Source organism: Niastella vici (assembly GCF_002077945.1).
Taxonomy (GTDB): domain Bacteria; phylum Bacteroidota; class Bacteroidia; order Chitinophagales; family Chitinophagaceae; genus Niastella; species Niastella vici.
The window spans coordinates 57,672-115,342 of record NZ_LVYD01000055.1; the positions used below are offsets into that span (position 1 = coordinate 57,672).

Below are 57,671 nucleotides of genomic sequence, written 5' to 3' on the forward strand. Positions count from 1 at the left end.
CTGCCGGGGTTTCCGTTCAAAACGTGTCGGGCACATTTGGAACCGCGCCAAAGATCAGGGTACGCGGCGCTACTTCTATTAATGGCGATAACAAACCATTATGGGTAGTGGATGGCGTGGTGCTCGAAGACATCGTAAATATTTCGAATGATCAGTTATCGAGCGGCGACCCAACCACCCTGTTGGGATCGGCCGTGGCTGGTTTAAATTCGAATGATATTGAAAGCTTCGATATTTTAAAAGATGCATCGGCCACTGCGCTGTATGGCGCGCGTGCGATGAACGGGGTAGTGGTCATCACTACCAAAAGAGGAAAGGCCGGCCGCTTCTCAGTGAATTATACGGGTAACTTCACCACCCAGCTTAAACCGGTTTATAATGACTTCAACATTATGAACTCTGCCGAACAAATGTCGGTGCTGGCCGAGCTGGAACGCAAAGGCATCTTAAGTCCGAATGTGCTCGACAAAGCCGACAATGGGGTGTATGGAAAAATGTACGACCTCATGAATGGCACCAACGGCAATTTTACATTGGAAAATACCACCGAAGCGCGCAAGGCATTTTTAACCCGCTATGCCATGGCCAACACCGATTGGTTCGATGTATTGTTCCGGAATAATTTTGTACAGGAACATTCGCTGAGTGTTTCATCGGGTACCGAAAAATCGCAATCTTATTTTTCGACCAGTTATTTAGGTGATAATGGCTGGACGATCGCCGACCGCGTTAATCGCTATACACTTAATTATCGCAATAATTATAAGTTCAATGAACGCCTCTCGGGCGGGTTTGCTACGGTGGGTTCTGTTCGTCAGCAACGGGCGCCCGGCGCCCTGGCCCGCAACAGCAACCCCGTGGAAGGAAAGTTTGACCGCGACTTTGATATCAACCCCTTCAGCTATGCGTTGAATACCAGCCGCACCATTACGCCGTATGATGATCATGGCAACCTCGAGTACTTCAGAAGGAATTTTGCCGGTTTTAATATCATCAACGAACTCAAAAATAATTACCTCGATCTGAACCTGATCGATCTGCGTTTGCAGGGCGATATCTCTTATAAGATCTTTAAAGACCTGAAGTATGAATTTGTAGGCGCTTTTCGTTATGTGAAATCTTCGCGCGAGCACATGATCACCGAGCATGCGAATATGGCGGAAGCTTATCGCGCGGCAGGCAACTCAACCATCAGGCGCAATAATAAATTCCTGTACCGCGATCCCGATGATCCCGAAGCGCAACCCGTTGTGGTGTTGCCTTATGGTGGTTTTTATAACCGTACCGAAGATATGTTGCAGAACTATGATTTCCGCAACAGCCTTAACTATTCAAAGGTTTTAAAAGAAAAACATACTATTAATATCCTGGCCGGGCAACAGGTTAAATATGCCGACCGCCAGCATTTTACCAATACCGGTTATGGCTATCAATACGACAATGGCGGCACTCCCTTTGTTGATTACCGCATTTTAAAACAAACCATTGAAAATAATTTTCCCTACTATGGCATGAGCAGGGATTACGACCGCTTTGTTGCCCTGTATGCATCGGCCAACTACTCCTATAACCTGAAATACAATTTTACCAGTACCATCCGCTACGATGGGTCAAACCGGCTGGGGCAATCGAAAAAGGCGCGCTGGCTGCCTACCTGGAGCGTGGCGGGGTCGTGGAATGTAGAACAGGAAGCCTTTATGCAGCATGCACTCTGGGCCGATTACCTCACCCTGCGCGCCAGTTATGGGTTAACGGCCAGTATGGGGCCCGCTACCAATTCGAGCATCGTACTGAAAAACATAAATACGCGGCGGCCCTATTTGTCGGAAGTGGAGTCGGTGATCAACCTCGCCAACCTCGAGAACGCCGACCTTACCTGGGAGAAATTGTACACTACCAACCTGGGGCTTGATGCCGGTTTCTTTAAACGCCGGCTCACCATGAGCCTGGATGTATACCAGCGCCGGAGCTTTGATTTGATCAGTTTGATAAAAACATCCGGTATTGGCGGCGAAACGCCAAAAGCGGCCAACTACGCTGATATGGAATCAAAGGGGTTGGAACTGTTAATAGGCGGCGAGATCATAAAACAAAGAGACTGGGGCTGGCGGGCGAATGCCACCTTTGGGTATAATACCACAAAGATCACCAATGCGCGAAACAGGCCGCTCATCTTTGATATGGTGATCGCAGAAGGCGGCAACCGGCAGGGTTATCCCGTGAGAAGTTTATTCTCGCTGGAATATAGAGGACTTGACCATAAAACCGGTAAACCTACGTTCACCGATCAAAGCGGTAAGATCAGCAGTGATGTTTATTTGCAGGATGACGATATCAGCCATCTCGTTTACGAAGGACCGGTAGATCCTACCATTACCGGTGGCTTTTCAAACACCTTTCATTACAAGGCTTTTTCCCTGAATATCTTTTTAACCTATCAGGCTGGTAACCACATCAGGCTGTACCCGGCTTTCCAGGCCAGCTATTCAGATATGAATGCCATGCCACGGGAGTTCACTGATCGCTGGATCATGCCGGGCGATGAAAAATATACCAATGTGCCCTCCATCCTCGATGCCTATACCCTGGCGCAAAATGGCGGGGCATATCCATACAACGATTATAACTATTCAACACAACGGGTGGCCAAAGGCGATTTTGTACGCCTGAAGACCGTGTCGCTCACCTGGCAGGTACAGTCGAACTGGATCAAAAAAGCAGGGGTAAGCAACCTGGTACTTTCAGCCGCTGCTACCAATCCCTGGTTGATCTATTCAGATGAAAAGCTGAAAGGGCAGGATCCTGAGTTCTTTAATTCAGGAGGAGTTGCACAACCTATACAGAAGCAAATGACGCTGTCAGTTAGAGTAGGAATATAGTTATTGAGCTTACAAATTAATTAGTGACCATGAAAAAGTTTTTATTATACACCTCATTAATACTGCTACTGGGAACCAGTTGTAAGAAGTTCCTGGAACAGTCACCCGATAACCGGGCCGTGTTGAACTCGCCCGAAAAAGTATCGCAGTTATTGGGCACGGCCTATCCGCAGGCCAATTACATGGCCTTTGCTGAATCTATTTCAGATAATGTGGCCGATAAAGGCATTGGCCAGTTAGACCGCACCAATATTGATCCCTTCTTTTTTCACGATGTGGCCAATACCGAGGAAGACTCGCCTGAGTTTTACTGGAACGCCTGTTACAAAGCGATCGCTGCCGCCAACCAGGCGCTGGAGGTTTGTGAAAAAGAGCCTGCGAAGTATGCAGCGCAAAAAGGCGAAGCGCTGGTATGCCGGGCCTATGCGCATTTTATGCTGGTAACTTTTTTCTCAAAAGTATATGACCCCTCAACTGCCGGCACCGACCCCGGTATTCCCTATGTGCTTAAACCCGAGAAAGTGGTGTTTGAGCAGTATGAAAGAAAAACGGTGCAGTACGTGTACGACATGATCGAGAAAGATCTTACAGAAGGATTACCGCTTATAGACGATAAATTATACACGGTGCCCCGCTATCATTTTACCAAAGCGGCGGCACATGCTTTTGCTTCCCGCTTTTATTTATTCAAACGGCAATACAGCAAAGTGGTGGAGCATGCCTCAAAAGTATTCCCCAACAACAACATAGTGGCCATGCTGCGTCCCTGGAATACCGAATACCGCGTGCTTACTTATAATGAACTGTGGGCCCGCTATGCCAAAGCCACCGAAGCGGCCAACCTTTTATTGGTTGAAACCAGGTCGTTATGGGCGAGGAATTATGTGGGCGTACGCTATGGGCTCGATGCCGTAAAATCGAACGAAATATTGCTGGCGCCCAATGTCACCGGCGGCACCCGCATCTTCCGGTACCAGTTGTATACGGGTGGTACCAATAATTATTTTATACCCAAGGTCAATGAATATTTTGTTCGGGAGTCGGTGAACGCCGAGATCGGGTATCCCTACGTGATGGTGCCCCTGTTCACTGCCGAGGAAGTGTTGTTCAACCGCGCCGAGGCCAATATTTTTCTGAACAATATCAACGATGTGCTGAGCGACCTCAATGCCTATGCCAGCACCCGCATTTATAACTACAATGCGGCTACGCACGATGTGTCGGCCAGTAAGATCAGATCGTTTTACCGCACCAGCGATCTACAACAGGGCGCGCTGTCGGCCCTTATGGATTTTAAACGGGCCGAGTTTGTACAGGAGGGCATGCGCTGGTTCGATCTGTTGCGGTACAAAATACCAGTAACGCATCCCACTGCAGAAGGCCCCATACGTACGCTTAAGGCCGATGATCCCATGCGGGTATTTCAGATCCCCGATGTGGCCAAGCAATCGGGCATTGCGCAAAACCCCAGGTAAGGACCATTTAAACTTTGAACTGTGAACTTTAAACTGATTCCTATAATGAAAAAAGTTACAATAATTATCTGTGTTGTTTTATTGGCGGTAGCCTGTAAAAAGAGTGAGCATTTGGGGAGTGTAGACAATATACCTGGTTTAGGTGGCGATACCTGGGTAAAAGGCTCCATCGATAACTGGATCTACGACAATTTAACCAAACCCTTTAACATCTCAGTCAAATATAAGTGGGACCAGTTTGAGCTGGAGTTGAACAAGGACCTGGTGCCGCCGATGGAAGAAAAGATCGTTCCGGTAATGGAAGCGGTGAAAAAAGTTTGGATCGATACCTATATCGCCGAAGCCGGCGACGTATTCATGCGCACCTATTGCCCTAAGTTCTTTGTACTATGCGGCAGCGCCAGCTGGAATACCGATGGCACCATTACGTTGGGTACTGCCGAAGGCGGACGTAAGATCGTGCTGTACGTGCTGAATGATTTCAGAACAAAAGCAATGGCCGGTTATACGCCATCCGATTCAGCCACCATAAAACAAATGTTCCACACCATTGAACATGAGTTTGGTCATATCCTTCATCAGAATGTTTTGTATCCCGAAGATTTCAAACGCATCACACCTGGGTTCTACACCGCCAACTGGAACAATGTAAGTGACAACGCTGCCCGGCGGGATGGTTTTGTTACCGCTTATGCCATGAGTGCGCCCGATGAAGATTTTGTGGAAATGATCGCGATGATGTTGATAGAAGGGAAAGCGGGTTTCGACAAGATCGTAAACTCCATCCCGGCCGGTGCCAGCCAAAATGGTATCAGCCAGGCAGATGCGATGGCCAAATTGCGCAAAAAAGAATCGATGGTAGTGGCCTATTATAAAGATGTGTGGGGAATTGATTTCTACCGGTTGCAAACAAGAGTAAGAGGTGCGGTTGATGCACTGATAAAATAAGGAATCAATTGCTGATTTCGCGATTTCGGGATTTTGAGATTTGAGGATTCGCTAAACAGAATGAAATCCAGAAATCTCAAAATCTAAAAATCAAAAATTAGAAGAAACATGATTATGAAAAAGTATTTAATATATCTATTGATTGTAACAACAGTCGTTGCCTGTAAAAAAGATAAGTCGGCCTTCGACAAAGGCGCCGATGACCGTATCAACGAGCAGTTGAAAAGCTATCAATCTACGATCACCGGTTCTACCAATGGCTGGACGGCCACACTGGTAACCAGGCTGGGCAATACCTATAGTTTTTATTTCCGGTTTAACGAAAGTAACCGGGTATTTATGTATTGCGATCTTGATTCAACTACCGCAGGCGTGCAAAAAGAAAGCAGTTACCGGTTGAAATCATTGCAACAACCCTGTTTGCTTTTTGATACCTATTCCTATATCCATTTGATTGCCGATCCTGATCCGCGGGTGAACGGTGGTTACCCCGGCGCCGGCATGTTATCCGATTTTGAATTTATGATCGATACGGTCACTACCGACAGTATCAAACTCACCGGCCGCTTTAACGGCAGCAGCGCCGTTTTGCGAAAGGCTTCTGCGCAGGACAGGGCCGCCTGGGAAAACAAACAGGTACGCAATAACCTGGTTGGCTTGTCAAATCTTGGAAAGATCCTGAACTATTTTAAACGCCTTACTTATAACGGTACCGAATATGAGATCCAGATCAATACCATACTTAAAACAGCTATCATTACCTGGAAGGATGCTTCCGGAACAACGCATACGATTACCACACCTTATTATATTTCCGCTACGGGTATTCAGTTCACGATCCCCGTGGTCAATGGAAGTACAACCATTACCGGTTTTACTATCACCGGTTTCAATGCAACGACGAACACTATACAGGTAAAAGTGAATAATACGGATGCTACTATCGCCGGCGCCATCAGGCCTGTAAATCCCGATGTGCAGGCCGGCCGGCGCTGGTGGCAGTGGGGCGCTACCGCACAGAGTTACTGGTTTTCGCCAAATGGCTTTCATGTAGATGGGGTTGATGATGCATTCAATGTGAAGAGCCTGAAAACCGACTCTGCTACCTATTATTACTTTACTTACTGGCCGGGTATTCAATCTTCCTCCGGATCTTTTGATGCCCTGGTGCCGTTCTATTTTTTCCCCACGCAAAATGCGCTGGATTGGTTGTATGGTACGGCGCCAAAAGCGTCATTTCAATCAGATGGCCGGGTAATATTTACGTTGCTGGGCGATCTCAATGCAGATCCATATCCCACAACAGGGCCCGCTTTTAAAACAAAAGATCAGTTATTTATCACCAATGGCTATTGGTTTGTACAAACCAGCGAGACCACATTTGATATGGTGAGCGCCAAAGATGCAAAGACCTGGATCAGTTGGCGAAACCAATAGGTTGGAAAACGGTTGCCAGTTACCAGTTCCCTGGTACCGGGACCTTAAATTAAGGAACGGCTGTGCATTGGCGGGCATTCTGATAGTAAGGGCCTGGCAACCGGTAACCTGTAACAGGAACACCAACATTCCAAAAGAAAGAATACAAACTAAGTATTCATAAACGAATTGTATGTCCTATTTAAAACCTACGGGTGATTCGGCCCTGTGAAAACCTGGTGAACACCCATAACTACGAATTCCTAAATTGAAAATACTGCTCCATGAGAAACGGCTACCCATTCAGGTTTATTAAACACATAGGCTGTTTGTTGTTGATGCTATTTACAATGGCACAACTAAAAGCCCAAACCGATATTATTATTGGAACCGGTACAACCGGGAATGCCTCCAGCTCTTATCCTTGTCCCATCCAGGACTATTGGGAAGGAGACCGCGCGCAATACCTTTACCTGGCGTCTGAGCTACAGGCTGCAGGTATGGCGCCCGGTACCATATCTTCCATCAAGTTTAATGTGCTCAGCCTGAATGGGGCGGGCTTAACAGAAAAACTCGTGTTCAAAATTGGCGGTACAACGGTGGCAACTTTGTCAACCAATTCCTGGGACGATTTCACCAGCACGCCCGTTGAGACATCGCCGGTAGATTACCAGGCTGTAACAGGTTCCAATGAATTTACATTTCCAACGCCGTTTTTCTGGAATGGCACCGATAATATCCTCATCGAAGTATGTAATGGTGATCCAGCAAGTTCCACGGGTACCTTTTGGACGGCAAATCCTACCATCTCGTGGACAACAGGTTTGTCGTTTAATGGGTCGCATACTTTTGTAAACGATGACCTGGGAAATGTATGCGGTATAACTACTACTACCAATACCGGTTCACAGACTACCCGGCCCGATATTATTTTCTCCTGGACGCCGGCCAATGCCTGTACCGGTAAACCAAAAGCAGGCACTGCCGCCACCACATTAACCAATGTGTGCCTGGGGCAGAATTTTACATTAAGCCTGAGCGGCCAAACCATCGCTTCGGGCATCAATTATAAATGGCAATCCTCAACCAATAATACAACGTGGACCGATATTACCGGCGCCACGACTTCCAATTATACAACCGGTCAAAACATAACCACCTGGTACCGGGCCATTGTAACCTGTACCAACGGTGGTTTAAAGGACACCTCTACTTCGGTGCAGGTGATCTCGCCGCCATTGGTGGCAGGCACCTATACCATCAACAGCGCCCAGCCAACAGGTGGCACCAATTTTCAATCGTTCAACGATGCTATCAATTATATCAAGTGCGGTATCAGCGGCCCGGTCATCTTTAATGTAGTGGCCAATAGTGGGCCTTATTCCGAACAGGTGACCATTCCTTTTGTGGGCGGCTCTTCGGCCATAAATACCATCACCTTTAACGGCAATGGAACAACCCTGGCCTATAATACCTCCGACGCCAACAACCGCACGGCCATTATTCTCAATGGGGCCAAACACCTTATTTTCGATAGTTTGAATGTAGATGTATCGGCCGGCAGTTATGGCTGGGGAATTGTGCTGATGAACAGGGCCGACAGTAATATCATTAGAAGATGTACAATCACCACCAATACATCTTCTACTTCCGGCAACTATGCCGGCATCCTGATAAACGGATCGGCTAATGGGTTTACTACAGGCAATAACGGTAATGGCAACCTCATCAGTGGTAATACCATCAATGGCGGTTATTACGGTATTTACCTGTATGGAAGTACTGCGCCCTATAATACGGGAAATGTTATTGAGAAGAACAATATCCGCGATGTGTACTCGTATTTTATTTACGCGTACGGCAATACCAGTTTTATTGTAAGGGGAAATGACCTTTCGCGGCCATCGCGGTCAACGGTGACAACCACCTATGGTATTTTTGTCACTACCACTACCGGTACGCTGATAGAAAAGAACCGCATCCATAACCTGTTTGATGGCGCCACAGGCAACAGTTCGAGCGCCTATTGTATCTATTTGACCGCTTCCGGCAATTCAGCGGCAGACCCCAACCGGGTCGAGAATAACCTGATCTATAATATCAATAATGGCGCAGGATACATCTATGGCATTTATTCACCCGGCTACAGTAACTGGAACATTTATCATAATAGCATTGTGCTCGATGATGCAGCTGCCACAGCAGGCGCTACCTATGGCTGTTATGTATTCGGTTCCAACATATACCTGAAAAATAACCTTATTTATATAACCCGGAATGGTACGGATGCAAAATATTGCCTTTATTATTCTACCACCGGTGTTACGGCTTCGGCCAACAACGATCTGTACATGAATGCGCCGGCTGGTACCAATAATATTGGTTATTACAATGTGGCCTGGTCAACCATGGCAGGCTGGCAGGGAACGGGTTTTGATGTGAGCAGTGTATCGGTCGATCCGCAATTCGTGAACGCCGGCGCCGGCAATTACCGGCCCACCAATGTGTTTATGGATAATATGGGCGCAGCGTTGGGGGTTACCAGTGATATCCTCGGCGCGGCACGCAGCTCTTCAACCCCCGATATTGGCGCCATTGAATTTACCTCAGCCGCGTGTACAACACCGCCTGTACCTGGTACAGTCACCAGCACGTCCAACCCGGTGTGTGCGGGCATCACCTTTTCGTTAAGCCTTAGTGGCGGAACGGCCGGTTCGGGACAAACCTACCAATGGCAAAGCTCGCCCGACAATGTAACTTATACAAACATAACCGGCGCAGTGAGCGCCGTGTATGCCACTTCGCAAACCGCCAGCACCTGGTACCGGGTGGCCGTTACCTGCGGTGCTTCAACGGTGTTGTCGGCGCCCTTGCAGGTGAACACTTCACCGGTATCGTATGCCACCTTGCCCTTTACAGAAAGTTTTGAAGGTCCCTGGATAAATGGTTGCGATACGCGCGATATCCCCAATAATTTCTGGCGCAGCCAACCTGTTACAGGTAATAACTCCTGGCGCCGGTACGATGATGGCGCTGCAGCTGCCTGGGTAACGCCTGCAGGCGGTGCGTACACGCCACCGGCATCACATGGCTCGTATTCAGCGCGCTTCCATAGTTACTATGCTTCAGCCGGATCAAAAGGCTGGCTCGATTTCTATGTGAATTGTAATACCAGCGTTGCCACCAAACGCCTGCGGTTCGATTATATTAATACCTCGGGCAGCGATAGCCTCGAGGTGTTGCTGTCGACCGATGGGGGAGTGACCTTTACGTACCTCACCGGTTATACCCTGAATGGTACCTGGGACAGAAAGGTGGTCAACTTCACTTCTTCTTCCGCTACCACCGTCATTCGCTTTAGGGCAACCGGTGATGGCGGATTTGATTCAGATCTCGGCATAGATAACCTCATGCTCTTCAACCTGGAAAATTGTTCAGGAACACCGGTGCCTGGTACTACCGTATCGAGCAACACCATGGTGTGCCCGGGCTCGCCGTTCTCGTTGAGTGTAAATGGACTGCCGCTGCAGAATGGCCTTACTTATCAGTGGCAATCGTCACCGGATAATATCGTATACACAAATATTTCCAACGCTACCGGCGAAACGTTGACCACTTCACAAACAACAGCTACGTGGTACCGCATCCTGATCACCTGTGCCAATGGTAATCAATCGGCCACCTCAGTACCGGTATTAGTGCCCATGCGGGCGCCTTCCTATGCACCATTGCCTTATACGGAAAGCTTTGAAAATACCTGGGTAAATGGTTGCGATGTGCACGATGTGCCCAATAATTTCTGGAACAATAATCCCGCTACCGGCGATGAATCGTGGCGAAGGAATGATGATGGTGTTTCTGCAGCCTGGACCTCAAATACCGGCGCGTATACACCGGCGGCTGCACAGGGAACTTACTCAGCCCGCTTCCACAGCTATGATGCCAGCAACGGAGCACAGGGCAAGTTCGACCTGTACATCAATGCCAGCACCGGTGCTCCCAATAAACGATTAACCTTTAGCTATATTAATACCAATGGTAATGATATCGTCACCATTCTGTTATCAACAAACGGTGGCGCCAGCTTTACCCGCGTCGATAGCATTGGCACCCGTGGCAGTTGGTCGCAAAAGACGCTTTATTTTAATGCTACTTCAGCAACAACAGTCATCCGCTTTCAGGCAACCTCCGATTACGGGGTTACCGATATCGGGCTCGATGATATCCTGGTGGCCGAATGGCCCGATTGTTCAGGTACGCCTAATAGCGGTACAGCTGCTTCCTCAACCAGTACTGTTTGCGTAGAACCGTTTACGTTAACTTCATCAGGTATCAGCACCGGTAACGGCATTACCTACCAATGGCAACAGAGCGCCGATAGCACGGTGTGGACCAATATTACCGGCGCTACCAGTCTTTCCTATACCACTTCACAGGTGGGTACACACTGGTACCGCCTGGTTACCACCTGTACCGTTAGCGGAACATCGGCTAATTCAACTACGGTGAAAGTGATTTCGCCTGTACCCGTTCATGGTACGTTTACCATTAACAATACACAGTCAACCGGCGGCACCAACTTCGCCAACTTTAACGACGCCTATCAATATATCAAATGCGGCATCGACGGGCCTGTGCTGTTCAATGTAGCAACCGGTACGGGAACGTATAATGAACAGTTGATCATGACGGCAGTACCAGGCGCATCGGCTGTTAATACGGTCACCTTTAAAGGTGTTGGCAGCGGCGTACTAAACTTTGCTGCTACCAATACCAATGAGCGCGCTGTAATAAAACTAAAGGCCACTAAATACATCATTATTGACAGTCTCATCATCAATGCCAACCTGGGTACCTACGGTTACGGCGTGCAATTGATGCCCAATACCGATTCGAACGTGGTTAGGAACTGTACCATCAATGTGTCAACCACTTCCACCGCGCAGAACTTTGCCGGTATCGTGGTAAATGCCACTGATGCCGGACCGGTAGCAACTGGCACCGTGTTGAGTGACTATAATACTTTCTCGGGCAATACCATTACCGGCGGTTATTATGGAATTACACTGGCAGCCACTTTCAGCAATGGCGCCAACGGAAATAACCGCATCAGCAATAATATCATTAAGGATTTTTACTCAACCGGTATCTATGTAGCCGGCAGTTATGCAACCGTCATTGAAAAGAATAGCATCAGCCGGCCGGCACGTACCAGTGTGACTGACTTCTATGGTATTTATTTTACCACCGAGAAAAACGCAGGTTGTCTGGTGTCGAAGAACCGCATCACCAATCCATTTGGCGGCGCGCCTGCCAGTACGGCGGCTTTCTATGGTATTAACTTTAATAATTCCAGCGGTTCTACAGGTGGAACGAACAATGAAAATATCGTCAGCAATAACCTGATCTATAACATCAATGGAAATGGATTGATCTATGCCATTGCGAATACGGGTTCAGGGTATGCCTGGTATTTACATAATACCATTTCACTCGATAATATAAGTGCTACCGCAACTGCGGCAACAAGAGGGTTCTACCAAACCACTACTGCCAGCGGTATCTTCTTCTTTAACAATATTATTTCCATTACACGGGGTGGAACCGGAACGAAGTATTGCATTTACCTGGCTTCGAACCTGCCTGCCGGTGCCGATAACAATGATTATTACATCAAGGCAGCAGCCGGAACAAATGCAGTAGGTTATTACACCGCAGCCCGTGCCACCCTGGCCGTTTGGAGAACGGCCACCGGTTTGGATGCAAACTCTTTGTCTATTACGCCCGCCTTTGTGGACCCCGCTACTGGTGATTACACTCCGGGCAATGCGGGTATTGATAATAAAGGCACCGGCATTGGTGTGGCCGATGATATTAAGGATGTGTCACGCAACAGCACCACACCCGATATTGGCGCCTATGAATTCACGCCATCGCCCTGTAGCCTCCCATTGGTAAATGGCACCGTGGATATTACACCCGGTACCATCTGTCAGTACAAACAGGTATATCTCCATGTGAACATCGGGGCCTTTGGTTCAGGCCAAACCTTCCAGTGGCAACAGGCCAAACAGTTGGCAGGCCCCTACACCAACATCGGCGCGCCGATGCTGACACCCGATACCACTATTATTGCCGATACCACCAGCTGGTTCAGGGTGCTAATCTCCTGCGGCGCCAATACCGTATATACCGATACGGCTAAACTGGTGGTGAACCCGGCCCTGCCCAATGGAATCTATACCATTAATAAAAATGGCACGTCTACCTATATCCCTGGCAAACCAGGCGGTAACTTCCTTTCCTTTAACGATGCCAAAGCAGCCATGGGTTGCGGCATTGGCGGTCCAGTTGTGTTTAATGTAGTAACGGCATCGGGTCCGTATACAGAACAACTGATCCTGGATAGTATTTACGGAACATCGGCCATCAATACCATTACCTTCAATGGCAACGGCAATACCATCACGTATAATGCTACAGCCACCGCACAGCGGGCGGTCATAAAATTGAATGGCGCCGACCATCTCATTTTCGACAGCCTGGTGGTGGAAGCAGGCGGCGGCACCTATGGTTATGGGGTGCAACTGATCAACAATGCCGATTCAAACACCTTCCGCAGGTGTACCATCAATACATCGGTGGCATCAACCAGTAACAACTACGCCGGTATAGTCATCAATTCAGTTGATGCGGGCGCAATTACAACCGGTAATACGTTGTGCGATGGCAATGCCTTCGATCGCAATACCATTACCGGTGGTTATTATGGTATAACCCTCGTGGGTAATACCGCCACCACCGGTTTCCTGAACAACAACAGCTTTACCAATAACACCATACAGGAATTCTATAACTATGGATTGTATATAACCGGTACCAATTATACCGCGGTAGCAGGTAACGTGTTTACGCGGGCGGTGCGCACCAATACGGCCACCAGTGTGTATGGTATTTATGTTAACACCGCAGCAAGCAACCGGTTAAGCATTACGAAGAACAGGTTCTCCCGTTTCTTTGGCGGCATCAGCGCCAATACCGCCACCTTCTATGGCATCTATCACAACATCTCTGCTGCCACAGAAGATACAGTGAGCAATAACCTGTTCTATGATCTCGATGGCAACGGGCCCATCTATGCCCTGTATAATGCCGGTTCCAACAATATCTGGTATTATCACAATACCATTTCTATCGATAATACGCTGAGTACGGCCACCGGTGTAAGTGTGGGCTTTTACCATACCACTTCAGCAACCGGTATTCAGTTCCTCAATAACATAGTAACTATAAATAGGGGAGGAACCGGCACCAAACACGCCTTTTACCTTGGCTCAACCACCAGTGAAGTGCTATCGAACTACAACGACTTCTTTGTGAATGCCACCAATGCGCATGTGGGTTATTATACGGCCAACCGTACCACGCTGGCCGACTGGGTGGCGGCAACAGGTAAAGATTCCAGTTCGTACAGCCTGAACCCGCTGTATACCGACGTAAGCAATGGCAACTATATGCCATTACTGGCCGCGCTCGATAACAAGGGTACGCCCGTAGGCATTGGAACAGATATCCTGAATGCAGTCCGTTCGGCCAGTACGCCCGATATAGGCGCGTATGAATTTGCACCGCTGCCTTGCGCAACCCCACCGGTGGCGGGCACCGCAATAGTGACGCCTAATTCCGGTGTATGTTTGGAAACGCCGATCGTCTTAACGGTGACCGGGCATTCACCGCTGGGAGCTATTACCTTCCAATGGCAATCATCGTTCGATGGAGTGACCAACTGGACCAACATCAGTCCCGTGCAATACTTCCCGCAATTCAATACAAAAACCGGGTTAAGTACCTGGTACCGCGCAGCAGTCACCTGCACCAACAATACCGTGTATACGGCCCCGGTACAGGTGATCCTGAATAAGATCCTGCTGGCTGGCACGTATACCATCGATCCCGGCCTGCCAGCCTCGGCAACCAATTTTACATCCTTCCAGAGTGCAGTGGATGCCTTGTTATGCGGTATTACCGGTGCCGTAGTGTTCAATGTGGCAGCCGGTACTTACAACGAGCAGATACGAATACCTTATATTCCAAATACCTCAACCATTAATACCGTAACGTTCCAGAGCGCCAATAGTGTGGCCAGTTCAGTGAACCTGACTAATGCGGGCACCACTTCGGCTAACTATACGCTGAAGCTCGACAGTGCCACTCATTTCATCTTCCGTAACCTCACTGTTTCCGGTACCAACACGTCGTTCGGCAGGGTAGTGGAGTTGGCCGGTTCTGCTTCCTATGACAGCATTGTGAATTGTATTGTAACAGCCCCGGTTGTTACGGTTGCTTCGAACAACATAGCCGGTATTTATGCTAATCAGTTGAAAGGGACCAGTAACGTGATCAAAGGCAATACCATCAACAACGGCGCCAGTGGAATTTACTTTGCCGGTACGGGAACAGGCGCCGGGCTTACCCCCGATCATGTGATCGACAGCAATACCGTGAGCGGCGCCTGGCAATATGGAATTTATGCCGCCAGTATTAAACGCGTGCGGTTGAATAAAAATACAGTTACCGTGAACGGTCCGGTGAATGCACAGGCTTATGGCATCTACGCCATCGATTGCGATTCCAGTTACCAGGTAACCGGCAACAACGTGACGGTTAAAAATGCCACCACTATCGTGTATGGCCTGGCGTTGATCAATTGCGATTCTTCCCTCACCCTTCGGGGCAAGCTGGCCAATAACGGCGTAACGGCAGTAAACAATAACAGCGGGACCCTGTACGGTATTTACCTCTCGGGCTCACCGGGCATCGGGGTGCAGAACAACGTGGTGGCCATCAATACAAGCGGTACCGCTTCGTATGGCTTATACCATAATAATTTTAGTGTAGCCAATTATTATAATAATACGGTGAACAGTACAACGGCGGCAACCACCAATAACTACGCCATGTACCTGTTGAATACCGCATCAACCAATGTGCTGTTACGTAATAACATTTTCTCGGCAAAAGGCGGTGGTGCAGCCCTGTATGTGAACAACAGCAGCCAGTCGCTCACCAGCGATTACAATATGTTGTATACAAGCGGAACCACGCTGGTGCAACGGGCCAACCCTGTTGGGGCGTTTGCTACGCTGGCCGACTGGAAAGCTGCTTCTTACTGGGATAAATATTCAATCGTATATCCGCCGGCATTTGTGAGCGATGCCGACCTGCATCCCGATTTGGCCAACCCCGATGTATGGGCCATGCATGGCCGTGGGGTACAGATAGCAGGCAATAACCGCGACTTTAACGACAGCACCAGGCCGGTGACGCTTACGCAAGGGGTGCCTGACCTGGGTGCATACGAGTTCTATCCAACGGCATTGCCAACGATGCTGACGGCCACCCCAGCCGCACCGGTTGCCAACCAGTTGCAAACATTTATGTACGGAACCGATACGGTAATGAAAATTACCTGGGGGCCAACCGTGCCCACTGCAGTGGAAGCGCGCCGGTACTCCGGTGTGGTGCCCGCAGGACTGTCGCCACGCCCCGATTCCATGTTCTTCTATACAAAAGTGGATATGCCCGGCGGTGGTAATTACGATTACAATATGGAATTGTTCTACCTCGATCCCTGGCAGGGTTCGGTTCCTGACCAGTACCAATTGGGCCTCGGCAAAACAACCGTGTCGAATGCCTGGGTAGTAGGCCTCAGCAGCCGCGTAGATGTGCTGAAGAAAAAGATCTGGCAAAATTCTGTGAACTATATCGATCGCTTCACCGGCCTGGTGAATCCATATGCGCCACCGGTACTGCCCGATAAAGACAGTTCGAACCGTGGCAAGCGCTTCTGGGTAGGGTACCAGCGCAGCTATGATTTTAACCCCGGTTCAAATAGCCAGGAAATGGTATTGTATATGAGCACCACCGACCAGCCGGCCAATGTGCAGGTGCGCATCAATGGCACCAACTGGGTACGTAACTATACCATTCCGCCATTTACAACAAAGGCTTCTGATTATATGCCGAAGACGGGGCTCGATGATGCCCGCCTGCTCGATGAAGGGTTGTACGACCGCGGCATCAGCATTGTGAGCGATGTGCCCATTACCGCGTATGCGCATATTTTCGCCAGCGCCAACTCCGGCGCCACCATGTTGTTCCCGGTTGGGGTATGGGGTTATGAGTATTATTCATTGAACAACCGGCAGAATTATAGCAGCACGGGTGCTTACACTACCATTATGGTAGTGGCCGATAAAGACAATACCGTGGTAGAGATCACACCCTCGGTTCCCACCCTGGCCGGCAAACCTGCCAATGTACCATTCACGGTTACCTTAAATGCGGGCGAGGTATACCAGGTGCTGGGTGCCATGATCGGTGGCAGTGAAGGGTACGACCTTACCGGTTCTATTATAAAATCAATTCCCAACGCCAATAACGAATGTCATCCTATAGGCGTGTTTACCGGTAGTTCGCGTACAGGTATAGGTTGTGGAAATGGCACCGGTTCATCGGGTGACCTCTTCCTGCAACAGACCTTCCCGTACTCGGCCTGGGGCAAAACCTACCTCACGGCGCCCACTTCCAATAGCACCGGTATCAGCTCGCTGATGACAAATATCTATCGCATCCTGGTAAAAGATCCGGCTACGGTGGTAAAACGCAACAATGTGCAGTTGCCGCTCAGCAGCCTTATCAATAACCGGTATTACCAGTATGAAAGCAATACGGCCGATATTATTACTGCCGACAAACCGGTAACCATGGTGCAGTATATGTCCTCATCGGGCAGCTGTCCCAATACCGGTGGGTTGGGTGATCCGGAAAGTAATATTTTAAGTCCGGCCGAACAGGCAATCAACAAGTTCTCCGGTTTCTACCGCAATAATTTATCGGCCATTGATATAAATTATCTCACGCTCATTTTACGCGACAGTGGCATGAACTCCCTGAAGATAGATGGCGTGCCCTGGAATTTGATCCCGGCTGCCGACAAATACAGTTATGCGCATTCGCAGCCTGGTTATACCGTAGCCATCAAGAAATGGCCCACCGGGGCAGGACAAAGTTCTGTGGAAAGTGATTCTGCGTACCTGGGGCTGGTGTATGGATTGGGCAGTGTGGAAAGCTATGGGTACAACGTGGGCACCATGGTGAAAACGTTACAGGGGTTGGGCACTATTTCCAATACGCTGAACAATGGCAACAAGGTTGATTATACCTGCGCAGGAACGCCATTCCGGTTCACCGCCTACCTGCCATTCATTCCAAATACATTAACGTGGAAATTCAGCCGCGTACCGGGCCTTACACCCAATGCAGATGTTACGGTGACCGCACCGGTTCCTGCAGACAGCACTTATATAAATGGGGTTCAGCATTATATATTCCCGCTTAACCAGGATTATACGTTCGGCGCGCCTGGTGTATATACCATCGAGATCGTGTACGATCATCCTGATATTGAAAGTTGTGATCATACCGGCCGCGACCTCATCTATGTACAGGTAGTGCCGGCGCCGAAAGCCGACTTTACCGTGAACTTCTCCGGTTGTGTAAAAGACATCGCAACGTTTATCGGCGAAGCAACCGCACAGAACGGTATTGCGGTGAATTCGTGGAAATGGAATTTCCATGATGGCACCAAGGCGACCGGAAAGCAGGTTACTTACACGTATAATACACCTGGCACTTACAACGAAAAACTACAATCAATAACTGCAGATGGCTGTGTGGGCGATACCACCAAACAAATAGTGGTGAAACCGCTGCCCATTGTAAAAGTGAATTCGATAGCCATCTGTACCGGAACCGATACCACGCTGAAGGTAGAAAACCCCGATGCGGCCGCTACCTACACCTGGTATGCCTCGCCAAACGGTGGCGCGGTAATAGGCACCGGACCAACATTAACATTGATCAATGTAACGGCTGGTACCGATTACTATGTGCAACAAACTTCAACAACAGGTTGCAGCTCCGAAATGACCAAAGTATCGGTGGCCGTGCAGGCCGGCGTATTGCAGCCGGTAGTGGCAGTTGATTCGGTTTCGAGTAACCTTGTACGGTTCAAATGGAATGCAGTGCCCGGCGCCACAGGATATGAAGTGTCGATCGATGGTGGCAATACGTGGACGCCTCCATCTTCCGGCTCAACCGGATTGACCCATACAGTGGCCGGATTGCAACCACTGCAAACCGTTACCATCATCGTGAAAGCGCATGGGCCTTGTTCAGCGACGGTGTCGGCGCCTGTATCGCAACAGGTATTGCCCGATGGCGTCTTCATCCCCAACAGCTTTACACCCAATGGCGACGGATTGAACGATGTACTGAAAGTATATGGCTACAAGATCGCCACATTGAAACTGGTGGTATTTAACCAGTGGGGTGAGAAGTTGTTCGAAACACAGGACCAGAACAGGGGATGGGACGGCACCTACAAAGGCAAACAACAGCCAAGCGGTGTGTACATGTATGTGTGCCACATGGTGCTCACAGATGGAACTACATTGAATAAGAAAGGAGCTATAAATCTGATAAGATAGTGGTGAATGGTCAATGGTGAATGGTGAATAAATATAATGAATCATCTAAAAAATAGGCAATATGGCGAGTTGTAGTGAACATAAGTTGGGCAAGAGCATGTTGTTGGTGGTTGCATGTTTGTTGGGCAGTATATGGTCGCTGGCACAGAATGTATCGAACCGGGGAACGGAATTCTGGGTAGGGTATGGCCATCACCAGTTCATGGAAACCGGCACCAACGATATGAATATGGTGTTATACCTGAGTGCCGAAGATCAGCCCGCCACGGTTACGGTAACCATCGACAGCAGCGGCCTGGTGCCGGCCACCTGGTGGCGGAAAACCTATACGATCCCGGCCTATACGGTCATTGCCTCCGATATTATACCCAAGGGCATTCCCAACGTACCGGCGGTTACCGGCGATCCGTTAAGTGATCCCAATTATGATGCGCGCCTGATCACTGACCCGCCGCCTGCAGGCACCGGTGGCGCCGGTGTATTCAGAAAGAAGGGAATTCATATAGAAAGTAATGTGCCCATTGTTGCTTATGCGCTTATATATGGACTAACCTCTTCCGGTGCCACTATGTTATTGCCGGTCACTGCCTGGGGCTATTCGTATGTATCATTGAACAGCAAGCAGGATTATGCGAGCAATTGTTACAATTGGATCTATGTATTAGCCAGTAAAGACAATACGGTGATACAGGTTACGCCTTCGGTGCTTACAAGGGCGCAGGATAAAACGGGGTTGCAGCCAGGGGTTACGTCTACCATCACGTTAATGAAAGGACAGATCTATCAAATGATAGGCGCCAATGACGGGGCCGACGCGAATGGTAATGGCGGTAGTGCCAGCTCGGGCCGGCAACTAACAGGTACTACCATTCGCTCCATGGCCAATGGCGCCAATGATTGCAATCCCATTGCCGTATTTGCCGGCAGCAGCCGTACAGCCAACCCCGCCAGTTGTGGTAGCGGTGGCGGCGATAATGATAACCAGCAATTGTTTCCGCAACACGCCTGGGGTAAAAAATATTTGACCGCACCCTTCTCGGGTTCTTCAACACCAGGCTCTTTTGCCCGAAGTACTTATAAGATCGCCGTGCGTGACCCGGCTACGGTAGTCAAAGTGAATAATACACCGATCAGCAGTCCGCCATACTCCGCTACATTACAAAACGGCAACTTTTATGCATACGAAAGCAGTACGGCCGATGTAATAGAAGCCGATAAACCCATTGAAGTGATGCAGTTTATGACCGGCGGGGGCTGTTTGGGAGCCGGCGGTTTGGGCGATCCTGAAATGGTGGTGCTAAGCCCCATTGAACAGGCTATCAAAAACGTGGGCTTCTTCCGCAACAATAAAGTAGGCATACAGGTGAATTATGTAACGATAATTTTGCCATCGCCGGGAGTAAGTTCTTTAAAGATCGGTGGCAACTCCCTTTTTAGTTTGGTGTATCCGCATCCTAATATGCCCGGTTATTCGGTGGTCATAAAGCGATGGGATTGTCCATTGCCACCGGCGCCGCCATTGGGGCAATGCCTGGTAACCTGTGATTCCGCATTCACTGGCATTACCTACGGGCAGGGAGGTGCAGAAAGCTATGCTTATAATGTAGGTACCTATTTAAACAACCTGAATGCAGTAGGCAGTGTGCACAACGAACCCGATACGGCCAATGGCGGAACGAACATGCACAAATACACCTGTGTAAATACGCCGGTTAAATTGTCGGCGCTCATCCGGTACCAGCCATTGAAGCTGGTATGGAATATCAGTTCACTGGGGGCAGTTGTTACACCCAATGCCAATGTGACATTAGATCCGGCGTCAACCGGCTATGGAGGCACTGTAACGGTAAATGGTATTACCTATTATAAATACACGTTGCCCGGCACCTACGTTTTCAACACGCCCGGCACGTACACCATACCTATAAAATCAACCAGTTTATCATTAGACAATTGCAACAATACCGAAGAGTTAAAGATCACGGTGGAAGTTAAGCCAAAGCCTACGGCCGACTTTACCTTTGCCCATCCCACAGGCTGTATAAAAGATACAATAGCGTTTACGGGTCCGGGTTCAACGGGTACCTATACCATCGGCCAATGGAAATGGACCTTTGCCGATGGCAGTACCACCGGTTTGCAGAACCCATTCAAATTATTAAGCCCGGCCGGTACACAGCCTGTGCAATTGCAGGTAGTTACTACTGATGGGTGCGTGGCCGATGTTACCAAACCCATTACCATTTATGCGGTACCGGTAACTACGTTAACCGCAACGCCGCTGGCTGTTTGCGAAGGCAGCCCCATCACCTTCAATGAAACATCTTCTTATGGCGGTCCGGTCCCCATCAATAGTTGGTATTATGATTATGGGAACAATACCAATACCACTGCTGCCAATGGAAATGCGCAAACAAAATTATATCCGGCATGGGGCCGCTATACCGCCAAACATGTGGTGAAAGTGAGTAATACCTGTGTAAGTGATACGGCGCGGGTTGATGTTACGGTATATGCCAAACCAAAACCCGGCTTCAGTTATCCTGCAGGTTGTTTGCCCGATAATGGTATTGTACAATTCACCGATACCACCAAGGTGCCCGATGGGCAAACGCTGAGTGGCTTCAGCTGGAACTTCGGCGATCCCAGTGCCACACCGGCTAACCCGAATACATCTACGCTGCAGAACCCATCGCATACCTATTCGTTCGGTACTTATAATATTACGTTCAGCGTAACCACGGCCAATGGCTGTACAAAAGATACAACGGTTGCCGCCACATTCAGTTTGCGGCCGCGGTTAAATTATCCGGCACTGGCCCCGGTTTGTGCCAACATAAGCACACCGGTATCGGTGGCCACCGCTGCGGTAACCAATGGCGTACCCGGAACTGGTGTTTACAGCGGTCCCGGCACAACGGCCAATGGCAACTTTACGCCATCTGTTGCCGGGGCGGGAACGCACACCATTACTTATACGTTTACCACAACGGCCGGTTGTACAGAGAGTGTAACGAGTACGATCACCGTATATCCAAAACCAACGGCGCTCTTTACGGCCACCGGTGATATTTGCCTGGGCCAGTCGGCCACCATCACCGATCAATCAACCATTGCCTCCGGCGCAATAACCAGCTGGCGATGGAATTTCGGCGATGCCAGCTGGGTGCCGTATACCAATGGAAATCCGTTTACACACACATGGTCTATATATAACACGTATGCTGTAAAGCTGGTTGCAGTGAGTGATCAGGGGTGCACCAGTGATACAGTAACCCGGTCAGTAACAGTACATCCGCTGCCGGTAACTGATTTCAGTTTACCAGCAGCGGTATGTATGCCGGGTGGGTCGGCCGAATTCAAAAATGCTACCACCGTAGCAGATCAGAGTGCCCTTGGGTACACCTGGGATTTTGGCGACAACAGTACCGTGTCGCATGCGACCAATGCTACGCATGTGTACAATGCTTCCGGTTCTTATACCATCCGGTTAGATGCCACTTCCGCCTTCGGTTGCGCAGGCAGTGCCTCAAAAACGTTCGCCTCGTTTTTTGATAAACCAGTTGCAGCGTTTACTGTAGCGCCCGATACTCTGTGCCAGGGATCAGATAATGCATTCAGTGATGAAAGCACTTCCAGCAACAGCACTATTAATAAATGGGACTGGAACTTTGGCGATGGTACCTCCGCTACCAAACAGAACCCGGTGAAACGCTATCAGCTACCGGGTACCTATACGGTACAGTTGCAGGTCACCAATGCAGCGGGTTGCACTTCGCAGCCGGTTACCAAACCGGTGGTCGTATACCTGCAACCGGTCATCGATGCCGGGCCTTCCTTCACCGTGCCGCAGGGGACCGTGGTGCAATTCAATCCCACTGCCAACGATTCAACGGTGCTGGTGTTCAACTGGTCGCCCCCAACCGGTTTAAGTAACCCCCATGTGTTACGGCCCCTGTTGCCCGCGATGATGGATGAAACGTATACGTTAACGGCTACCGGGGAAGGACAGTGCACCGCAGCCGATTTTCTGAAAGTCAAGATCCTGAAACCGGTCAATGTGCCCAATGCCTTCTCGCCAAACGGCGATGGCATACACGATACCTGGGTCATCACCAACCTGAGCGATTATCCCGGTTGTACGGTGGAAGTGTTCAACCGGTACGGGCAGCGGGTATTTTATTCAGCTGGTTACGGCACGCCCTGGGATGGAACCGTTAGCGGCAAGCCATTGCCCATGGCCACGTATTACTATGTCATTCACCTTAGGAATGGGTTCCAGCCCAGGACAGGGTCTGTAACGATAGTGAAGTAGGAGGTAAGAAGTAGGAAGTAGGAGGTAAGAAGTAAGAAAAGCGGAAAACATCGCGAGCTATGAAATTCGGGTTCTTCGTACTTCCTACTTCTTACTTCGGGATTTTTTCAGGAAGAGAAAGAGGTATGAGAAAGGAAATTTAAAAAAACGATAAGATTTAATTCATACAATACAAAACTATACGCGATGAGAAAGAATTTAATACTGTTGATCTTAACTTGCCTGGGAACACACCTCCTGCAGGCCCAGGTTGATCCGCATTTCTCACAATACTATGTATATCCCGCCTGGTTAAACCCGGCATTGACCGGCGCGTTTGACGGCGATTACCGCATCTCGGGCATCTACCGTTCGCAGTGGGGTAATATCAGCAGTCCGTTCACCACACCGGGTGTGGCGGTTGATTTCACAACGAACAAGAACTCCAGTTTCGGGTTGAGTGTATTGAACCAGAAAGCCGGGGATGGCGGTTATAATTATTTCACCGGTTATGCAAGTTATGCCTATAACGGCGTACGCTTTGGCCCGCAGGAATACCACCGCATTGTGATGGGGATGCAGATCGGGGTTATACAACGGAAATTCAACCGTTCCAAGCTCACGTTTGGCGATCAGTGGAACCCCATCACCGGCTATAACCCGGGCGCTACATCGGCCGAAAGCTTCAGTAAAACGTCTGCCACTTCATTCGATGCTACTGCCGGCATTCTGTATTACGATGCCCAACCGGGAAAGAAAATGAATTTGTTTGGCGGGTTCTCTGTGGCGCATTTGACGCAGCCCGATGATAAGTTCAGTGAAACCGGTAATGCCCGCCTGCCCATGCGGTTTACAGCGCATGCCGGGGTGCGCATTACGTTGTCGGATGTGTTAAGTCTGACGCCCAATCTCCTGTACCTGAAACAGGGATCGGCCTCAGAGAAAATGGCCGGCGCTTATGCCCGCCTCATCGCAGCGCCCGGAACGGATCTGATGCTGGGTGCCAACTACCGCTTTAAAGATGCTTTGTCACCCTTTGTAGGGTTTGCTCATAAAAATATGGTGCTGGGGGTTAGCTATGATGTCAACACCTCTGAACTGGGGAAAATGGCGCATGGCTCCAACAGCTTTGAGATCTCATTGTCATTTATTGGTCGAAGATCAATAAAGACACCCGAAGTGGATTTTGTCTGTCCGCGCTTATAGTCATAGGTACACCAATGTCCTAACGCGGTTGGTTTCTACCAACCGCTTATTTAAAAACAATACCCTGTCATTATATACCAAGAGGAAACGATTGCTGCCTATGAAAACAATAGACATTGATCTTATAAAAACGTAGTTATGAAAAAGATATTTGCCACCGGCATTTTGTGTTGCAGCCTCATTGCAGTAAAGGCCCAGTTCACCTACGATTATTTGCGGGCTGCAGATAATTATTATAAAAAGGCCGACTATTATTCTGCGGCGCAGTACTATGAAAAATATTTAGGCACTGCCAGCCAGCATTTAAAAAAAGAAGAATACAGTCCCTATACGGTTCCTTCCTCAGCTATCAAAAAGAACAATGGGCCGGTAAGCAGCCGCCAGCAGGCTTTGTACCGGGTAGCAGAGAGTTACCGGCTGTTGCACGACCATGCCAAAGCGGCTGATTATTACAATCAAACCCTCGAAGCCGGTGCCACTGAGTTTCCGCTGGCCCGCTATTATTATGCATTGGAGCTGCGGGCGCTGGCTAAATACGACGAGTCGGAAAAGGAATTCAACCATTTCCTCGATGAACACCGCAGCGATGATCAGTATGGGGAGTCGGCGAAAAAGGAATTGATGAGTCTGCGGTTCATTCAAACCCAGTTAAAAAAGAAAGACCTGAAACTGTACAACGTGCAAAAGGCGGCTACGCCCCTGAATACGGAAGGCGCCAATTATGCACCGGTATGGCTGAACGAAAATACCCTGCTGTTCACCTCCACCCGCATCGATAGTACGGGTGCTCAGCACCAGTCGCACATAAACCGGGTGTATACCACGCCGGTAACAGATGGCGTAACCGGCGACGTAAAACCATTGCCGCTGCCACAGGGCGCCACCATACACCAGGGCGTGGTGAGTGTTACGCCCGATGGTAATACCCTATTCCTGACGCGTTGGAATATTGTAGGAGGTAAAAAAGTATCTGCCATCTATAGCAGCCGCAAAAAAGGCAATGACTGGGGAGAACCGGAATTGTTAGACAGCACCATCAACGCAACCGGTTTTAGCACGCAGCAACCTTTTGTAATGCCCGGCGGAAAATACTTACTGTACGCCAGCGACAAAACCGGCGGTTTTGGCGGTTTTGATCTTTGGTATGCCGAACTGGATGCCAACGGTAACCCATTTCGCACCGCCAACATGGGGGAGGTGGTCAACACCGTATATGATGAACAGGCGCCTTATTATCACGAGCCTTCGGCAACGCTGGTTTTTTCGGGGAATGGCCGTGTAGGTATGGGTGGGTACGATTTCTTTTACAGCAAAGGGACTATCGACAAATGGGCGCCGCCGGTGAATTTTGGTTACCCCGTCAATTCGGTGAAAGATGATATTTACTTCGTAAGCAAGGGCAGCGCCCGCAATGTGCTGGAAAATGTTTGGCTCAGCAGTGACCGCGAAGCTACCTGCTGCCTGGAGTTGTTCTATTTGAATAAGAAACTGCCGCGCAAACAGGTGAGCGGGCAGGTTGTTAGCTGCGACGATAAAACGCCTTTACCAGGCGTTACGATCAACATCCTCGATACTATCCAAAATAAAGTAGTGTACACCCAAACCACGGCCAGTGACGGCAATTATTCCTTTACGCTCGATGAGTTTCAGCCATTGAAAGCAGTGGCCACTATCAGCGGGTACAGCGGTGGTTCCTTACCGTTTTATGCACCCGGCGATGAAGACGCTGAGCTGCTGATCAATCCGGCTATTTGCCTGGTAAAAGATGTGCCGCCGGTTTCAGCAGCAGTGGTTATGGATAATGTGTATTACGATTTCGATAAGGCCACTTTGAAACCCGAATCCCATGCCTCGCTCGATAAACTGGTGGCGCTGTTGAATGCGCATCCCGATATTGTTATTGAGCTCAGCGCACACACCGATAATATAGGTAACGAAACCTACAACCAGCGCCTGTCAGAAGCAAGGGCACAATCCTGCGTCAATTATCTCATCAGCAAAGGCATTGACCGCAACCGCCTGCAGGCAAAAGGATACGGTTCCACCCAACCCATTGCCCCGAATAAGAAGGAAGATGGCAGTGATGATCCGGAGGGAAGGCAGCAAAATAGAAGGACGGAGTTTAAGATATTAGGGAAATGAAGTTGCCGGTTACAAGTTACCAGTTACCAGTTACCAGTTACTGGTTGCCGGGCCTTACATGTCGATCGATTTATCTATAGTCGGGGTTCTCGAGTTTTTTACCCGGTAACCGGGATCCGGTAACCGGTAACATTCAAACGTAGCACATGAAAAAGTTACTAGCACTCTATTGCGTTGTGGCTTCCATACAGGTAGCCTACCCGCAGCAAAAACCGCACTACACCCAGTATATTCTCAATCAGTACATCCTGAACCCTGCATTAACAGGCATCGAGAACTATACCGATGTAAAGCTCAGTCACCGCCATCAATGGGCCGGTTTGCAGGATGCGCCGGTGACCTCGTATTTGACCATCCATACGCCGTTGAATAAAAAAGATTACCGCACCACGGCCACTTCTTTTGATGTACCGGGTGAGAACCCGCGCGGAAAGCGGTATTGGGAAGAATATACCGCCGCAGAGCCGCATCATGGCGTGGGCTTGCAGGTGATCAACGACCGTACGGGCCCACTGAATTATTTTTCAGCCTATGCCACTTACGCCTATCATATAGGGATAAGCGTAAGAACGAGTTTGGCCGCCGGTTTTGGCGCCGGGTTTACAAATATCAGCCTGAACAGCAACAAACTTGATTTTGGTAATGTACAGGTAGATCCTGCTGTGTACAACAATGGGTTAACCAACACCATGAAGCCCGATTTTATGGCCGGGGTGTACCTGTATTCGGCTGATTATTTTGTGGGCCTCTCCGCACAACAGATCATTCCGCAAAAAATAAGTTTTTCCGACAATGCCGTTAAAACCAGCAATGGAAAAATGGTGCCGCATGTATTTGCTACGGCCGGGTATCGCTTTCTGCTGGGGGAAGACTTTAACCTGATCCCTTCCATTATGGTAAAGTATGTGCAGCCCATGCCCACGCAAATCGATCTCAACGCCAAACTGCAGTACCGCGATGTGGTTTGGCTGGGGGGCGGTTACCGGCTTAACGATGGGTTTGCCGCCATGATAGGGTTGAACATCAGCCACAAGGTCAATATCGGGTATTCGTACGATTATACCACCTCGGGGTTAAATATTGTAAGCAAGGGCACGCATGAATTTATGGTGGGCTTTCTGTTGGGCAATAAATACGACGATGGTTGTCCGAAGAACGTATGGTAAGCAATCATTAAACCAAAAACATAAAAAACACGAACATCATGAAACGCACATTTCAATGGAGTCTGCACCATTTCTTTTATTGTATGCTGGCTATTGGGCTAACGTTCACTGCCTGTAAAAAAGGCGATACCGGCCCGCAGGGCGACAAAGGTGATAAAGGAGAAAAAGGCGATAAGGGCGACAAAGGCGACAAGGGCGATGCCGGTACGGCCAATGTACTATATTCGGCCTGGCTCGATCTCACCTATCAGCAGGATGCTACCAGCGGTACTTTCTTTACGCAGATCACCGAACCAAAAGTGACCGATAATTTATTGTCGACCGGTGAAATAAAAGTGTATATAAACTTTGGTACGCCCGACAATAAAGTAATTACACCGCTGCCATTTGTTGAAGGTGATGTACAGATCTCACCTTTTTATGCTCCCAATACCATTGAGATCGATGCCAATGTAAATGCTTCAACGGTTACCAGTTCTACCACCGGCAAAAAGTCGCGGCAATACCGGTATATCCTGATCCCCGGTGGCGCTTCGGTGCGCAAAGCGGTTGACTGGAATAATTATGAGGCGGTAAAGGCATATCTGGGATTGAAAGATTAATAGGAGCGTAACGGGTTCTGTCGAAAATGACCTCCGCATTTAATTGTAAAGTAAGTATATAATAGCGGGCGAAGTAGGAAGTAAGAAGTAGGAAGTAAGAAGTAGGAAGTAAGAAGTAGGAAGTAAGAAGTAGGAAGTAAGAAGTAGGAAGTAAGAAGTAGGAAGTACGAAGATCGAGAATTTCTTACCTCTTACTTCTTACTTCATATAGCTACTACCTTACAGGTGTAATTAATGTATTAGCACGTAACGGAATTCAAATAGGTATGGCAGTGCTTTTTCTCGTGCGTTACGTTTGGCCCCCCGGCTTGGCCGCGGGGGTTTTTGTTTTGTTGAGCCGGTTACATCCTGTAAATGATGGCAATACTTGCGGCCCTTGATTTAATGGGCACAGTTATGCAAAAAATTGTAGCCTTTAGCGTGTAAAATACATTATCGAAGGAGTCAACTTTCCTCTCTTTATGGCGTGATCGCAAATTGTAAAATGGGCAACTTATCTTTTGTGATTCCATTTTAATTGCCGGCTTGTGACTCTTTTTCTAATTTTCACTAAGAAGTTTATCAAATTACACAACTGTAAGTTAACCGGCGCTATCTTTTTGATTTGCCGCCCCAAAGTTGCTAATTATGCCGCATATGTCGCAAAAGATGAGGCACTTGTTGCGAACTATGGGACACTTGTTGGGAACTATGGGGACACTTGTTGCAAACGGTGAGGCACTTGTTGCAAACGATGGGACACTTGTTGCAAACGATGAGGCACTTGTTGCTAACGATGGGACACTTGTTGCAAACGATGGGGCACTTGTTTGCAACTTCTTGTGGAAAGTTTAAAAGATTGGGGTGGAAAGTTCAAAACATTGGGGCGAAACTTCAAAACATTGGGACCAAAGTTGCGAACACTGGGGCCAAAGTTGCGAACTCCTATGTAAAGTTAATGACTGCTACCACCAGGTTGATCACTGCTTCCACCACATTGTTACTTATACGCAGACAGTGCGAACTTATTTCATAAAGTTAATGACTGCCATCAGCGCCTTGTAACTAGTACGCACAACGTTTTCAACGGCCTTCGTATATCTGCAAAATGTCACCACATTTTCTCTCCAGTCACTACATAAGTTTAAAGTAAAACTGTTCATTAACGCAAGAAAGGTCTGCAATAATGCAAAGCTGCCTGTAAGTATCAAACTACAGCTTACAATATGATTACCAGATTACCATTCATAATCAGCTTTTTACAATTCTCATACAGTCCATTTTCAGCACTAACTTCCTCATTTACATTTTCTTATCACCCTTTGCCTGGTTTCTGAAACTTTTTTTAAAAAATATCTTGCTGAATATCATTGCGTTAGGTGGGGTACTGGTACCGGTTATAACCTGTATTGTATTGTTTGGCGGCGTTTATTTGCATTGTCAACAGCGCGCAAGTATAACCGCCCTGCTGGTACTGAAAATCGCTGATGAAGTTCGTTGTTAGTGATGTTTCCAAAATCAATAGGCAGACTGTAATCAACATTCGTTACAAAGCTGCCGTCCGCCATGCGGAACCTGAGAACATACACCCGATAACGAACCATACAGCAAGCAACAAGTATCAAACAGTTGATTGTTATTCTGCGAATTGCTTGTTCAGCTTTATTGGCCAATCAAGTTTGTTTAAGGTTCTGTTGTAGCTGGTATCTTAATTTTTTAACCTAAAAAATTGTATATGCAAGACGTAATTGTAAGCACGTACAAAAACCTGGCCGACAGTGAAACGGCAACCTTTGGTTATCGCGTGCTGGGGAAAATGGAAGGTAACCCCAATTTTCCGGATCCGCCTGCTGCACTGGCCGCAATGAAAAAATTGTTGCCTGAATTCCAATCCGCGCTTGGCAATGCCAAAGGCCGCGATATGGAAGATGTTGCCCTGAAAAACAGCAAGAAAGCAGAACTGGTTGCATTGTTAACCGAATTGGCCGACTATGTAAACCTCACCAGTAAAGGGATTCGGCTGAAGATCTTAAGTAGTGGTTTCTTCATCTCAGGTGGAAGCAGCAATGCGCCAGATCCGGTTATTAAACAACTGGATGTTATGTTAGGTGCTCCTGGCGAGGTCTCTATCAATGTAAAACGGTTACGGGGCGCGCGCATTTATTTCCACGAATACACTGCCCAACCGCCTACCGATGAAACAGTATGGCACAGTGAAATGAGCAAGGACCCGTTCTACACGTATAGCGGTCTTACTTCCATGGCTAAATACTGGTTCCGGGTTGTAGCTATAAGCCGCGGCGGGCAAAGAGTAATATCTCCGGTTATTAGCAGGGTTATTCAGTAAACCGGCAACCACCTTATCCTATGTGCCTGTTTGCCAACTGTAGGTATGCATATATAGAAGCTTCCATACCTGCAGAAAGCAAACCTTACCGGCCACGGCCCTATGCGCTGGAGCCCCGGCCGGTAAGTTACACAGGCGCGGTTATTGCGGCTGGTTAGTGGATAGTGTTTTGTTGTTTATTTATTAACCAGTCAATTTTTCATTATGAGGAAGATCATGATTCGGATGCAGGGGCCCACGCCGAAGTTTTTCATTAGGAAATAAAATTGAAAAAGTCATAACAGAAACAGGAAAACCAACCATTAAAAATACCTACATTGGTCCCTTTGTTTATCAAAACGATCAATTCCAGCAAATGGCTCATGACGAAGGCCGCATACGTCGGATAATGAAACATCTTTCTAATTGGGATAGTGCCTGGAAGTATTTAGTGGATTATTTTGCCAAGGACCACCTGGGCAACGTGCGGATGGTATTAACTGATCAAAAAGATACAGCCAAATATCTGGCATCGATGGAGCCAAACTATCGCGCAAAGGAAGACGCACTCTTTAATAACGTTACCCTGACGGCATGTAGTACAGCAGTTGTCCCTGGTGGTTATCCGGTGGATACATCTATAACGAACCCAAATGAATGGGTGTCATGGGTTAACGGCAGTGGCAATAAAATTGGTCCATCGCTAACTCTCAGGGTTATGGCTGGCGACACGATCGATATTGGGGTAAAATCTTTTTATCGCCCCTCTGGTGCAGGCATTGGGAATAATTCTGCTCTTAATGACATTCTGGGCTCACTTGCTGGCGGTCTGGTCACGGTAGCCGGTGAAACAAAAGCCACGCTCAGCGAACTTGCCAACACGGGTTCCAGCCCGTTGATTGGGCCGATTAATTCTTTTCTAAACAGCCGCGATACCAGCAACGCTACTAAACCGAGGGCTTATCTAAACTGGATACTACTGGATGAACAGTTTACCTATGTCAATAGCTTTCCGCAGTCCGGAGCCATACCAGTTGGAAGCGCTGATGTGTTGACCACGTTAGCCCAATCAGGCATTCCTATTACCAAGAACGGATACTTATATGTTTATGTAAGCAACGAGACAGGGAACCGGGACGTATACTTTGACAACCTTTCGGTAGTGCACCGCACAGGCCCCTTGTTGGAAGAGACCCACTATTATCCTTTTGGGCTTACCATGACAGCACTATGTTCAAAGGCGTTTGGCAGAGAGGAAAACAAGTATAAATACAATGGAAAGGAGAAGCAAGATAAAGAGTTTAGTGATGGCAGTGGCTTAGAATGGTATGATTATAGCGCCAGGATGTACGATCCGCAAATTGGTAGGTTCCACGCCCCAGATCCGCATGCTGGTTCATATCCAGCGGTCTCAACTTTTAGTTATACCTTTAATAACCCGATAAAATTTGTTGACCTAGATGGCATGGACCCTAAATCATTAAATGAGGATCTAGGAGGTTTTAAATTTAATTATTGGGACAATCTAATAAACACTGGTAGAATTGTCTGGAACTAGGTCTACTGATGTATGGGAGTGCAGTCAGGAGACAAAAGTAGGAGATGGAAGGGGGCGTACCATTACATTTGATTTTGAAGAAGTGATAGAAATCCCTGTTCCGGGAGAAGATGACGAAGATAAGTGGGAAATAACTTCTCAAAGAATTCAGCTGACAGTTCAATATACAGAATATAACAAGGTAGATAACCCTAATCATACGTTTATTGAACCTAATAGTGTTACTGTTTCCGGTCAAGGATGGCAAATAACACCTATGTCCTATTGGACCGCCCAGGAAAATACTAATACATGGTCAGTCCTGCTTAATAACCAAAAGCAATACATTGGAAGTGCGATCACTGAAAAGCAGCGATCGAAATACATTTCTCTTGTATACTTTGCTCATATCATTCATCCCAAAATTTGGGAAGAGATCAAAAAAATACAGTCATCGGTTACTCTCAACGAACATTTCAACATCATTGAGAATTTTTTACCTAATAACGCAATTGATGGCGTTATCTGGACTGAAGACAGTAGCTACTATGCTTATCATTATAGGACTGGCAAAAAACTCGTGGTGCAAGCGCTTTCGCTGCAACAATTGGGTGATAGTTGTCGTACCATCGTCTCCCATTTTGATAATTGGGAGCATCCAACCTTCGCCACAAATGGCCCCGCATTGGGTGCGCCCACTGAGCGGCCTTTTTATCTTGCTTCAAAATATACTTTAAATACTATTCAGACGATTGGATTTTATTATCAATAGAACTCCGCTTATTGTCCGGATTATTCAGGGATAGATAAATAACCAATATATTTCCCAATAGTTAGGGGCTGTCGAAGGGCAGCCTCTTGTTTTTAGTGTTGGTCGCAATCTTTTGCCGGTTGGTCTCATATACAAATTGCCCCGAAAAAAGCAAAACTACATTTGGGCATTAGTATCAGTATATGAAGACAGGAATAATCACCATATTAACCGGCATCTGTTTGCTTACAAGGGCTGTTCAGGCGCAGGACAGCACCGCACAGCCCTTGCCACAGCAATGGACCTTGCCCGATTGCATCAACTATGCATCGCAGCATAATATTTCCATAAACACTTTACAACTCACCACAAAGTCTACGCAACAGGACCTGCTGCAATCCAAAGCGGCCCTGTACCCCAATGTAACGGGTTCGGTTTCGCAGTCACTCGTGAACAGCAAGGGTGCCGACCCGGTAGTGGGCGGCTTTGCCACCCAGGCCAGCTTTAGCAGCAACTATGCCATCAACTCCTCGGTGACGCTTTACAATGGCGGTTACCTGAAAAATAATCTCAAATCAAAGGACCTGAGTGTACAGATCGCCAACCTCAATGTGCAGGAAACGCAAAACGATATCAGCCTCAGCATTGCCCAGGCCTGGTTCAACATACTGCTGGCAAAAGAAAATAAAGTGTCGCTGGAGGCCGTGCTCACTACTTCCAAAGAACAATTGAAGCAGGGACAAATAAAATACAAGGCCGGCAGCATTGCCCGCAAAGACCTGGTGCAAATAGAAGCGCAGGTGGCGAGTGATGAATATAACCTGGTAAATGCCAATAATACGGTGCGCCTGAATTCGCTCACCTTAAAACAATTGCTGCAATTGCCGCCAACATACGAATTAACCATTGCAGCACCAGATACAGTTGCCGTGTCACCAACCGCGCCGGCATTAGGAAATGCGCTGGAAGATGCAATGAACACCCGGCCCGAAGTAAAGAATAAAGACCTGAGCATACAACTGGCGCAAATAGAACTGGAAAAGGTAAAAGCCGGCAGAAAGCCAACGGTTAGTTTAAGCGCCGCGCTGGCAAGCGGTTACAGTAACAACCAGCACTACCATTATTTCACCCAGTTGAATAATAACTTTTACCAGTCGCTCGGGGTTTCGGTAAGTATTCCCATCTACAGCCGCCGCACGAACCGCACCAATATAGAGAAATCAAAGATCTCCATTGAGCAGGCCAGGTTATCGTTGCTGGAAACAAAGACAACCCTGAGCCAGCAGGTAGAGCAGGCATTTATAAACTGGCAGAACGCCATGGCGCAATACAAGGCGGCCGAAGCTCAGTTGAATGCCAGTAAGGAAAGCTATGATATTACCAATGAGCAGTTACGGCTGGGAGCCATGAACCTTCTCGAATGGCAGCAACAGAAAAGTGCATACGTACAGGCGCTGCAGTCGTATGTACAATCGAAATACTCGGCATTGTTGTACAATAAGGTGTATTCGTTCTACGCCGGTAAAGGTATTTCAGCAGGCAATTGACAGTGAATTTTAAAATAACGCAGATGAAACGATACAAATGGATCATATGGACGGTACTGGCGCTGTTGGTGGCAGCCGGTATCTGGGCCTGGAAGTTCAAAAAAGAAGCCAGCGTGCTGGTGCTGCATACAGCGCATCCTGCCATTGGTACTATAGCCAATACCGTTACTGCCACCGGCACCATACAACCGGTTGATACGGTAGCCGTAGGTACGCAGGTTAGCGGCACTATTAAATCGGTGTTTGTTGATTTTAATGCTCCCGTTAAAAAAGGTCAACTATTGGCGCAGCTCGATAAAGCAGTGCTGCTGGCGCAGGAAGAACAGTATATGGCCAACCTGTCGCAGGCGCAGGCCAACCTGGTTTTTCAAACCAGTAATTATAACCGGCAGCAGGAACTGTTCAATGCCGGCGCGGTGAGCAAATCGGAGCTGGAAAATGCTTTATACCTATACACCAATGCGAAGGGCAATGTAGCCAGCATTAAAGCGCAGCTGGCTTCGGCACAGAGGAATTTATCCTTTGCCGATATTTATTCGCCCATAGATGGAACCGTATTGTCGCGCAGTGTAAGCGAAGGGCAAACGGTTGCCGCCAGCCTCAGCACACCTACCTTGTTCAGCATTGCCAAGGACCTTACCAAAATGCAGGTACAGGCTTCGGTTGATGAAGCGGATATCGGCAATGTAAAAAAGGGTCAAAGAGCGATCTTTACAGTCGATGCCTTTCCCAATGATACATTCAGCGGCACGGTAAAAGAGATCAGGTTGCGACCAAGTGTATCGAGTAACGTAGTTACGTATACCACTATCGTCGATGCACCTAATGCGGAGTTGAAATTAAAACCCGGGATGACGGCCAGCATCACGGTGTATACCAAAGAGATCAATAATATTTTATTGGTGCCGGCGCAGGCGCTTTCCTTTCAACCCGATTCAGCGGTGCGAATGAAGTATGCCATCGCGGGCGGACCGCCCACCGGCAAGCCCGGTGGTGAAGCGCCACCGGCGCCACCAACTGGTATTAATGCACCGCCAACCGGGGGCAAGAAACCAACATTCGTGTGGTTGAAAAAAGACAGCAGCCTGGTGTTGCAGCCCGTAGAAACAGGGCTTACCGATGAAACCAAAGTACAGATACTGTCGGGTATAACAGAAGCCGATGAGGTGGTGACCAGTTACCAGGTAACCAATCCGGAGAAGGGCAGTGGCAGTAAAGGGGCGTCAAGTCCGTTTATGCCCAAACCGCCGGGCGGTAATAATAAGAATAAGAACCAGGGACCGCCCCCACAATAACAGTTAATAAAAAAAAGGACCATGTCATCAACAATTCTTGAGATAAAAGAGCTGAAGCGGGAGTTTGTAATGGGAAGCGAAACGGTGCGTGCATTAAAGGGCGTATCGTTCACCGTGCAGCAGGGCGAGTTTGTTACCATTATGGGCAGCAGCGGTTCCGGTAAAACTACTTTGTTGAATATGCTGGGTTGTCTCGATCGGCCGGGTAATGGTTCTTACCTGCTCGACGGTGTAGATGTGAAAGGATTGTCGCGCAATGAACTGGCGCGCCTGCGTAACCAGAAGATCGGTTTTGTGTTTCAGGCCTACAACCTGCTGGCTCGCACCTCAGCATTGGAGAATGTAGAGTTGCCCTTGTTGTACAATAGCAAGATCTCAACTGCTGTACGCCGCGAAAAAGCCTTGCAGGCCTTACAGGCGGTAAAGCTGGGGGACAGGGCCGGTCATTTGCCCAGCCAGCTTTCGGGCGGTCAACAACAACGCGTGGCCATTGCCCGTGCACTGGTGAATGAACCGGTAATGATCCTGGCCGATGAAGCTACCGGTAACCTGGATACGCGCACTTCCTATGAGATCATGCTGTTGCTGCAGGAATTGAATCAGCAGGGGAGTACGATCGTGTTTGTTACCCATGAACCCGATATCGCAGCTTTCAGCAGCCGCACCATTACATTGAAAGACGGCAGGATCATAAAAGATGAACGGAATCAACAGGTGAGATCGGCCCGTGAAATGCTGGCGGCTTTACCGGTAAAGGAGGATTATTAAAGTTACCAGTTACCAGGTACCAGTTGCCGGGCTCAAATTTATGGCATTCTGATTACTGGCAAGCATTCCCCTTTAAGGGCCTGGAAACCGGACACCGGTAACCGGTAACTGACAATCGCCAGTTGAGAACGGGTAATGTTCCAATTAATAACACTATAAAGTTTATGAAAACATACAATCTCTTCCGCATTGCACTAAAGGCCTTGCAGCGAAATAAATTACGGGCTTTTTTAACAATGCTGGGGATCATTATAGGGGTTGGTTCGGTGATCACCATGGTGGCCATAGGGCAGGGTAGTAAACAAAGCATCCGCAGCCAGCTGTCGGGTATGGGCTCGAATATGATCAACATTCGCCCCTCGAGCAATGTTACGGTGGGTGGCGGGGCAAGGCTGGGCGCTTCTGATCTGCAAACACTCAGGGTGGAAGATGCAAAAGCCATCCAAAGTAAAACGCATTTTGTTACCGCAGTTTCACCGGCAGTAAATGCAAGCGGACAGGTGATCAATGATTCACAAAACTGGCCTACCACCATACAGGGCGTTAGTCCGGGTTATTTGACCATCAGGGAATGGAAGTTGAAGTCAGGCGTATCATTTACTGAGACAGATGTCAATGCTTCGGCCAAAGTGTGCCTGATAGGGCAAACCATTGTAGAGAACCTGTTTGCGGCCGGCGAAGATCCGGTTGGCAAGATCATCCGGTTTAACAAGATCCCGTTCAAGGTAATTGGCGTGCTGGAAGAAAAAGGGGAGAATACTTTCGGGCAGGACCAGGATGATATTATGCTGGCGCCTTACACTTCAGTGCAAAAAAGGATCCTGGCCATTACGCATATTCAAAGTATTTATGCTTCGGCCGTCAATGAACAAAGTTCCGATACGGCTACGAAGGAGATCAGTGCCATTTTGCGCAGCAATCACAAACTGCAAGCCGGCGATGAAGATGATTTCAGTGTGCGTACCCAGGCCGAGCTCATCAGCACCATCAGTTCAACCAGCGAACTGTTGACCGTATTGCTGGCTGCGATTGCAGGCATCTCCTTATTTGTAGGCGGCATCGGTATTATGAATATCATGTACGTTTCGGTAACGGAACGTACGCGGGAGATCGGGTTGCGTATGTCGATAGGCGCCCGGGGTATTGATATTCTGCTGCAATTCCTGGTAGAGGCCGTTCTCATCAGTATAACCGGTGGCCTTATAGGCGTGTTACTGGGTGTTTCGGCAGCCAAACTGGTGTCGGTGTTCCTGTCGTGGCCAACACTTGTTTCCGAATCCTCTATTCTGTTAGCCTTTTTGGTTTGCGCCATCACCGGCGTGTTCTTTGGGTATTACCCGGCGCAAAAAGCATCGCGGCTCGATCCTATTGAAGCATTGCGGTATGAGTAAGGTGAATGGTCAATGGTGAAAAGGCCCCTGAAACCTGTAACTTGCAACCTGTAACCTGTAACTGGAAACATCATACAGGCGTGCCGTATGAAAAAGATCAACAAATTATTATGAATAGCGCTTCCAATAATATACCATGGCGAAAGATCGTGTTGCACGTAGCAGCATGGGCCATTGTATTATCGCTGCCTTATTTAATGCGGTACGATGGTTCAAGACCCAAAGACCCCGATGACAATGGATTTTTCCTGTTGCATATTCTTACCAGTTTAATGTGGGGGCCGGTGTATTATTTTAATGCGCTGGTGCTTACGCCGAAATTGATCTTTACGCGCAAATATATTGCCTATGCGGGAGCAGCGTTGGGCTTGTTTGCCATTATGCTATTCTTTCATGGCTGGCTATTCACCAACCTCATCCATAGCCACCCATTCAAAATATTGAACAGCGCGCTGTTTAACCTGATCCCTTTTATGGCAGTGCTGGCAATTGGCACCGCCTCAAAACAAGCGCAGGATAAAGTACGGTCAGATAAACTGATGCAACAACGGCAGGAAGAAAACCTGAAGACGGAATTGTCGTTCTTACGGTCACAGATCAGTCCGCATTTTATGTTCAATGTGCTCAATAATATGCTGGCCATGGCCCGCTTAAAAAGCGACCAGCTGGAGCCCACTATTATAAAACTGTCGTCGTTGATGCGGTATATCCTGTATGAAGCCGACGAGGAAACCGTTTCGCTGAAAAAGGAAACGGAGTATTTGCAAAGCTATATCGACCTGCAGCGCCAACGGATGGGCAATAAAGTACAGTTGAAAGTGCGCATGGAACCCGGTGACGAAGAATACGTCATCGCGCCTATGTTGCTGATCCCGTTTATTGAAAATGCCTTCAAACATGGAACCGGCGCTGTAGATCTTCCGGTGATAGATATTGAGCTGTACACCAGTGGCAATATGCTTTATTTCAGGGTGGCCAATACGTTTAACAGCAGCGCCAATGAAATAAAAGATAAAACATCGGGCATCGGGTTGCAGAATGTAAAAAGACGTTTAAATTTATTGTATGAAAACCGGTACAGCCTGTTGATAAACGATATTGACAACTGGTTCACGGTATCGTTACAATTAAACCTGCAACAACCATGATGAAATGTATTGCTATAGATGATGAGCCTTTTGCCCTGCAGTTATTAAAAGATTACATCAGCCAGGTTCCCTTCCTGGAGCTGGTGGCTTTATGTGAAGATGTAATGGAGGCCAATAAGGTGTTGCAGCAGCACGGGATCGACCTGGTGTTTACCGATATCCAGATGCCGCGGCTCACCGGTTTGCAGTTCATTCAAAGCCTTACCGAGCGGCCCATGTTCATTTTGATCACCGCGTATGAAAAGTTTGCCCTGGAAGGGTTTAACCTGAATGTGGTAGATTATTTATTAAAGCCGGTTGAGTTAAGCCGCTTCCTGCTGGCCTGTAACAAGGCCTGGGAATTGCACCAGTTGAAAAAGGCGGCCAAACATTCCCCCGAAGTGGCCCCCGCTTATTTCTTTGTGAATGCCGAATACCGGCAGGTGAAGTTATTATTTAAGGATATTACCTACATAGAAGGACTGAAAGATTATGTCAAGATAAATTTTGTTGCACCCGCCAAACCATTGCTGGTACGCATGAGTATGAAAGCGATGGAAGAAGAGCTGCCGGCTGCTCAATTTATCAGGATCCATAAATCATACATTGTCTCCATCAATAGTTTAACTGCTGTCCGCAAAACCAGCGTATTTATCGATAAACTGGAATTACCAGTCGGCGAAACGTATCAATCTGTAATAGAACAGTTGACAAAACGTAAAAGCCAGGGATAAAGAACGCACGCCACACCAGTTATAGTATTTAACAAAAGTACAAACTCGGCTACTGTTGCAATCACATCGACGAACCGCCCGGTTGTATCGGTGATGCGCCCGTATGTTTTGTTGTGAGATAGTTCGCTTGTTTGTTGTAAATATTTAAAATAAAAAATCTATTCTTTTTTCCAACGCTTTGCAGTGCTGCCGCGTATCATACAATAACAAGGATCATAAACTACGAATACTTATTGCTGATATAAAGCAGTTGCCAGTTACCTGTTACCAGTTACCGGGGCTCAAATTTATCGCAGGTTGATAATAGGCATTCTGCATTAAGGGCCTGGTAACCGGGAACAGGAAACCGGTAACTGATACATTGAGCATTAACCATTTTACCATTCACCAATAAACTTACTGCTTATAGATCGCCCTTTACCTAACTAATAAAGTCTCTCTTGATCCGTAGCATAATCGTGGTGATGATTGCAGCAGGCATTGGATTCGTGCGGCCTGCTGCTTTTTCTATGCCACGTGAAAACAAGAACCCATATCATTCGTTCCGTAATTTGCCCGATACAGCCCGTAAAGATACCGTGCCTGTTATCGCATTGCCGTATCCCATCAGCGACCGCCGGGGCGATTTTTTATCGAACCCCGGCAGGAACCCTTTTGACCTGCACACGCCGGCAAATGTGCAGGACTCCGTTGTGTATGATCCCAAAGAAAAAAAGTATTACATCCTGGAGCGCGTAGGCAATTCCTGGTACCGCAATCCTACCTGGCTTACCTTCGATGAAGTAATGCAGCTGAAGGCGCGTAAACAGGAACAGGATTATTTTCGCACGCGTTCCAATGTGAGCAGCATGCTCAATAAAAAAATGCTGCATCCGGATCTGGTCGCAACAGATAATTTATTCAACCGCATTTTTGGTACTGGTAAAGTAGCGCTTAGTCTGCAGGGCGATGTAAACATTAAGGCAGGCTATCAGGGACAAAAAACCGAAAACCCGGCATTGCCGGAGAAATCCCGTAAAATGGGCGGTTTCGACTTTGACATGAACGCAAATATCAATGCCAATGCTTCCATTGGCAATATGCTGAAGTTGCCCATCAATTATAATACGCTGGCGAATTTTGATTTCATGAACCAGTTAAAGCTGGAATATACGGGTACCGATGATGCCATCGTAAAAAAGATAGAAGCCGGTAATATTTCCTTCTCTACAAAAAGCACCCTGATACCCGGGGCGCAATCTTTATTTGGCGTGAAGACCAGTTTGCAATTCGGTAAATTGTATGTATCGGGTGTACTGGCTTCCCAGCGAAGCCAAACGCAAAGCATGAATATGCAAAGCGGCGCTGCCACCAGTACGTTTCAATTCAAGGCATCGGAGTATGATGAGAACCGCCACTTCTTATTAGGGCAATACTTCCGGAACAACTATAACAAAGCCATGAGCAACCTGCCGGCTGTGAATTCTTCTGTGCAGATACTGCGGGTTGAAGTGTGGATCACTAACCGTACCGGCGCCACTACCAATGCCCGCGAGATCGTGGGGTTGGCCGATCTGGGGGAAGCCAGTCCGGCCAATGCCAATGTACATGCGCAAAGCGCGGCGCCATACCCGTACAACGATGCCAATGATGTGTACCGGAATATTGTCAACAGTTCGGGCGGGCGGCAATCATCGCAGGTGGTAAATATAATGACCACGCTGGGCCTGCAACAATCAAAAGATTTTGAAAAGGTGTATGCCCGCAAGCTCGATTCTACCACCTATAAAATTTATCCGCGGCTGGGATTTATTTCACTGAACCAGACCCTGCAGGCAAATGATGTGCTGGCCGTGGCTTATCAATACAGCTACAATGGCCGCATTTACCAGGTGGGGGAGTTTTCGCAGGATGTACCGCCCGACACCACTACTGGGAATTATTCCGGAACGCAAAAAGTACTGATGGTAAAACTGTTGAAAGCCACTGCGCCCAATACGACATTGCCCCTGTGGGACCTCATGATGAAGAATGTGTATTCGATCAGGATGGCAGGTGGCAGCTATATTTCCAATATTCAGGCTGATGGTTTTAGGTTGAACGTATTATACGATGAACCGGGCAAAGGCAGTAAACGGTATTTGCCCGAAGGAGATAAAACCGGCGTGCCCCTGATCAGCGTGCTGAACCTCGACCGGCTGAACAGCCAAAGCGATCCTTCGCCCGATGGTGTTTTTGATTATGTGGAAGGTTATACCATTAACTCAACCAGCGGGCTGGTGATCTTTCCCCTGTTGGAACCGTTTGGTCATGACCTCGATTCGCTGGCATTCCGCAACTCGGCCACTGTTGCGCAGCATTATTTGTACCAATCCCTGTATGATACCATAAAGGCGGTGGCGCAAACCTTTTCAAATGTAAACCGCTATATCATCAGCGGTTCCGCCAAAGGGCAGGCGGGCGGCGATCTCTCATTAAATGCCCTGAATGTGCCGCAGGGGTCTGTAAAGGTGACGGCTGGCGGCACCACGCTAACGGAGAATGTAGATTACCAGGTTGATTATATATCAGGTTCGGTGAAGATCATCAACCAGGCGATCATTAACTCGGGCGTGGCGGTGAATGTACAGTATGAGAACAATGCGACGTCGGGCCTGCAGCAAAAGGGATTGCTTGGCCTGCGGCTCGATTATATGGCCAAACAAAGCGCCCGCGAATCGCTTTCCATTGGCGCTACCATTGAGCGGTTGAATGAACGCCCCTTCTTTACCAGGGTAAGTTATGGCGATGACCCCATTCGTAACACCATGTATGGGTTAGATGTAAACTACTTTGCCCGGAGCCGCCAGCTAACCCGATGGCTCAACCGCCTACCATTTTACAATACAAAGGAAGTGAGCACCATTACCGGTTATGCCGAAACGGCTCTATTGCAACCCGGCCATGCCAAACAAATAGGGAAGGGGAGCGACGGTACCATTTACATCGACGATTTTGAAGGTACGGCCGGTAGCATCGATCTGCGTTACCCGGTCACCAGTTGGGCGCTGGCCTCCACGCCGCAGGGTAATGGCCTTTTTCCCGAAGCCAGTTTAACGAATGACCTTTCGTACGGCTATAACCGCGCCAACCTGGCCTGGTATAATATTGAGACCAACCTGCAAAGCAAAACCACCACCGATAACCCCGTGCGCAGCTATGAGAACTTCAGCGACCCGCGCATTATGTCGATCATAGAGCAACAATTATTTCCGCAAAAGTCTTCTGAATACGGCACAACCCAACTGGTCACTTTTGACCTGGCCTATTACCCAACTGAAAGAGGGCCCTATAATTTTGATGCAAGGGCGGGAAGCATCAACGATAAAGGACAATTGCTGAACCCCGAAAAACGCTGGGGTGGTATTATGCGGTCGATCGATCAACCCGATTTTGAGAGCAGCAATATCCAGTATCTTGAATTCTGGTTGCAGGACCCATTTATTACCAATACCAGTAGCCGCGGCGGTAAATTATACCTTGATCTGGGCAGTGTTTCAGAAGATATTCTGAAAGACCAGAAGCGGTTATTTGAGAACGGATTGCCTTCTGCCAGTACAACTACCTCAACAGATACTTCGAGGTGGGGAAAGATGCCCCTGAACTCCCTGCAGGTAACCAATGCCTTTAGTAATGAAGCGGCCGACCGGCCGTACCAGGATGTGGGTTTTGATGGGTTGGACGATGACAGCGAACGCATTCAGTTCAAAACCTACCTCAACGACCTGTCGGCCCGGTTTGGCGCCGGCTCGGCAGCTTACCAGTCGGCATACAACGACCCCTCGGCAGATGATTACAAATATTATCGCGATGATTCGTACGACGCCAGTAAAACAGGCATCCTGGGCCGGTATAAACACATCAATGGCACCCAGGGAAATTCACCGGTGGCCAGCAGCAGCGACAAATACGCCAAAGCCTTTACATTGACACCCGATGAGGAGGATATTGATCACGATAATTCCATGAATGAGCTGGAATCGTATTTTGAATATGCGGTCGACCTCAGTCCATCGGCATTGACCACCGGTTCCAACTATATTACCGATAAACGCACTTTTACGTCTGCCGGCATAACGCAAACCTGGTATCAGTTCCGCATTCCCATCAAAAATTATAAACAGGCAGTGGGCGGTATTACCGATTTCAAATCGATCAGGTTCATGCGTTTATTCCTGACCGGTTTCAGCGATTCGGTAGTGTGCCGTTTTGCTTCGTTGAACCTGGTGCGCAATTCCTGGCGTACGTTCGATTATAAGCTGGACACCACCGGTACCTATACCTCGCTGCCGGCTGCTTCGGCCACCACCTTAAATATAACCGATGTAAATGTGGAAGAGAACAGTTCCCGCACGCCGGTGCCCTATGTATTGCCACCGGGCATTCAGCGGCAGGAGTCGTTAAGTAATAACAATGTTACGGTGTATCAAAATGAGCAGGCCATGAGTTTGCAGGTCTGTAGCCTGGCGCCCAATGATGCCCGCGGCGCGTATAAAAACACTTCACTCGATCTGCGCCGCTATGGCAAATTAAATATGTTCATTCACGTGGAAGGCGCCGGCAGCAATGGCGCCATTGTTGACGGACAATTATATGCCGTTATGCGGTTAGGCAGCGACTTTATCAATAACTTTTATGAAATAAAGATCCCGCTACAAAAAACGAGCTGGGGCGCAACGGCTGATACAGATGTATGGCCTTCCGTCAATGAACTGCAACTGACGTTACAGGACCTGGTGCAATTAAAGGTCCGCCGTAATAATGCAGGCGCGGCTAATGTCTATTATGAAGAAAAAGAAGCCAGCGGGCGCATACTGGCGATTTATGGCAATCCTGGCCTGGGGCAGATTGAAGCATTTTTTCTCGGTGTTCAGAATAAAGGCGATCAAAATGCCTGCGCCGAATTGTGGTTCGATGAATTGCGGTTGTCGGATATTGATGAAAAAGGCGGCTGGGCCGCAGTGGGAAAAGTGGATGTAAAGCTGGCCGACCTGGGTACGCTGAACCTGGCGGGTAGTTATAAAAGTTCGGGCTTTGGCACCATCGACCAGCACATCAATGAGCGGTCGCTGAATAATAACCTGCAACTGGATGGGGCCACCAACCTCGAGCTGGGCAAACTCTTGCCAAAGAAGGTTGGTATTTCCATTCCAACCTATGCCGGCATTTCAAAAACAGTGAGCACGCCGGAGTATGATCCCTTTGATACAGATATAAAGCTAAAGCAAAAACTAAAAGGAGCAACGGCTGCCCAACGCGATTCCATATTACGGCAGGCCGTGAACACCACCCAGGTACGCACCCTGAATTTTACCGGGGTGCGAAAGATGAATACAACCGGAAAAAAGCTGAAGCCCTGGAGTATTGAGAACCTCGATCTCAACTATTCTGTTACCATCACCGATCACCGCGATTCGGTAACAGAAAAAGACCTGCTGAAATATTATAAGGCGGGCCTCGGTTATAATTATACCTCCATACCCACTTTTCTTACGCCCTTTAAAAAGTTGATCAAATCCAGGTCGCCCTGGCTCTCGATCCTGAAAGACTTTACTATTAACTTCCTGCCTTCCACGCTTGGCTTCAATGCTGCGGTGAACCGGCAGGTGGGTATTTATCAGAGCCGCAATATCGGGGCATTGAAGAACTACCTGCCCGAGAGTTACAATAAGTATTTCCGGATAACCCGAACGTATACCTTTCGCTGGGACCTCACGCGTTCACTGGCGTTGGATTTCACGGCCGACAATCATTCAGTAGTTGATGAAGACAGCGGCGCTGTTAATAAAGCGGAGATGTGGAAACGGTTCTTGAAAGGCGGCCGAAATACGTTGTATACGCACACGGCAGGCGCTACCTATACCTTGCCTTTAAGCAAAATTCCCCTGCTGAGCTGGACAACCATTCGCGCCGATTATCATGCCACCTATGGCTGGACGGCCGCTTCGCGCCTGGCTACGGCGTTGGGTAATACGTTGCAAAACACTTCGCAGAAAGGGTTGACGGCGCAATTCAATTTTACCGAACTGTATAATAAATCGAAATTATTGCGGGCAGCGCAAATGGATAATGCCGCAGCCCCTGAGCCTTCACCGGCAGGAAAGGATACAACCGCCGGCAAGCGTAAAAAGAAAGACCTACACCTGTCGCCACTGGCAAAGGGAATGTTGAATACATTGATGGCGCTTAAGCAGGTGATGGTACAATATTCGGAAAATGCTTCCAGTACTATTTATGGGTTTATGGACAGTACCCAGGCATTGGGCATGAACGGGCACAGCCGGCAACCCGGCTGGAAGTATGTGTTGGGTGGTCAGCCCAACGCTGCGTTTATTGATCAGCTGGCGCAAAAAGGATTGCTGTCGGGCGACAGTACCTTTAACTCCCCCAATCTGCAAAATTTCAATCAGCAGTTGACCGTGTCGGCGCAGGTGCAACCGGTGCGCGATCTGAATATCGATATCAGTATGACCAAATCGTTTGGAAAGGATTTCACCGAACTCATCAGGGATACGCTGGGCAATGGCCAGTTCTCGCACCTTAATCAATACACAACCGGTTCTTTCAGTGTTAGCTATGTATCGGTGAAAACCCTGTTCAATAAATCATCGGGCAGCAGTATTTCTTCTACCTTCCAGACGTTTGAAAACAACCGGCTTATTATTTCCCGGCGAATGGGCGGTAAGAATGGCTATTCGGGTACACAAACAGGTGATGGCTATTATAAAGGCTATGGAAAATATTCGCAGGATGTTTTGATCCCCGCCTTTTTGGCTGCCTATACAGGTAAAAGTGCCGAAAGCATTGCCCTCATCAGCAGCAGTAGCAGTAGCATGCGCAGCAATCCGTTTGGCGGTTATTTGCCCAAACCCAACTGGCGGCTTACTTATAGTGGACTTACCCGAATTCCCGGAATGGAAAAGATCTTCACCAGCTTTACGATCGGGCATGCGTATACCGGCAGCCTGAGTGTAGGCAGCTTTAATGCTGACCTTTCCTATAAAGACCCGTTGGGGTTAAATTATCCGGGGTTTATTGATACGGCCACCGGCAATTTTGTTCCTTATTATGCGGTGCCCACTATTACCATCAACGAACAGTTTGCGCCCTTGTTAAGCGTGGATATGCAACTGGTCAATAATATAGAAGCAAATGTGGAATACAGTAAATCGCGGCAACTGAGCTTAAGTTTAACCGATTATCAAATGACCGAAAGCCGCAATACCCAGTTCACGCTGGGAGTGGGCTGGCGCAAAAAAAATGTGCCCTTACCGTTCAATATACAAATAGGTAAAAAGGCTGCGGCGTCCGGTAAAAAAGGGAATGATATTAAAATGCATTTGGACATGAGCATTGCCGATAATGAAACGCGTAACAATTACCTCGACCAGGTAAATGCCATTGTTACCGGCGGGCAAAAGGTAGTGCGTATTCAGCCATCGGTAGATGTTGTGCTCAGCAGCCGGGTAAACCTGAGACTGTATTATGACCGAACGCGTACCGTTCCAAAAATTTCAACATCGGTTCCCATCACAACAGTGAGCGCGGGATTGCAAATAAGGATAGTTCTGAATCAATAAACAATAATCGGTAACCCGCTAGGTAGTTTTATTTATAGTTGCTATAACCCGCTAAAACGATACCCGTTTCCGGTAATGGGGTACGTTATATCATGGTAACCGTAACTCCCTATGAGTAACCCATTGTTTAAAAAGATCAATATTTTCCTCAAAGTCAGTGAAGAAACCATCGACAGTTACTTCAATGCCAATGACCCGGCGCCCATTTACAAACGGCAGCTGAGCCAGGAATTTGAGGAATATATCATGAACCATGCTCCCAGTATTAAAAGATATTCCACCGTTACCTATAAACTAAACTGTGTGAACGAATCAGACAGGGAGTTTATAGACCCGCTGGTGCATGCCATACGACGGCATTTTTCCCTGAAGAAATCCATTAAAGAAGCAGAATTCAAAAAGTTTAAACGGCGTAACTGGTTTTTATTGGTGTTTAGCCTGTTGGTCGTGATGTTCTTTCAGGGTGTAATGCCTTATTTATTAAATATGGAACACCGAATACATTCAGCCTTCAGCAACGCCATCGACGTATTTAGCTGGGTAATACTGTGGAAGCCTATTGAAAAGCTCATCTTTTACTGGAATCCTTTCCTGAAAGAAATTTCCATATTCGATAAACTGATCAATGCACCTATAATAATAGTGGGAGAAAAAAAGGAAAAAATGGCTGTTGAGTATGCAGCATGATAAGATATGCTTCCATATTATTAATGGTGCTGGTATTGGCGGGCAGGGCAGCCCTTGGTCAGTCGGAAGTTACCTTTGAACAATACCATGTTGTATATTCTGCGCCTCTTTCTACACAACCCTATTTATATATGCCGGTGTTGCATTATCTGCATCCTTCGAAATGGTATGCCGAAGCCCGGTATAATTATGAAGATGCGGATACGTATTCACTGTACTTTGGGCGGGCGTTCACCGGCGGCAAAAACCTGAACTATTCTTTTGTGCCCCTGCTGGGCGCCTCGGTAGGAAAGTACAAAAGCTTTTCAACTGGTTTGAATATAGATATGGAATTGGATAAATTCTTTTTCTCATCGCAATCGCAGTATTCCCGGTCAACCAGTGTATATGGCGGAGATTTTGTATATACCTGGAGTGAGCTCGGTTATCAAAGCCTGAAGTGGTTGTATGCCGGTGTTGCAGCTCAGCATACGCACGTGTGGCAGGAAGGGCATGAACTGCAACCCGGGTTCATGCTTGGGTTTACGTTCAACCGGTTTACCGTTCCCATTTATTCTTTTGAACCGTTCAATAGTAATGGCCGCAACTTTATTGTAGGGCTTACCATGGCCTGGAAGCATTCAAAAAGAAAACAACCGGCATTCCCGGTAGTAAAAGGCGATGCCCGGCCTGCAAACGGTAATACTGCCAATTAGTTGGTTAACTCCCTGTTAATACGATAAGCAATTTTACTTACAGCACTTATGATAAACCAGTAAATAGGAATTAGACAGGTGGAAAATTGAATTTGCAGGTGATAGCCACCGTTATTTTTGGGCCTGAAAAACCATTCTGAAACTATCATTATCTGATGTCCTAAAATCAACCCTGATGAAACGACACCTTATTATGGCATTGGCCACCTTTTTTGCCCTGTATGCAAATGCACAAGTAAAGATCGGCGATAACCCCAATACAATTAATGCCAACTCCCTGCTTGAACTCGAAAGCACCAATAAGGGTTTTTTACCGCCCCGTGTAGCCCTGAACAGCACCGCTTCAGTTGCCCCATTGACCGGAACCGTTACAGCCGGTATGCTGGTATACAGCACCGGTGGTACCCTGGCCGATGGCTATTACTACTGGAATGGCACTGCCTGGCGCCTGGTTGCTACCAGTGAACTCAATACAGTGACCAAATCGGCTACTACAACACTTACCAAGACAGAAACCTTTGTACTGGCAAGCGGCGATATCACGCTCACCCTGCCTGTTGTTACCGCTTCTGACAACGGGTTAAGCATTACCATTAAAAATGTTGGCACGCATACCGACCTGGTAACGGTTGTTGGCAGCAGCAGCGCTACCATTGATAACAAAACAACCAGCAAATTAACCCGCTACGGTGGAGTAACCTATGTTGCCAATGGTGGCAACTGGGTGATAAAAAATAAAGACAGGCGTTTGGAGAATGTACTGGATGTAAATGCCAACAGCAGCTGGACCACTTTGCAGGAAGCTGTTGAATACCTGAACGCACATATGTCGGCGCCTACTGTGGTACGGTTAGATGAAGAGACTTACCAGGTTGCTGCTACTTTAAATATCAACCTCTCGTACCCGGTTACCTTTCAGGGGCCATCGTATGGCCACTCTACCATAGCGGCCGCTAGCGGGTTATCGGGTAAGCCCATGTTCCGCTGTGCAACGGAATGTTATTTCAAAATGTTGCAGTTTGATGCCACTACATTATCTGGGTACGGCTCTTCGGCCAATGAAGATGCCATCCATTTTGCAGGCAGCGGCACTTATAACGAAATAAAGGATTGTACATTCGACAGTTTTTATAAAACCATTTTTGACTCTACGAATGCCGAACTGTGGATCTTTGAAACAGATATCTCCAATGCCCAGCATAGTGGTCTTATGGTGCATGGTAATACGGCCGGCGTAACAGTGAAAGTGGCAGAGACCGATTTTATTCATTGTGCGCGGGGCATCAATCTCGATAAAGCAACCAGCGCCACTATTCAGTTTGCATCGGGCGGGTATTACAATGCCAATGCCACTGATACTGCCATAGTATATCACCCAACAACCTTCACCAGCTTTACCAGCATTGCCATTACCGGTAATTCCTGGAACAATGTGGGAAAATATATTGAAGGATTCGATTTTACCCGTACAGATGGCCGCGATGCCAATGCAATATTGGAAGGTAATGCCGGTATGGGTGATAAAAAACCATATGCATATGTTACAGTATTGAACAATACTGCAAGCGTTTCAAATATTGCAACTGCCAATACCTGGGCCAAGGCCAACTGGGGCCCGAACACCACTTCCACCACCTGTAAATGGACGATAGTTGACAATAAGATCACCTTTCAACCAACTTATAAACGAAACGGCTGGTTCACGATCACTGGTAACCTGTCTGTTGATGGTTCAAACCGGGTTGTGTCAATTGGTGTAGTAAAGAATAGCGCGAGCTCAACGAGATATGGAGAAACCACCATCCGTACCGGTACGGCCAATCAACCATATCCCTTTGCGTTTGTGGTATATCTGGAAAATATTTCTCCAACCGATTATTTTGAAGTGTATGTTACCTCTTCATCGAACGGCGACAACGTAAAGATCCAGGATATTCAATGGCTGGCCAATGCGCAATAGTCAATGGTCAATGGTCAATGGTCAATGGTCAATGGTCAATGGTCAATGGTCAATGGTCAATGGTCAATGGTCAATAAATTTTTGGTGGCGCAAGATCAGTCATTATTTTAAAAATTCGCGAGTTATTCACCATTCACCATTCACGACTCAAAACAACTGTGATAACCATTTAACGAAGTTGATATTATGAATAGGATGATAGTGGCCTTTGCATTATTGCTGACAGCTGTTGCTGCCAATGCCCAACAGGCAATGGTGAACAACGGCAACCTGCAAATATATTCCGGCGCCTCCTTTTGCAGCTATGGCGGTTTTACCAACAGCAGCTCCGGCGTGTTGGTAAATAACGGCAACCTGTATCTAAAGGGAGATGTAAGCAACGACCAGGCGGCCATGACGGCCGGTTCGGGCATCTTATACCTGAATGGCAGCGCGGCCCAGGCCCTTAACGGCGCCCAGTCATTAAAAACCTATCAGCTGGTCACTAATAATGCCAATGGTATTACTTTAAATAATAACCTGAGCGTAGCCGATGTACATACGTTCACCAGTGGCATGATCGTAACTTCATTAACACCCAATTATTTGATCTACGAAGCCGGCGCTTCCTATACGGGAGATGCCGATACCCGTCATGTGAACGGCTGGGTAAAGAAGTTCGGGAATACGGCTTTTTCATTCCCCGTGGGCAACAACAGCTACGAACGGCCGGTTACAGTAGGCAGTTTATCGGCAACGAGCGAACTGAATTGTCTTTACCGGTCGGCCACGCCCAATACTGGCAGTGTGCAGGCGCCCATTTTGCTGGTTGATGCCAATGAATACTGGGAGATCAATAAGATAAGTGGTGGTACGGCCCAGGTTACCCTGAATTGGGACAATACAAAAGTGGCGTTCCCGCCTTATACGCTGGCCGATATCAGGGCTACTTATTATAATGGCAGCAGCTGGATAAATGAAAACGGCACCGCAAGCGGCACTGTTACCACCACCGGTAGTATTACCTCAGGCGCGGTGAGCTCGTTTGGCTATTTTGCCATCGGCAGTGTTGCGTATATACTTCCCATACATTTCATTAGTGTAGGCGCCCAGCGCAAAACCGGCACTACCGTGGTGCGCTGGAAAACAGCCCGGGAAACAGACGTTGACCATTATGAAGTGGAACGCCTGAATACCAGCGGCAGCTTTAGTGAAATAGGCAGGGTGAAAAGTCATAATAACATTGATGAAACCGATTATGAATATGTTGATGGGTTGCCCCTGATTGGTACAGCCATGTATCGCATCAGGTCGGTTGATAAGGACGGTCAGTACATTTATTCGCGCATTGTATCTGTTTCTGAAAACAGCAATGTGGCTACGTTTATGGTGTTAAACAACCCGGCGCATGAAGCCATTTACCTGTCGGCTTCGGCCGCCTATAAAGGGCAGTATCAATATGAGCTGTATAGTACATCGGGCCAGTTGGTGCAAAGCGGACCGTTAACCATCAATGGGCTGGATATTGTCACCATTCCGCTGATGATGAAGACCATGACGGGGATATACATGTTGAATGTGCGGAATGAGCAGCATCGCTTTGCAAAGAGGATACTTGTGAGGTAGGGGTATGAAGTAAGAAGTAGGAGGTAGGAAGTAAGAAGTGCCTGTATTTCCTAACTCGTACTTCATACTTCTGAAAATCACGAGGAATGAAAATAGTCAGGAAGCATAAATAATAGGAAACAATAGGTACAGGATAGATTATAGGATCAGAACCCTATCAGGAGGTTCAGCCACCTTGCTTTTGCCTGGTGGCTTTTTCTTTGGCCGCCGGAGTATGCCGGGAGCCCCTTAAATGAGGAACGCCCCGGCAAGTGGGGCGTTCAATTCCGCATATAGTATTGGTTAGTAAGCGAATCGTTAGAGGCAAATTTTTATATTCCCAATCCAGACTTCACTTTTTCAAAAAATGACTTTTTATTTTCCTTTGGAGGTATATAATAGCTTTCTACCCGGTTCATGATAGCCGCCATTCTTTCGGGGCTCAGGGAAGATTTCACCACATAATCCAGCGCGCCGTATTGCAGGGCTTCCTGGGCAACCTGTTTATTTTCCTGTCCGGAAATAATATAAACCATGATGCCCGAATTGAAGGCCTTGATCTTTTTCAACACTTCAATGCCATTCATGCCTTCCATATTATAATCCATAATAACCAACGCAGGCCGTTCTTTGATCTGTTGCAGGCATTCATCACCTGCATTGAATGAGGTCATATCGGTATAGCCCAGGTTACGGAGGAATTGCTCATACAGGGTCAGGCAAAAGATATCATCATCTACTATAAAGATCTTCATATCCGGATACTGGGTCATGGTTGTGGGTTTTATAGGTTGATTATTTTAAATGTTTGCTTTCCGGGCATAACAGGTTCCGGATAAAAACACGTATTAACAAAACGGTATTTAATACAGGCTATTGCAACATAATGACCGGGAAAATCAAAACTAATATTTGTATTTGCCGGCTGGTAAGTGTTTGTGCTTAAAGTCGGTTGCCGGTTTCCGGTTCCCAGGCCCTTAATGCGGAATGCCCGCCTATAGTGTCCCTGCCATTAATTGAGCCCCCGTAACTGGTAACCGGTAACTGGTAACTCATTGGATCACGATCGGTTGCACATAGTGGCTGTCGCCATACCTGATCGCAATTTTATAGATACCCCGGGGCAGGTGCCAGGGAAGCTCTACCGTATGCGTGGAATGTAAGTCGGAATGATAAATATGATGTTTAAAGACCTGCTGGCCGGCGAGCGAGTAAAGATGTACCGTGAAAACACATTTTTCAATGTTGTACAATTGCAGCCAGAATTTTTTCTGTGATACCAGGTTAGGGTATACTGTTATTCGTTCTAAACGTTTTGTCAAACGTTCGGTTTGTGGCAGGGTATTCATAGGAGGCGGACTATAAGGATAATGTTATTTGTTGTGCGCGATGAAGTTAATACTTATTCTGAACGATTACAATAGTAATTGTTGGAGATTCTATCGCGTACCCCTGCTGTCCTTCCTTATGATAGAACTGAATTAAAATAAAATTAATGAATTCGGTTATCCGATCATGGTATTTACTGTGGGTTATAGCTTATTTACTGTTAGTGATTGCAGAATACCCTGTGTTAATTGCGTGTTATCTATAATTTTACTATGCGAACCTGCTGGCGGGCGACCCCCTTCCCTAATAAATATTTTTGGAAAGTGCCGATCAATGTTGCGCCGCCTGATAAATAGAAGGTTGCTTTTTCCCAGGCCATCCAGCAATGGGGGTGCATATCTTCCATCCAGTAAATGGCATTTTGCCCGGGTTGTTCCGGTAACTCGGGTACACTATCGACCAGCAGTTTTAACATATTGAGAACAGCTTCATACTCCGGGTGTAATTCCAGGATACCAAAATATTCATGATCGTTTTCCAGTGCGATCGTTTTTAATGCATTGAATAATTCTACCGTGCTTTCATCGCCTACAAAGAAATGATGGGTAGCCTGCTTGTTGTACAGTTCTTTTGCCTGGGCTATCATCTCCGGTTCCTGTTCTCTAAACACCGGCATATCGCTGTTCACCGCTTCTTCGAAAGGGGAATTGCTTATCAGTTTAGATATGTGAAACATTGTATATGTATTATTTGCGAAACAGATAATTTACCTTTACAAAAATAGAAAGGGGTTTCAAGCGCGTTTTTATATAATACGGATAAACTTTTACATTAAACGGATTATATGGGAGTCAATGTGTATGACGAAGCGGGCCGGTTGTACAAGGTAGGCGATGTGTTTTCAACGAAAATAGTAGAACAGCCACTGGTCACTGAACGACGGGAAATATACAGTTTCCCTTTTGGTAATGCCGAAATGGTGCAACTGGCTTTTTCAGGCATTTATATAGTGTATGGCGATATGGTAATGTATGAGACCAAGCGGTTAGACTTTGAGATTACCGGTGATGTGGATCTTGTTGAAATGCATTTCACCCTGCAGGGGGCTGGCAGCATGAAGAACCTGGTTAGCGGTAAGGAGCATCATTTTAAGACCAACCAGCATAATCTTCATTACGTACCCACGTTTGCTGGTACTGGCATATACGATTCGCCCGACCGGTATAAATTCTTCGAAGTACATTTCACCACGCGTTTTTTCCTTGAGCTGGCCAAAGACAGCTGCCCCTCGCTGATGCGGTTTGCCGAAAAGATCGCCAAAGGCAATGAAAACGACCTGAGCCTCGATAACCTGCCGATCTCCTTTGGCATGCACCAGATCATTCATGATATCATGAATGCCAACTTTACCGGTGGGTTGAAGTTGTTATACCTGCAATCAAAATGTATTGAGCTGCTCACCTTACAGTCGCAGATGTATGAAAATGCTGACCGCACAGGTGCCACACCTTCCCTTATTTGTAAACCAGGGCACGATACCGATAGTATTCACTTTGCCCGGGAATACCTGTTGCAGCATGCGGCGCAACCACCTTCTTTAACCGAGCTGGCCCGGGTTGCCGGTATCAATGAATTTAAACTGAAACAGGGCTTTAAGGCTTTGTACAATAATACGGTATTTGGTTACCTCACCGATTATAAGCTCACGCAGGCAAAGGAATTGCTCACCGGCAATGTGCCTATTAAAGATGTGAGTGACCAGTTGGGCTATTCTTCCGTACAACACTTCACCAGCGCTTTCCGTAAGAAATTTGGTATGCCCCCGGGAAAGGTAAAGGAGGGGTGAGGGCCGTGAATGGTCAATGGGCAATGGGTTTCCGGCGGCGCAAGCTCGATTATTAATTTGAACAATCGCGAGCTATTCACCATTGACGATTCACCATTCACCATAAAATGCTGTATATTCAATATTACGATTAAAGCTATATGATCATGAGTATCGTAGTAAAAAGAATATACGAACCCGCGGCCTCGCAGGATGGTTACCGCATTCTGGTTGACCGCTTATGGCCACGTGGTATTAAAAAAGAAAAAGCCGGCATCGATACCTGGCTGAAAGAAGTGGCGCCCTCTACAGAATTACGCAACTGGTTCCATGGCGGGGAGGGGAGCTTTACCGATTTTAAAAAGAGATACCTTACTGAGCTAAAGCATAATCCCGCACTGGATGCATTGAAAACACTCGTTCATGAACATAAGAAGGTAACGCTGTTGTATGCGGCCAAAGATGAGGAACATAATCATGCGTTGATATTGAGAGATCTGTTAAAGTAGGAGGAAGTTCCCGGTTGCCGGTTTCCGGTTCCCAGGTCTTGAATGCGGTATGTTCTCCAATAGTCAACGTGCCGTTAATTGAACGCCGGTAACTGGTACCCGGCAACTGGTAACTGTATTTTTATTATTACATTGTCTTTTGCAGTCTCCATATCTGTATATATGGAAAACAATTCCCCGCGCAGCATTCATCGGGTTTCTGGTTGGGCCGGCCGCAATCGCACCAGAACTTTTTGTTGGCGTACAGCATATAGGCATCGAGCCCGCGCGCGCTGCCATTGAGGAGTTCCTCCGGGCCGGTGGCATGCATTACTTCCCACCCATATTTGCCCGGCACTTCTTCCAGTTTATTGTTCACATAAAAACGCCAGGGGTGTTTATGTGTTTGATCACTCCAATACACTTTTAATTCCGAGGTGTTCCGGTGGTCAAGGGTAAGCAGGGCCGCATGGTACCCATCGCATACCGAAACCAGGAACACGCTAAAGCCACGCTCTTTGCCAACCCGGGCAAGCAGGGTGTTCCATAAACTTTTTTCCATGGCAACGGGTTGTAAGCCGCGCGAAACAGGATCTGCCTTGGTAATGGGCACCCATTCGCCTTTACGCATCGATAAAAAACGCACAGTGTCGTAGCTGCGGATGAAATGACTATCGCGCAGCCGTTTGGCCAGCGCATTGATATCATTGTTCAGGAAATTGCCGTTCAGCACAGGCTGGCGGCTGTACAGGCTGTCGGGAATACTTGATTCGCCAAAGAGCAACAGATCAAGGGCGCCGCGAACCGTATTGATACATTTATGCCGGTAGCCGGGCCGCCAGTTTGAGTCTTTGGGTTGCTCGGGCAGCGCAGCGTTGCTGATAAAGAATTGTTTTATGCGTTCCACATCATCGATCGAGAAAACGGATGTGCGGGTAAGGGAATCTTTTTTTATTGCAGGGACAGGCTCGCCATGACGGGGCGTGTTAAAGGCCATATGCAGGGAGCCTGACAACACAGCTACAACAACAGGATACACAACAAGCAGGTGAAATTTCATAAGGTAATTGGGTTTAGGAGCGCTATTCAGGCGCAATATCCTACTTATTCGGCAATCCTGTAACGCCGGAATAAGAGAATTGTTTTTTTCTTTATTCACTAACCGCCTGTGGTAGGTAGGTGTATTTATGTAATACTATCTATTTTCTGTTGAATACCCTGTTTTTCTGCCTGCGTTTTGGCAAGGGCATATGCTTTTTTGTAATAGGCCAGGGCCTGTTGATTATCGAGGTGGCTGTACAATTCGGCCATCAGCACAAAGTAAAAATGGCTGTCGCCGGGTTGCAATAAAAGCGCTTCCTGTAAAGCGGT

Annotated in this window: 32 protein-coding genes (2 of these 32 cut by a window edge); 26 read left to right on the plus strand and 6 right to left on the minus strand. The window is 47.7% G+C overall.

Annotation, left to right across the window (positions count from 1 at the left end):
* The 10 genes from A3860_RS22770 to A3860_RS22815 all read left to right on the plus strand — a co-directional run.
* Positions 1–2,879, plus strand: the 3' portion of a protein-coding gene (locus tag A3860_RS22770) for a SusC/RagA family TonB-linked outer membrane protein (protein ID WP_245843594.1). The gene continues 763 nt to the left of window position 1, outside the view; 2,879 of the gene's 3,642 nt are visible here — the last part of the coding sequence; its start codon lies off the left edge, out of view; the stop codon is at positions 2,877–2,879.
* Positions 2,880–2,908: 29 nt separating this feature from the next.
* A complete protein-coding gene (locus A3860_RS22775; protein WP_081150307.1) occupies positions 2,909–4,354 on the plus strand; it encodes a RagB/SusD family nutrient uptake outer membrane protein in 1,446 nt (481 codons plus the stop codon).
* Positions 4,355–4,399: 45 nt separating this feature from the next.
* Entirely contained in the window at positions 4,400–5,302 is a 903-nt protein-coding gene (locus A3860_RS22780) for a zinc-binding metallopeptidase (protein ID WP_081150309.1), read from the plus strand.
* 114 nt (positions 5,303–5,416) lie between these two features.
* Positions 5,417–6,739 (plus strand): DUF4302 domain-containing protein, encoded by a 1,323-nt coding sequence (locus A3860_RS22785; protein ID WP_158085328.1) that lies wholly within the window; start codon positions 5,417–5,419, stop codon positions 6,737–6,739.
* A gap of 263 nt (positions 6,740–7,002) precedes the next feature.
* Positions 7,003–19,269, plus strand: coding sequence for an Ig-like domain-containing protein (locus tag A3860_RS22790; protein WP_081150313.1), 12,267 nt, complete (start codon positions 7,003–7,005; stop codon positions 19,267–19,269).
* 61 nt (positions 19,270–19,330) lie between these two features.
* Positions 19,331–23,584 carry a PKD domain-containing protein gene (locus tag A3860_RS22795; RefSeq protein WP_245843595.1) on the plus strand — a complete coding sequence of 1,418 codons (4,254 nt, stop codon included), beginning with the start codon at positions 19,331–19,333 and terminating at the stop codon, positions 23,582–23,584.
* 186 nt (positions 23,585–23,770) lie between these two features.
* Entirely contained in the window at positions 23,771–24,769 is a 999-nt protein-coding gene (locus A3860_RS22800) for a PorP/SprF family type IX secretion system membrane protein (protein ID WP_081150317.1), read from the plus strand.
* A 138-nt stretch (positions 24,770–24,907) separates the two neighbouring features.
* Positions 24,908–26,911: an OmpA family protein gene (locus A3860_RS22805; protein WP_081150319.1), complete on the plus strand. Its 2,004-nt coding sequence runs from the start codon at positions 24,908–24,910 to the stop codon at positions 26,909–26,911.
* Positions 26,912–27,057: 146 nt separating this feature from the next.
* Positions 27,058–28,077 carry a PorP/SprF family type IX secretion system membrane protein gene (locus tag A3860_RS22810; protein WP_081150321.1) on the plus strand — a complete coding sequence of 340 codons (1,020 nt, stop codon included), beginning with the start codon at positions 27,058–27,060 and terminating at the stop codon, positions 28,075–28,077.
* Positions 28,078–28,115: 38 nt separating this feature from the next.
* Positions 28,116–28,679: a hypothetical protein gene (locus A3860_RS22815; RefSeq protein WP_081150323.1), complete on the plus strand. Its 564-nt coding sequence runs from the start codon at positions 28,116–28,118 to the stop codon at positions 28,677–28,679.
* Between the two features lie 1,354 nt (positions 28,680–30,033).
* On the opposite strand, the gene A3860_RS41195 is transcribed toward A3860_RS22815, so the two are convergent.
* Complete coding sequence (locus tag A3860_RS41195) at positions 30,034–30,174, minus strand: hypothetical protein (protein WP_158085329.1); 141 nt, start codon at positions 30,172–30,174, stop codon at positions 30,034–30,036.
* A gap of 219 nt (positions 30,175–30,393) precedes the next feature.
* On the opposite strand from A3860_RS41195, the gene A3860_RS22820 reads away from it, so the two are divergent.
* The 14 genes from A3860_RS22820 to A3860_RS22885 all read left to right on the plus strand — a co-directional run bounded on the left by A3860_RS22820 (position 30,394) and on the right by A3860_RS22885 (position 52,679).
* Positions 30,394–31,005, plus strand: coding sequence for a hypothetical protein (locus A3860_RS22820; RefSeq protein WP_245843596.1), 612 nt, complete (start codon positions 30,394–30,396; stop codon positions 31,003–31,005).
* A gap of 388 nt (positions 31,006–31,393) precedes the next feature.
* On the plus strand, positions 31,394–32,542 hold the full coding sequence (locus tag A3860_RS22825; RefSeq protein ID WP_158085330.1) for an RHS repeat-associated core domain-containing protein: 1,149 nt from the start codon (positions 31,394–31,396) through the stop codon (positions 32,540–32,542).
* Positions 32,529–33,293: a hypothetical protein gene (locus A3860_RS22830; RefSeq protein ID WP_081150327.1), complete on the plus strand. Its 765-nt coding sequence runs from the start codon at positions 32,529–32,531 to the stop codon at positions 33,291–33,293. The genes A3860_RS22825 and A3860_RS22830 overlap by 14 nt, the downstream gene beginning before the upstream one ends.
* A gap of 182 nt (positions 33,294–33,475) precedes the next feature.
* On the plus strand, positions 33,476–34,819 hold the full coding sequence (locus A3860_RS22835; RefSeq protein ID WP_081150329.1) for a TolC family protein: 1,344 nt from the start codon (positions 33,476–33,478) through the stop codon (positions 34,817–34,819).
* 23 nt (positions 34,820–34,842) lie between these two features.
* A complete protein-coding gene (locus A3860_RS22840; protein WP_081150331.1) occupies positions 34,843–36,114 on the plus strand; it encodes an efflux RND transporter periplasmic adaptor subunit in 1,272 nt (423 codons plus the stop codon).
* A 21-nt stretch (positions 36,115–36,135) separates the two neighbouring features.
* Positions 36,136–36,882 (plus strand): ABC transporter ATP-binding protein, encoded by a 747-nt coding sequence (locus A3860_RS22845; RefSeq protein ID WP_081150333.1) that lies wholly within the window; start codon positions 36,136–36,138, stop codon positions 36,880–36,882.
* A gap of 164 nt (positions 36,883–37,046) precedes the next feature.
* Positions 37,047–38,273 (plus strand): ABC transporter permease, encoded by a 1,227-nt coding sequence (locus A3860_RS22850; protein WP_081150335.1) that lies wholly within the window; start codon positions 37,047–37,049, stop codon positions 38,271–38,273.
* A 41-nt stretch (positions 38,274–38,314) separates the two neighbouring features.
* A complete protein-coding gene (locus tag A3860_RS22855; RefSeq protein WP_245843597.1) occupies positions 38,315–39,421 on the plus strand; it encodes a sensor histidine kinase in 1,107 nt (368 codons plus the stop codon).
* Positions 39,418–40,134, plus strand: a complete 717-nt coding sequence (locus A3860_RS22860; RefSeq protein WP_245843598.1) for a LytR/AlgR family response regulator transcription factor — start codon at positions 39,418–39,420, stop codon at positions 40,132–40,134. Before A3860_RS22855 ends, A3860_RS22860 begins: the two co-directional genes overlap by 4 nt.
* 440 nt (positions 40,135–40,574) lie before the next feature.
* Positions 40,575–47,732, plus strand: a complete 7,158-nt coding sequence (gene sov / locus A3860_RS22865; protein WP_143774222.1) for a T9SS outer membrane translocon Sov/SprA — start codon at positions 40,575–40,577, stop codon at positions 47,730–47,732.
* Positions 47,733–47,843: 111 nt separating this feature from the next.
* Positions 47,844–48,419, plus strand: coding sequence for a hypothetical protein (locus tag A3860_RS22870; RefSeq protein ID WP_081150339.1), 576 nt, complete (start codon positions 47,844–47,846; stop codon positions 48,417–48,419).
* Positions 48,416–49,114: a hypothetical protein gene (locus A3860_RS22875; protein ID WP_081150341.1), complete on the plus strand. Its 699-nt coding sequence runs from the start codon at positions 48,416–48,418 to the stop codon at positions 49,112–49,114. Before A3860_RS22870 ends, A3860_RS22875 begins: the two co-directional genes overlap by 4 nt.
* 175 nt (positions 49,115–49,289) lie before the next feature.
* Positions 49,290–51,074, plus strand: a complete 1,785-nt coding sequence (locus A3860_RS22880) for a hypothetical protein (protein WP_143774223.1) — start codon at positions 49,290–49,292, stop codon at positions 51,072–51,074.
* 186 nt (positions 51,075–51,260) lie between these two features.
* Positions 51,261–52,679, plus strand: coding sequence for a T9SS type A sorting domain-containing protein (locus tag A3860_RS22885; RefSeq protein ID WP_081150345.1), 1,419 nt, complete (start codon positions 51,261–51,263; stop codon positions 52,677–52,679).
* A gap of 311 nt (positions 52,680–52,990) precedes the next feature.
* On the opposite strand, the gene A3860_RS22890 is transcribed toward A3860_RS22885, so the two are convergent.
* From A3860_RS22890 to A3860_RS22900, 3 genes are all read right to left on the minus strand, one after another.
* Positions 52,991–53,431 carry a response regulator gene (locus A3860_RS22890; protein WP_081150346.1) on the minus strand — a complete coding sequence of 147 codons (441 nt, stop codon included), beginning with the start codon at positions 53,429–53,431 and terminating at the stop codon, positions 52,991–52,993.
* A gap of 279 nt (positions 53,432–53,710) precedes the next feature.
* Positions 53,711–53,980, minus strand: coding sequence for a T9SS type A sorting domain-containing protein (locus A3860_RS22895; protein ID WP_158085331.1), 270 nt, complete (start codon positions 53,978–53,980; stop codon positions 53,711–53,713).
* A 266-nt stretch (positions 53,981–54,246) separates the two neighbouring features.
* Positions 54,247–54,723 (minus strand): hypothetical protein, encoded by a 477-nt coding sequence (locus tag A3860_RS22900; RefSeq protein WP_081150349.1) that lies wholly within the window; start codon positions 54,721–54,723, stop codon positions 54,247–54,249.
* 108 nt (positions 54,724–54,831) lie between these two features.
* On the opposite strand from A3860_RS22900, the gene A3860_RS22905 reads away from it, so the two are divergent.
* Complete coding sequence (locus A3860_RS22905; RefSeq protein WP_081150351.1) at positions 54,832–55,833, plus strand: helix-turn-helix transcriptional regulator; 1,002 nt, start codon at positions 54,832–54,834, stop codon at positions 55,831–55,833.
* A 146-nt stretch (positions 55,834–55,979) separates the two neighbouring features.
* Complete coding sequence (locus A3860_RS22910) at positions 55,980–56,321, plus strand: DUF488 domain-containing protein (protein WP_081150399.1); 342 nt, start codon at positions 55,980–55,982, stop codon at positions 56,319–56,321.
* A 127-nt stretch (positions 56,322–56,448) separates the two neighbouring features.
* Here A3860_RS22910 and A3860_RS22915 read toward each other — a convergent pair whose 3' ends face one another.
* Both A3860_RS22915 and A3860_RS22920 read right to left on the minus strand, forming a co-directional pair.
* Positions 56,449–57,360, minus strand: coding sequence for a hypothetical protein (locus tag A3860_RS22915; RefSeq protein ID WP_081150352.1), 912 nt, complete (start codon positions 57,358–57,360; stop codon positions 56,449–56,451).
* A gap of 125 nt (positions 57,361–57,485) precedes the next feature.
* On the minus strand, positions 57,486–57,671 hold the 3' portion of the coding sequence (locus A3860_RS22920) for an RNA polymerase sigma factor (protein WP_081150354.1). The gene runs 1,062 nt beyond the window's last position; 186 of the gene's 1,248 nt are visible here — the last part of the coding sequence; its start codon lies off the right edge, out of view; its stop codon occupies positions 57,486–57,488.

What these genes read in the sequence shown, in the direction of transcription:
- A3860_RS22880 (WP_143774223.1), top strand. Translation starts at nt 49,290, where the DNA reads ATGAAACGACACCTTATTATGGCATTGGCCACCTTTTTTGCCCTGTAT.
- A3860_RS22890 (WP_081150346.1), bottom strand. Translation starts at nt 53,431, where the DNA reads ATGACCCAGTATCCGGATATGAAGATCTTTATAGTAGATGATGATATC.
- A3860_RS22900 (WP_081150349.1), bottom strand. Translation starts at nt 54,723, where the DNA reads ATGTTTCACATATCTAAACTGATAAGCAATTCCCCTTTCGAAGAAGCG.
- A3860_RS22820 (WP_245843596.1), top strand. Translation starts at nt 30,394, where the DNA reads ATGCAAGACGTAATTGTAAGCACGTACAAAAACCTGGCCGACAGTGAA.
- A3860_RS22800 (WP_081150317.1), top strand. Translation starts at nt 23,771, where the DNA reads ATGAGAAAGAATTTAATACTGTTGATCTTAACTTGCCTGGGAACACAC.
- A3860_RS22850 (WP_081150335.1), top strand. Translation starts at nt 37,047, where the DNA reads ATGAAAACATACAATCTCTTCCGCATTGCACTAAAGGCCTTGCAGCGA.
- A3860_RS22825 (WP_158085330.1), top strand. Translation starts at nt 31,394, where the DNA reads ATGAAACATCTTTCTAATTGGGATAGTGCCTGGAAGTATTTAGTGGAT.
- A3860_RS22815 (WP_081150323.1), top strand. Translation starts at nt 28,116, where the DNA reads ATGAAACGCACATTTCAATGGAGTCTGCACCATTTCTTTTATTGTATG.
- A3860_RS22785 (WP_158085328.1), top strand. Translation starts at nt 5,417, where the DNA reads ATGAAAAAGTATTTAATATATCTATTGATTGTAACAACAGTCGTTGCC.
- A3860_RS22780 (WP_081150309.1), top strand. Translation starts at nt 4,400, where the DNA reads ATGAAAAAAGTTACAATAATTATCTGTGTTGTTTTATTGGCGGTAGCC.
- A3860_RS22870 (WP_081150339.1), top strand. Translation starts at nt 47,844, where the DNA reads ATGAGTAACCCATTGTTTAAAAAGATCAATATTTTCCTCAAAGTCAGT.
- A3860_RS22805 (WP_081150319.1), top strand. Translation starts at nt 24,908, where the DNA reads ATGAAAAAGATATTTGCCACCGGCATTTTGTGTTGCAGCCTCATTGCA.
- A3860_RS22860 (WP_245843598.1), top strand. Translation starts at nt 39,418, where the DNA reads ATGATGAAATGTATTGCTATAGATGATGAGCCTTTTGCCCTGCAGTTA.
- A3860_RS22775 (WP_081150307.1), top strand. Translation starts at nt 2,909, where the DNA reads ATGAAAAAGTTTTTATTATACACCTCATTAATACTGCTACTGGGAACC.
- A3860_RS22915 (WP_081150352.1), bottom strand. Translation starts at nt 57,360, where the DNA reads ATGAAATTTCACCTGCTTGTTGTGTATCCTGTTGTTGTAGCTGTGTTG.
- A3860_RS22840 (WP_081150331.1), top strand. Translation starts at nt 34,843, where the DNA reads ATGAAACGATACAAATGGATCATATGGACGGTACTGGCGCTGTTGGTG.
- A3860_RS22835 (WP_081150329.1), top strand. Translation starts at nt 33,476, where the DNA reads ATGAAGACAGGAATAATCACCATATTAACCGGCATCTGTTTGCTTACA.
- A3860_RS22875 (WP_081150341.1), top strand. Translation starts at nt 48,416, where the DNA reads ATGATAAGATATGCTTCCATATTATTAATGGTGCTGGTATTGGCGGGC.
- A3860_RS22845 (WP_081150333.1), top strand. Translation starts at nt 36,136, where the DNA reads ATGTCATCAACAATTCTTGAGATAAAAGAGCTGAAGCGGGAGTTTGTA.
- A3860_RS22885 (WP_081150345.1), top strand. Translation starts at nt 51,261, where the DNA reads ATGAATAGGATGATAGTGGCCTTTGCATTATTGCTGACAGCTGTTGCT.
- A3860_RS22910 (WP_081150399.1), top strand. Translation starts at nt 55,980, where the DNA reads ATGAGTATCGTAGTAAAAAGAATATACGAACCCGCGGCCTCGCAGGAT.
- A3860_RS22795 (WP_245843595.1), top strand. Translation starts at nt 19,331, where the DNA reads ATGGCGAGTTGTAGTGAACATAAGTTGGGCAAGAGCATGTTGTTGGTG.
- A3860_RS22810 (WP_081150321.1), top strand. Translation starts at nt 27,058, where the DNA reads ATGAAAAAGTTACTAGCACTCTATTGCGTTGTGGCTTCCATACAGGTA.
- A3860_RS22790 (WP_081150313.1), top strand. Translation starts at nt 7,003, where the DNA reads ATGAGAAACGGCTACCCATTCAGGTTTATTAAACACATAGGCTGTTTG.
- A3860_RS22905 (WP_081150351.1), top strand. Translation starts at nt 54,832, where the DNA reads ATGGGAGTCAATGTGTATGACGAAGCGGGCCGGTTGTACAAGGTAGGC.